This is a genomic window from Cytobacillus horneckiae, assembly GCF_002835735.1.
Lineage (GTDB): Bacteria > Bacillota > Bacilli > Bacillales > Cytobacillaceae > Cytobacillus > Cytobacillus horneckiae.
The window spans coordinates 1-51079 of the sequence record NZ_PISD01000039.1 but is presented as its reverse complement, the minus strand read 5'-3'; the positions used below and the strand labels follow the sequence as shown (position 1 = coordinate 51079).

The window sequence follows — 51079 nt, the reverse complement described above, 5'->3', positions numbered from 1 at the left end:
ATCTTGGAGGTGACAGGCACCTTTGCTTTGATTTTTCGAAAAATTGTGTGTTTGTGGGTTGACGAATGGGATGAGTAGGCGTACACTACTAATAACTTCAATATACTACCATGTTAGCGAACTAAAGTGAAAGCGGAGATATAATGGATTATTTGATTTCATAAGAGGTGAGTTTCATTGAGTCGGTTATTTATGTTTGAAAAGCCGTTAGGCATGAGGGATACGCTGCCTGACTTGTATGAGATGAAAAATAATGCCCGCACAGCGATGTCATCGGAAATGAAGCGCTGGGGCTATCAATTTATTGAAACACCAGCATTAGAATACTATGAAACTGTTGGAACAGCTTCGGCCATTCTTGATCAGCAGCTGTTTAAATTATTGGACCATGAAGGTCACACCCTTGTGCTGCGTCCGGATATGACAGCGCCGATTGCCCGAATTGCTGCATCTAAGCTTTTAAAAGACAATATGCCCATTCGTTTAGCCTACTCAGCCAATGTTTATCGCGCCCAGCAGAGAGAAGGAGGACGCCCGGCTGAATTTGAACAAATCGGGTTGGAATGCATTGGCGATGGCACGATTAGTGCAGATGGGGAAAGTATAGCATTGATCATATCCACACTTAAGGCGGCTGGCTTGGAAGACTTCCAATTATCGGTTGGTCATATCGGATTTGTCCGCACATTTTTCCGTCAAATTCTAGGAACAGAGGCAAGAGTAAATGCGCTAACGAGATTTTTATATGAAAAAAACTACGTCGGCTATCGCATGCATGTCGAGAGTCTTGCCCTTTCCTCTATAGATAAACAGCGCCTTCTTCAATTTCTAAAGCTAAGAGGAGGCCATGAGGTCATTGAGGAAGCGTTTAGCCTCATGGAAAATGACTATGGAAAAGTAGCTTTAAAAGAGCTGCAATCTCTATGGGGAATTATTACAGATTATGAGCAGGAATCTGCCGTTAAATTTGATTTAACACTTGTTAGTCATATGAGCTATTACACCGGTATTCTCTATGAAGTGTATGCCGGTAATGTCGGATTTCCAATCGGCAGCGGCGGGCGGTACGACTTATTGCTGGAAAAGTTCGGGAAGTCATCAAGCGCTACAGGATTTGCTATTAGAATCGATAGACTATTAGAGTCGTTGGGAATGAATTGGCCAAGAGAGCAGGCAAATTGCATCGTATTCAGTCCTGAACGCCGAAAGGAAGCCTATTCACTTGCCCAGGAACAGCGCAAGAAAGGTATAAAAGTTGTTCTTCAGGATATCAATGGGGTTCAAGATATTGATGCCTGCTCCAGCCATTATGATGACATTACCTTTTTAGTCGGAAAGGCAAAGGAGGCAGTTAAATGAAGGATATACTAACGATCGCTATGCCGAAGGGCAGAATTTTTACCGAAGCTGCCGAAATGCTGAGAGTGGCAGGATTTCAGCTTCCTCCTGAATTCGATGATTCACGCAAGCTTATTATCGATGTCCCGGAGGAGAAGTTTCGATTTATCCTTGCGAAGCCAATGGATGTGCCGACCTATGTTGAACATGGTGTGGCCGATTTGGGTATTGCCGGAAAAGACGTCATGCTCGAAGAAGAGCGGGATGTTTATGAGCTATTAGACTTAAAAATTAGTGCATGCTATTTAGCTGTAGCAGGCATTCCTAATACAAAAATGAATGATGTTGCCCCTAAAATAGCAACAAAATATCCAAATGTTGCAGCAGCCTATTTCCGTGAACAGGGGGAGCAGGTGGAAATCATTAAGTTAAATGGTTCCATCGAGCTTGCCCCGCTTATCGGGCTTGCTGACCGCATCGTAGACATTGTATCTACTGGAAGAACGTTAAAGGAAAACGGACTCGTAGAATACGAGGATATTGTCAACATTACTTCGAGGCTGATTGTTAACCCGGTAAGCTATCGGATGAAGGATGCGCGAATTAGCGAGGTAGTTGACCGGCTGACAGAAGTGATCAGCGGAAAAAAGGTAGGAGAACCAGGATGAAGATACTCCAGGCAAATGAACAAACTTCTATAAAAAGATCGGTGGATAACGGCACAGAGGAGCAGCGGAAGATTGTTCAAAAAATCATTGAAGACGTTAGAAAAGGTGGAGATGATGCTGTAAAAAGCTATACTGAGAAATTCGATGGCGTCCAGCTTCAAGAACTGAAAGTGAAAAACGAAGAAATTGCGGAAGCTTACGGACAGCTTGATGATTCTACGATTACCATTTTACAGGAAGCAGCCGAAAATATTCGTTCTTTTCATGAAAAGCAACTGAGGCCTTCATGGATGACAACGGAGGAAAACGGTTCGATGCTTGGACAGAAGGTGACGCCGCTTGATTCAGTAGGTCTCTATGTTCCTGGCGGGAAAGCTGCTTATCCTTCCTCTGTTCTGATGAATGTGATCCCTGCCAAAGTTGCCGGTGTCAAAAGGATTGTCATTACCTCCCCGCCTGATAAACATACATGTAAGATTCCGCCAGCGGTTTTAGTGGCAGCGGATATTGCTGGAGCGAAGGAAATCTATAAAGTAGGAGGGGCACAAGCAATCGCGGCACTTGCTTATGGGACACAATCCATTGCACCCGTTGATAAAATTACAGGACCTGGAAATGTTTATGTTGCTTTGGCGAAGCGCGAGGTCTTTGGCGATGTAGCCATTGATATGATTGCCGGACCAAGCGAGATTGCGATTCTGGCAGATGAATCAGCCATCGCTGAAGAGGTGGCGGCGGATCTATTATCACAAGCAGAGCATGATGAAATGGCCAGCAGTGTGCTCGTAACACCGTCTCGTACCGTAGCAGAAAAGGTGGCAGAAGAGGTGCAGCGGCAACTTAAAACGCTTCCTAAACACGAGATTGCCAGCCAATCTATAGAAAACTTCGGTGCCATCTATGTCACTGAAACAATCGAAGAAGCGGTTGAAACGGTAAATAATCTTGCACCGGAGCATCTTGAGATTTTAACGAAAAATCCGATGTCACTTCTTGGTCAGATTCGCCATGCAGGTGCAATCTTCATTGGGAGATACAGTCCGGAACCGGTTGGAGATTATTTTGCCGGTCCCAATCATGTGTTGCCTACAAACGGCACTGCCCGTTTTTCCAGTCCATTGAATGTCGATGACTTTCAAAAGAAATCAAGTATTCTTTACTACAGTGAAAACGCACTAAAAGATAATGGTGAGAAAATTGCCGCCTTTGCTAGACTTGAAGGTTTAGAAGCACATGCAAGGTCAATAGAGACAAGATTAAAGTGATGGGAGAGAGTTTGATGTCAAGAACGTCAGAATTAAGAAGAAAAACGAATGAAACGAATATCCAGCTTTCAATAAACATCGATGGGGAAGGATCGAGCGATTTAGAAACCGGTGTCCCGTTTATGACCCATATGCTTGACTTGTTTGCGAAGCATGGACAATTTGACCTGATGATTGATGCAAAAGGTGATGTTGAAATTGATGATCACCATACAACTGAGGATATCGGCATTTGCCTTGGCCAAGCCATTAATGAAGCTCTTGGCGACAAGCGCGGAATCAAGCGCTATGGCAACAGCTTTGTGCCAATGGATGAAGCACTTGCACAAGTTGTGGTTGATTTAAGCAATCGTCCACATCTAGAAATGCGGGCGGAATTTCCTAATCAAAAGGTGGGAACGTTTGATACGGAACTTGTACATGAATTTTTATGGAAACTTGCCCTTGAGGCGCGGATGAATTTGCATGTAATCGTTCATTACGGGCACAACACGCATCACATGATCGAGGCGGTTTTCAAAGCGCTTGCCCGTGCACTTGACGAAGCGACAACCATTGATCCGAGAATCAAAGGGATTCCCTCAACGAAAGGGATGTTATAGATGATTGGCATAATTGATTATGGTATGGGCAATCTTTTCAGCGTCAGCAAAGCACTTGAGCGGCTGGAAGTTGCCTATTTTATCTCTGATGACCCAGAACAGCTGATGAAGGCAGATGGCCTGATTCTTCCGGGTGTAGGAGCAATTAAAGACGCAATGGAGCTTCTTGACCGCACAGGACTTTCGACAACACTTAAAAAGTATGCTGATACAGGCAAACCGCTGCTTGGCATCTGTCTAGGCATGCAGCTGCTTTTCGAAGAGAGTGAAGAGGGCGGCGGAACAAATGGACTTGGTTTATTGCCTGGATGTGTGAAAAGATTTCCCGGAGTAACAAAGGAGGGTGAAATCTATAAAGTTCCGCATATGGGTTGGAATAAATTGCTGTTCAAAAAAGAATCGGCAATTTTGGAAGAAGTGGAGGAAGACTTTGTCTACTTTGTTCATTCTTATTATGCAGTGACAAATGCAGAAGAAGTTGTTCATGCATATAGCCGCTACGAGGTTGAAGTTCCTGCGGTTGTTGGCCACAACAATGTGTATGGTACACAATTCCATCCGGAAAAAAGCAGCAATGCTGGAATGGGTATATTGCAAAATTTTACGAAGATAGCGGCTGAAAGGGTGGGTGTATCATGAGTTTAACTCTTTACCCGGCGATTGATATGAGAGGCGGCAAATGCGTTCGCCTCTTGCAAGGAGACTACGATCAAGAAACAATCTATGGGGGCTCCCCATTTGCGATGGCAAAGAAGTTTGCTGATGAGGGAGCGGAATGGATTCATATGGTTGACCTTGACGGTGCAAAAGAGGGGAAGCGAGTGAATGATATATATGTCATTCAGACAGCTCAGCATCTCAAGGCGAAGGTGCAAATTGGCGGAGGTATCCGAAAAGAAGAGGATATTTTTCACTATTTAGAAGCAGGTGTGGAACGTGTCATTATCGGGAGCATCGCTATCTCCAATCCTCAGTTTGCGATTGAAATGATAGAAAAGTATGGAGAGAAGATTGCCGTCGGCCTAGATGCAAAAAATGGCTTTGTAGCTACACATGGCTGGTTAAATACATCGAAGGCAAAGGCGGTTGAAGTGGCGAAACGTTTTGCTGATGCAGGTGCTGAAACATTTATTTTCACCGATATTGCAACGGATGGTATGCTGTCTGGGCCAAATATTCATGCGGTTGTTGAACTGGCCGCTATCACACGTAAAAACGTAATTGCATCAGGTGGTGTAAGCTCATTAGAAGATTTAATGAGGCTTAAAGAACAAAATGTCTCAGGTGCGATAGTAGGCAAAGCCATCTATGAGGGCAGATTTACTGTTAGCGAAGCGCTGGAAGGGGTGAGCTAAAAAGATGCTGACAAAAAGAATCATTCCATGTCTCGATGTTAAAGACGGCCGTGTAGTTAAAGGCATTCAGTTTGTTCAGCTCCGCGATGCCGGCGATCCGGTTGAACTTGCTCGTTTTTATGATCAGCAAGGTGCAGATGAGCTTGTTTTTTTAGATATATCAGCCTCGCATGAAGGTCGAAAAACGATGGTCGAGGTGGTTAAAGCAGTAGCTTCAGAGCTGGCGATTCCGTTTACTGTTGGAGGCGGGATTAACACGTTAGAAGACATGAAAAGGATCCTGCGTGCAGGCGCTGACAAGGTTTCTTTAAATACAGCTGCTGTTAACCGGCCAGAATTAATCACAGAAGGATCAAATTTTTTCGGCGCGCAATGTATTGTCGTAGCGGTGGACGCTAAATTTGATAGCAGCTCCGGGTCTTGGGTGGTTTTTACACATGGCGGGAGAATTCGCACAGAAAGAGATGTCATTGATTGGGTGAAGGAAGCAGTTGAACGTGGTGCCGGGGAAATACTGCTTACAAGCATGGATTCTGACGGCGAAAAGAAAGGGTTTGATGTTGCTTTAACAAGAGCGGTTAGTGAAGCGGTATCTGTGCCAGTCATTGCATCAGGCGGTGCCGGAAATGCGGATCATTTCGCTGAGGCTTTTATTGAAGGCAAGGCTGATGCGGCCCTTGCCGCTTCTATTTTTCACTATAAAGAAACATCTGTTGCTGAGGTTAAAGCCTTCATAAAAGAAAAAGGGGTGTACGTCCGATGAATATAGACAGTGTGAATTTTGATGAAAACGGCTTAATACCAGCAATTGTTCAGCATGCTGAAACAAAAGAAGTGCTGACCCTTGCTTATATGAATCGTGAATCCTTGCTGAAATCATGTGAAACAGGAGAAACGTGGTTTTTCAGCCGTTCCCGCAATGAATTGTGGCATAAAGGGGAAACGAGTGGAAATACGCAAAAGATACTTGAAATGAAATGGGATTGTGATCACGATGCTATAGTTATCCTCACTCTTCCCACTGGACCGGCTTGCCACACTGGAGCGGAAAGCTGCTTCAATGAAACAATTTATCACAGCGAGGAAGCTGAAGTCGCAGCTGATTACAGCATTCTCTTACAGTTGGAGAAAATAATCGCAGATCGCGAGCGCGAACGACCTGAAGGTGCCTATACAACCTATTTGTTTGAAAAAGGTGTAGACAAAATTTTGAAAAAAATAGGCGAAGAATCCGCTGAGGTGATTATTGCCGCTAAAAATCGAGATGCTGAAGAACTTAAATGGGAATCAGCAGACTTAATTTATCATTTGCTTGTCCTATTGCGTGAACAGGGAGTGCCATTTAGCGAGGTATTGAAAGTATTGGAAAAACGTCATGAAAATAAAACCGCTACCTCTTGAGGTTGGCGGTATTTATTTGGTTTCATATGAGGCAGCGGTGGCATATTGATTCTGGATAAGCCCCTCCACGGCACCTATTTTCATTCCATTGTTTGAAGAAAATCGCAAAAGCACGAGGTTAATTCCTTATTATTACATTCAGCCTCTTCTCGACCAGCTTGCACATATGATATACTACTTGAGTTAATATATTTTATGGAGGATTTCATGGGTAAAGACTCTAAAGCAAGAAATCAGAAGGGTAAACTACTTACATTTATCCCAACTGGTGAGTATTATTTTTCAAAAGGATTGAAGGCATACCACCGAAGGGATTTTTATAAAGCAAAGAAATATTTACAGCGGGCGATGCAGCTTGAACCAGGCGAGCCGATGATTGTTTGTCAATTGGCGATTGTTCATGCTGAAATAGGTGAGAATCAGGAAGCCAATCGGCTGCTTCATCTTATTCTTGAGGAGCTAGATGAAGAAATGGTGGAATGCCATTACTTCCTCGCTAATAATTACGCTCATCTTGGTTTTTTTAAAGATGCATACCATCATGCAAAGCTTTATATGGAGCTGGATGAAGATGGTGAGTTTTTGGAGGATACAGAGGAGCTGTTAGAGCTTCTTACACTCGAAGCGGATGAGCTCGACGATGAATTATATGAGCAGGACGATTTAATCACCAAGCAGGAAGAGGCCCGCGAGCTTCTTGAGTCCGGCCATTTCCCGAAGGCTGTCGAATTATTAAACGCAGTTATTGATGAATATCCAGAGTATTGGTCAGCTTACAATAATTTGGCGCTTGCTTATTTTTATTTAGGTGAGGTAGATAAAGCGTCAGACGTTCTTTTAAAAGTATTTGAGGAGAATCCGGGCAATTTGCATGCGCTTTGCAATAAACTCGTCTTTGCTTACTATGAAGGCGATTATAAAGAGGTGCGACTATTAAAAGATGCACTGAAAAAGATAAAGCCGCTGTCGATTGAGCATCAATATAAGCTTGGCGCAACTTTTGCCTTAATTGGCGAATATGAGATGGCTTATGGGTGGCTTCGCCGCTTGCAAAAGTTCGGATTTGACGGGGATGGCCCGTTTTATTATTGGCTATCCTATTCAGCTTTTTATACAGGGAAGGAAGCAATTGCTAAATCCACGTGGAAGAAAGCAATTGAACTGAACCCTGATAAAGCAGGATTTGAGCCTTGGAATGAAGAGCGTGTTACGATCAACGGGTTTGAGGACCATATATCATCTATTCAAAAAAAGCTGGAAAGTGACTATATGGAAGAGCGCCTGTTTGCGTTATTTTTAACATCGGTTTCAAGTAAAAAGGAAGACTTGCTTGATTCTGCAGGTATTAAGAAAAATCGCAAGTTTTCACAGCTAGAAAAGGATTATTTATCGTTCGTGCAATCTGAAAATCAAACAAACTACACGTCTACAGCACATGATATTGCAGGATTATTGTATAAAAACTATCGCCCGGTCGGAACGGTGGAGGCAAGCCTTTATTTAATGTGGTTTTCTGTTTTTGTTGAAATGGTTAAAGCTGGCCAGCCGATCAAAAATCCGAATGGATACGCTGGTGCAGTAACGTATACTTGGCATAAATTGAGAAATGATAAAGTATCACAAACCGAAGTAGCAGAAAACTTTGGCATTTCAACGTCTACGCTAAGAAAATACATTCAGACATTAAACGATTACCTGCATTGAGCAGATTTTTGGACGTTTTTCGGCAAATTTTATAGGATAACAGTAGGACGGTAATAATAGAACAGAAGGTTTTGAACAAAAGGAGTGGGAACGAATGGCTGAAGAAAAAATTTATGATGTCATTATTGCGGGAGCTGGTCCTGCTGGGATGACAGCTGCTGTATATACGTCTCGTGCGAATCTATCAACATTGATGATTGAACGCGGTGTTCCGGGCGGTCAAATGGCAAATACAGAGGAAGTGGAGAACTACCCAGGGTTTGATCATATTTTAGGACCTGAGTTGTCCACTAAAATGTTTGACCATGCAAAGAAGTTCGGTGCTGAATATGCATATGGCGATATTAAAGCTGTCATTGATGGAAAAGAATATAAAACAGTTGTTGCTGGTTCTAAAGAATACAAAGCTCGCGCTGTCATTATTACGGCAGGTGCAGAGTATAAAAAACTTGGAATTCCAGGTGAAAAAGAACTAGGCGGACGCGGAGTATCCTATTGTGCAGTTTGTGACGGCGCATTCTTTAAAGAGAAGGAGCTTGTTGTCATTGGCGGAGGTGACTCTGCAGTTGAAGAAGGCGTTTATTTAACCCGCTTTGCTAGCAAAGTTACCATCATTCACCGCCGCGATACGCTTCGTGCACAAAAAATCTTGCAGCAGCGTGCGTTTGATAATGAAAAAATTGATTTCATTTGGAATCACACTGTCAAAGAAGTAAATGATAAAGATGGAAAAGTGGGAAGCGTAACGATCGTTTCTACTGAAACTGGTGAAGAAAAGGAATTCAAAGCGGACGGTGTGTTTGTATATATCGGAATGAATCCTCTTTCAAAGCCATTTGAAAATCTCGGTATTACAAATGGAAATGGCTACATTGAAACAAATGAGGAAATGGAAACGAAGGTCCCTGGCATTTTTGCGGCAGGAGATATTCGTGAAAAAACATTGCGTCAAATCGTGACAGCTACTGGTGATGGAAGCATTGCTGCTCAAGCTGCACAACATTATATTGAAGAACTTCAAGAGAGCTTAAAAACAACTGCTAACTAATATAATATGTAAATAAAACCAAACGAACTAAACATTTACAAAACGTCATTATGTTTTAACTCTCCTGTAACGTTCATGAAATAAATTTCGGGTATGATAAAGATAGAAATTGACCCCCTTTTAAAGATATATTCCTTTGTACAGCACAGGTAGCCCCTGTGCTCTTTTTTTGCTAATGAAGGAGCGTGGGTGGGCAAATAATACTAGATGAGGGCGAAGGATTACGAATGGAATACGCGCCATCGTTGTAGCACTATAGTAAAAATAGTATAATTAAATGAATAAATATAAATGAAGGCCTTATCTGCCTAAAATAAAAATAAATGACAGCAATCGAGGTGAGGGTCGTTGCAGAGGGTCACCAACTGCGTATTACTAAAAGATAATCAAGTATTATTGTTGCAAAAGCCGCGGCGAGGCTGGTGGGTTGCACCAGGAGGGAAAATGGAGCCAGGTGAATCAGTCCGTGACTCTTGCATCCGTGAATATAGAGAAGAGACAGGAATTTATTTGCGGAATCCAAATATAAAAGGAATCTTCACTTTTATAATGAAAGATGGAGATAAAGTTCTCTCGGAGTGGATGATGTTCACATTTTTTGCAACTGAAGCCGACGGTTTGAACCTTGACGAGTCGGAGGAAGGCAAATTAAATTGGCATCCAATAGAAGAGGTGAAAAACCTGCCGATGGCAGCAGGTGATCATCACATACTGGAATATATGATTAATGGACATAGGATGATTTATGGCACATTTACTTATACGCCAAATTTTGAATTAATCAGTTATCGACTAGATCCAAGCTGAAACTAAAAACAGGGGGAAACGAAAATGAGTACGGTTGCAGCAAATGAAACACAAATGGTTATTATTACGGGTATGTCAGGTGCCGGGAAAACAGTGGCCATTCAAAGCTTTGAAGATTTAGGCTTTTTCTGTGTTGATAATCTGCCACCCACCCTGTTGCCAAAATTTCTTGAACTGATGAAGGATTCCGGGAATAAGATGAATAAGGTCGCTTTAGTAATGGATTTACGCGGCCGAGAATTTTTTGAACATCTGTTTAAGGCACTGGATGATTTAGCGGAAACATCATGGGTAACCCCTAAGATTCTTTTTCTTGATGCAGACGATTCCACACTTGTGCGGAGATACAAAGAAACGAGAAGGTCTCATCCATTGGCGCCATCAGGCTTGCCTATGGAAGGAATTAAATTAGAGCGAGAGCTGCTTGAGGAGTTAAAGGGAAGAGCACAATTAATTTATAAAACATCTGATATGAAGCCTAGAGAATTGCGTGAGAAAATATTAGTAGAGTTCTCAGCTAACAAGCAAACTCTTTTTACAGTGAATGTCATGTCATTCGGCTTTAAGCATGGTCTGCCGATTGATGCCGATTTAGTTTTTGATGTCCGTTTTCTTCCAAACCCGCATTATATTGAACATATGAGACCGAAGACAGGGCTGGATGACGAAGTAGCCAAATACGTGTTGAAGTGGAACGAAACAAATAAGTTTTTAGAAAAAGTCACGGATTTATTAGCGTTTATGCTACCACATTATAAAAGAGAAGGAAAGGCGCAGCTTGTCATAGCCATCGGGTGCACCGGAGGACAGCATCGTTCTGTTGCCTTAACTGAATATCTCGCAAATCATTTTAAAAATGATTATAATACTAGAATTACTCACCGTGATATTGAGAGGAGAAAGCAAACAACATGAACAGAAAACCGAGGATAGTCATCATCGGTGGCGGCACAGGCTTGCCGGTATTATTGCGGGGCCTAAAAAAATACCCTGTGGATATTACTGCAATTGTGACGGTTGCTGATGATGGCGGCAGCTCGGGCAGGCTGAGGGAAGACTTAAACATCCCTCCTCCAGGTGATATTCGTAATGTTTTAGCTGCTCTATCAGATGTAGAACCTTTAGTCGAGGAAATGTTTCAGCATCGTTTTACAACTTCGAATGAATTGTCAGGCCACTCGCTCGGCAATTTAATACTAGCCGCAATGACCTCAATTACAGGCGACTTCGTCCATGCGATTCAAGAGATGAGTAAAGTGCTAAATGTCAGAGGTAGGGTATTGCCAGCTGCTGAACAAAGTGTCGTTTTAAATGCAGAGATGGAGGATGGTACCATTGTTTCTGGAGAATCAAAAATTCCCTATTCAGGGAAAAAGATTAAGCGGGTGTTTTTAACAGCGGAAAAAATAACACCGCTTCCAGAAACGATTCAAGCAATCAAGCAGGCTGATTTAATTGTGATTGGACCAGGAAGCCTATATACAAGTATCCTTCCCAACTTGCTTGTGCCATTCTTAGGCCAGGAAGTCTGTAATGCTAAAGCGAATAAGCTGTATATATGCAATCTAATGACGCAAGCTGGAGAAACGCTCAATTATCGAGCGAGTGATCATGTCCAAGCAATTTATGACCATATGGAAATTGGATGTATAGATACCATTCTCGTCAATCAGGAAGAAATTCCGCAGCATATTCAGGAAAGATATAAAGAAGAGATGGCAAAACCTGTTGTTTATGATATGGACCGATTATATGATCTTGGAATAGATGTGATTCAAGGTGAAATTGTCAGTTTAGACAATGGCGCGATTCGTCATGATACGAATGAAGTGGCAAAAATGATTTATCACCTTATTTTAGAAGAAATAGATAAGCAATAAAAATACTGGTATGTATCGCAGGTAGGGGGTGAAGGTATGTCTTTTGCTTCGGAAACAAAAAAAGAATTAACAAACCTTGAGACGAAAGACTGCTGCGGAAAAGCAGAATTGTCGGCGCTCATCCGGATGAACGGATCCCTCTCTTTTTCCAATAAAAAGTTGATTGTGGATATTCAAACCGAAAATGCGGCAATTGCAAGAAGAATATATACGCTTATAAAAAAGAACTACAATTCTCAAGTAGAGCTTCTTGTCAGAAAGAAAATGAGATTAAAGAAAAATAATGTGTATATTGTTCGCTTAGCAGATCATGCAAAGATGATTCTTGATGATTTAAAGATCATTAGCGAAGGATTTGTCTTTACACATGATATTTCCAATGAATTAATTAAAAAGAAATGCTGTAAACGCGCCTATTTAAGGGGAGCATTCCTTGCTGGAGGATCTGTTAACAATCCAGAAACATCATCGTATCATCTAGAAATCGCTTCGTTATATAAAGAGCATAATGATGCACTTAGCAAATTGATGAATACCTTTGATCTTAATAGTAAAACGTTAGAAAGAAAAAAGGGCTTTATTACTTATTTAAAAGAAGCCGAGAAAATCACAGAATTTCTGAATATTGTCGGTGCACATAGCGCACTTCTAAAGTTTGAAGACATCCGGATTGTCCGCGATATGAGAAATTCCGTAAACAGGCTCGTCAATTGCGAAACAGCGAACTTGAATAAAACCATTGGTGCGGCATTAAGACAGGTTGAAAATATTAGATATATTGAACAAACCGTCGGCCTCCAAGTACTTCCGGATAGACTAAGAGAAATTGCAGAACTTAGAGTTGCTTATCAAGATGTAACATTAAAAGAGCTAGGTGAAATGGTCTCAGGAGGAACGATAAGTAAATCGGGCATCAACCATCGATTAAGAAAAATTGATGAAATTGCTGAAAAGATTAAAACGGGAGAACTGAATTATTCCTAATGGTTTGGAGGGTTAAGACATGGTAGAAAGACAAGTGGAGGTTAAGATCAAATCCGGACTGCAAGCGCGCCCAGCAGCCTTATTTGTACAAGAGGCCAATCGCTTTTCATCCGACATCTTCCTTGAAAAAGGAGGAAAAAAGGTTAACGCCAAAAGCATCATGGGTCTCATGAGTCTGGCCGTCAGCGCAGGCTCAACCGTCACCATCATCGCCGAAGGCAAAGACGAAACCGAAGCCCTAAACAAACTCGCACACTACATCCAGGAAGAAAACCAATAATAAACGCTTTTTCTTTTTTCATGTTGTTATGGGTGCCTATCACCTACAGGATTCGACATTGCCTGTCGTATCTTGTAGGTGACAGGCACCCATTTTTTATTTAAATAAAAACAGCAGCCGGTTTTGCTGGCTGCTGAAGGTTAATATTATTTCTTTTCCTCGTTTGGGTTGTTTGTGATGATTTTATCGATCAAGCCGTATTCAAGTGCTCTTTCGGCTGTCATGAAGTTGTCACGGTCAGTGTCTTTAGAAATAACGTCTAGTGGCTGACCAGTGCGCTCCGCAAGAATGCTATTTAACTTTTCACGTAGGAAAAGGATGCGTTTAGCAGCAATTTCAATTTCAGTTGCTTGACCCTGTGCACCGCCAAGTGGTTGGTGGATCATTACTTCACTGTTTGGGAGGGCAAAACGCTTGCCTTTCTCACCAGCAGCAAGAAGGAATGCACCCATGGACGCTGCCATACCTGTGCAGATAGTAGAAACATTCGGCTTGATATATTGCATTGTGTCATAGATGGCCATACCAGCAGTAATACTTCCGCCAGGGCTGTTGATGTATAATGTAATATCCTTATCAGGGTTTTCTGCTTCAAGGAATAATAGCTGAGCGACAATGGAGTTTGCCACGTTGTCGTCAATTGCGCTTCCCAGCATGATAATACGGTCTTTTAAAAGGCGAGAGTAAATATCGTAAGCGCGTTCCCCTCTGTTTGTTTGTTCAATTACTGTAGGGATTAAGTTCATTTCCAATTCCTCCTTCAAAGGTAAAAAGTGTAGCAAGGTATTTTAAAAAGAACCTCACCATTGGTAAATGTATGTAGTTTTATAATACACGGATGGTCAATAAAGGTCAAACGAATCGGCTTTCAACTTATAAGGAATCGTTCGACATCATTCGTATCAAGGTTGTCCCGTTTCCATGATACCCAAAAATCCCTTCATTTAAACAAAGAAAGCTTGCAAACTAGCTAAATATACCATATAATTAATACTCGTAACGCTGAAAATTTTGTGAGCGTCACTATTTCATTTTATGCCCTCGTGGTGCAACGGATAGCACGTGAGATTCCGGTTCTTAAGATGTGGGTTCGATTCCTGCCGAGGGCGCTATAAAATTAGTTATAAAGGTTAATATAACAGTATTTCTACGGTATTTATTTCGTGGGGATACTGTTTTTTTATTGCCTTTTTTATCAGACTTCATGATTAATAAATACCACGAAAAATACCAAGTAATATAACACGCTCCTTGTTAGCAAAGGAGGTTACTACTATCGCTACTAGAAGAAAAGCCATTTCTAAAATAGAAGTAAAACAATCACTTCAATCTTTATCCACCAGAACTAAAACAATTTCTAATTTCAAACAAGCCTATGTTGAATTTTTAAAGAACTGTCGAATAAAAGGACTTTCACCTCATACTATTACTTTTTATGACAAAGAATTACTTCAAACTATGAGAAGTTTAGCAGAAATTGAAGCACCAATTAACGATATTAGAAAAATTAATACGACTCATATTGAAAAGTTTATTGAACATCAACAAAGTTTAGGACGTGCAATAAATACCATTAACACGCGACTTAGAGCAGGTCTAACATTCTTTGCCTTTTGTTTACGTAAAAAGTATGTCAGTAAAAATCCTTATGAAGGCATACAACAATTAAAAAAACGTCATGAAGTAGGCGCAACTTTCAATAAGCGTCAATTAGTATTTCTTTTTCTCTTGGAGTTAAATTTTTAAGCCTTTGTTTTCCCAACTTCTGAAACGATTGTCCATCTAATCTATCTTTTACAGAATAGGATATATACCAAATTAGATGTGAAATTAATAAAGAGGCTGTAACTAAGAAAACTAAACCAATCCAAACTCTGTATTTATCTACAAATGAAGTAATTGCAAGTTTATTCAAAAATATATCAGGTGAAAATAGAAGTATAGCAGAAGCAATAACTAAACCAATCAAATATTTTGGATTAAGTTTTATAAAGCCTAGTAAATCAATTTCCTTTTTCATTATTGATATCCCCCAATTTTATATTTTAAATTTCTTTAATTTAAATCAATAATAATTTAATTATATAGTTGAGAAATGAAAAAAGACGATAATAAAAAGGAAATTATCTCCTTTTGTCGAATTATAAGCTAAAAGGGGATTAAGGTAAATGAACGATATAATATTAAATACCCTAATTGGTCTGGGGACTGGTTTGGTTTCCGGTGTAGTTTCAGGTTTTTATGTATCTGGGAAGTTTAAGAAAAAAGAAGAGGTTTCAAACTGGAAAAAAGAGTTAGATGAAGATAAACAAATAATGGTTAGATATTTGGATATGATCCAGTTTGAACTAAACTTAATAAGAGAGAAAATAAAGTTAGGACAAAATTATGATACCGAAACTTTAAAGAGAGTTTTAGTGGATGAACCTAGAACCCTAGGTATCATTGAAGAAAAGATTACTAATGTTTCCATTAAACATATCAGCGGTACTAGGAAATTAATTAATGAAATAAGAGAAGATCTGAATCAACAAAAACAACTATTAGAAAGAGATATTATTCGTCTTGATTCCAGAATTATTAGATCAAAATTTGATGTACTTAGTATTAAAGCTAAGTAAGTTGTAGCATCCTTCTGGGTGCTTTTTCTATCGGTTATAGAAGGGAATTATCTCCTTTCTGTTGAATATTTTAAACTGAATAAAAATAAAGAAATGAGTAGATAACATGATAGGTAAAAGGTTAAATGAGATTAAAGGATACGAAAATATTGGAATGTACGTCAAGTTCTTGAAGAAAGAATACTTGGACGACCTCCTAAACGGAACAATTTATATGAAAAATTTTAATTATTTTATAGAGTTGGAAAAAAAGACAAAAGAAAAAGGTCAAGGAGACAAACTAGAAGTATCACATGTGGTTAGGAGTACAAGAGTTAAACTTATTGACCCTAAGACAGGAATGGTTATTGCCACTTCATCTTCAGGGGAAATGGTTGAAAGATATAGGGGAACGGAGAAGATGCCTCTCTTTTGTCTTACTCATTTTCAATCAAGTGATTTTGTAATTACTAAAGTGGAAAATGAAATAATAACTGCAAAAATTGATATATCATTGGAAGATCAAATATTATTTGAGGAAACTTTTGGTGATACAGCAGTAATTTTAACAAATGAATTTACAGACAGAATGATAGAATCATCAAACAAATTAGATTTAGGGATAGCTATTGGAGATGTGCGGTATCAGGATTATAAATATTATAGTGCCACAAGAAAACAGGAATTTGATGAACTATCCGTGAACATTTTATTTTGGAAAGATAACTTCTTTAAACAACAAAGGGAAGTAAGGTTCATTTTAACTAAAAAATCTGTTGATGAATATTACAAATTGAATATTGGGGATATAAGAGATAAATCAAAAGTGACAAGTACCAAAGAATTACTTTCTGAAGATGAGTTTGAATTTGCAATTATTTAGGAAATTCAAAATGAATGTTTATTTTTATAGTATCATTCGGGGTGATTTTTTGTCGGTAGCAGAAGGAAAATATATCCTTTTGTCGAATTGAGTAGGTAAGGAGGTTTTAGTTTAATGGATATAAATTCTGAATTAATGAAACTAGGTTTTAATTTTGCGGGCATTTTAACAAAAAATAGTGCAACAGCAATAATAGATAAAATAAAGACCGCAAAAACGACAGGGGATCAGGAACAAGTAATAAGAAATCTTGAAGAAATAATAAATGATTTAATCTCTGATAAAAATCAATTAATTCAAATCGTACAAGCCTATGAAGAAAAATTAATTATGCAAAAGATTTCAGATGAGGATATTGAATATATAACCGAAAATATTATTCCTTTGTTAGAAACACTCTTACAAGAAAACGAAGGTGAAGAAGCTGAAAAAGCCACAATGGCTTTACATATTATTAAGCCAATATTATCTAAGGAAACTTTAAATATTTTGCAACTTCTAGGCTTTAACTTTAAGCAAGCAATTGGAGAACCATTGACACAATTAGTGAGTGCAACTATCGCTTCAAAAAGTCCAATAATTTCTAACACAGAAGAATTGCAATTATTACATTTAAAAAAAGAAGTAGAGTATCTTAATGTCGTACAAGATAACGAAGCTTTTCAAAGACTTCTTAAAGTATACGGTAAAGAATAATTATATGCATCCCTCTGGATGCTTTTTTATATTTGAAGGGTTTTTTGGAATGTAAGGAAGATTCAATAAAAAAGCGAAAGGTTTTATAGAAGTCCTCTCCGATAATTCATAACATTTGGTTATAACAATTATTGGGGCTGATCGAATTGGAAATTTGGAAGGACATATCGGGTTATGAGGGCTTATATCAGGTGAGCAATAAAGGTCGAGTAAAAAGTCTGGAACGAACGATTGTTAGATCAGACGGCCAGAATAAAACAATAGCAGAAAAAATCCTTAAACAAGGAACCTCTTCAAAAGGTTATCAGCAGATTAATCTCTGCCAAAACGGAAAACAGAAAACGATGAAGATACATCGCCTTGTATCTGAAGCATTTATTCCAAATCCAGAAAATAAACCGCAAGTTAATCATTCAAATGGAAATAAACAAAACAACTATGTTTCGAACTTAGAATGGGCTACGAATGGGGAAAACATCAAGCACGCTTATGATACAGGATTAATGGGAGTTACTAAACGGAGGATCAGCGTTAGGAAACAAGTAATATAGCTTAATGGTTAGATTGAGGGAATTGGCAAGTATATCCACTTCAGGTACTATTGTCTTAACGTAAGGTTCGTTTTTGTGCTGTATAGTATGTAGTGGAAACACTGAAAAGCTTTATAAGCATTGATATATCATCGTTTATCGGCATTTAATAGAACTGGTACTGCAACGGATATTCAAAATAATGGGTGTATTTTTGTTAACGCCCTCGGCAGGAATCGAACCCACATCTTAAGAACCGGAATCTCACGATTTCTAAACTTAATAATTTCATCAGCACCGCTAATTTGAGGTGATGAGGTACTATTTTGGCGTTGGATAGATTCAACCATACTCTTTAATTCTTTAGCTTGCATTAATTCCTTTTTTAAAAATAAAATCGTGTTCTCGTCATTAACGGCACTCATTGTACCGCCTTTACTTTCTGAAGAACCGCTGTATGCAAATTGTATATACCCTGTTGTTAATCCTGGTTCTTTTAGTTGAATGGCTGTAATGCTTTTAATTGGAATAGATTTTTCTCCTTTGGAACCTTGGATCATAAAGTTTCTTAATCCTTTTCGACTCCAGCTTAAGTAACCGTCTTTTATACTTACATTATACTTTCCGTTTGAGACGAAATTAAAATCCATATTCACCAAATCTCACTCTCCCCATTATCTGATTAACTTTTTCTTCGACAGAAAGTGATAATTTTCCTGCATCAATAGGGGGAGTTTTGTATCTATTATTTAACAACTCATTCTGCACAATCCAAACTATTAGATATAATTTTCTCTGGCACCCCATATTCTTCAACTGCTTCTCTAATGCTTAATTGTCCATCATATTTTTCGTTTGAAAATAATAGACCTACTGCAAATAGATTAGCTTCCAGTTCCATCTTATCTGTTGAATAAAGAGTATACCTTTTTAGAAAAGGGGTATTTGCTTGAGGATGTAAAATAGCATGACCTAGTTCATGGGCACAGATAAATTCTTGCTTTTGCTCAGATTCATTTTGATTGATATGAATGATTTTTATTCTGAAATGTTGATTGTAGTAGCCTAATGTACTGCCAAGATCCTCAAATAAAATATGGATGCCTAAAGCTTCTGCAAGTTTGAATGGACAATTTGTATTAAAGCGTTTAGTTAATTTTTGTACTTCTTTAATAATATGAGATGACATATAAACACCTACTTAAGATACTTCTTTGGGGTGAATTTTTGTTTTGCCAGTCTTTTTGCTAACTTTAGCGACGTTTCCAAACTTGCAATAAGGAGCTCCCTATCTTCCTTGTCCATATCCTCCATTGTTTGCCCATCAAATGCAGCATATCCATTTTGGCCGGATAATCCATCAATCAGCTTTTGCAGTTCAATCTCGATATCTTTTTGATCTTTGGCATTTAATTGAGGCAATTCTTTATCCGTCGTAGATGAATTGTGCTGTTCATCTTTAGACATATTTTCCAATTGATCTGTTGTGATACCGAGTCCTTTACAAACCTTTATCACATTATCGACAGAGGCGTTCCCAATCCCTCTTTGCAGCATAGATCGCAAAGTTGTATAAGGAATTCCAATCTTTTGTGCGAAAGCTTTTTGATTAAGACCGGTTTCAAATATTAAATTCTTTATTATATCCGCCCTTTTATCCATCTTCATTCTCCCATCATCACTTATATACGATATATCGTACCCTTAATTCATTTTAACATGTAAAATTCATAATGGTAAATAACAATTATGCGATATTGAGTATTATTTGAAAAAATTGTATTGACTTAGTACGAAATTGAATTTACCATTAAAAATAGAAATACGAATTTGAGTATATTAATGAGGAGGTAAAGTAAATGTCGATAGAATTGAAACTGCCGGAAATTGATAAAAAACAGACAAGATTAAAAGTTGAAGAAGTTATTGAAACCTATAGGTTGTACTTGCTAACCATTCCTGAAGAAAGACTTCCAAAGATTACAGCTACCTATTCGCTTGTTCCCCCAGCAAATACAAATTCTTTTTACTCAGCGACTGAAGATCTCGCAATTAAAGCAGTAGATGAAGAGCGGAAAAGAGTAAGATTCGTTGAATGGTTTACAAAAGCTATAAACCGATTAGCTCCAAAAGAGAGAGAAGCCCTTTACTTAAGATATTTAGATGAAGAGGAATTATTTGATTATGAAGTGTATAATTCCCTTGGAATGAGTGAGTCATATTACCATCAAAAATTTAAGCCTAGACTACTATTAAAGTTAGCTATGGCACTGAATATAGCAATCTATAAGGATATGGAATGAGCATGGCATAAAGCTGTGTTCATTTTTTATTGAGAAAAAACAAAACGAATGAAAAACGAAAGCATACTGAATGTAAAATGAGCATTAGGCTGCAAGCGTGTTAATATGATATTAGTGAAAGATATCAAGAGGCGCCCTATTACAAATACGGGCGTCTTTATTTTTTATAATCTTTTGCTAAGCTACTATTTCAATAAGGAGGAGTTTAGGAAGGCGTTATCTATTAGAGAGAGGTGATTGTATTTTGTGACAACATTAGTTAATGCTCACCATTTGTTACTCTAAATAACTGTTGTGAGTTTTTGAATATAGGAGAATAGATCATGAATAGAGAATCATTCGATAAATGGAAGAAAAAGATTCAAAAAGAATTGGATGAGTTAAAGATTAAAGATACTCAGCGAGATGAAATAATTAATCAGCTCATTCGGAAAACGGACTTTCACGAAAGGGATATAAAAGAAATTAAATCAACATTATCGGAAATTAAAGAAGATACCAAGTGGCTGCGTAGGTCGATTACAAATGCAATTATCATAGCATTAATCGGCGGCTTCGTAGCTATTTTTTATGCAGCAATAGGAACAGGGGTGTAATTATGATTAATTGGAAAATCAGATTAAAAAATCCTGTTTTTTGCTTGCAGGTCTTGTTTTCATTTCTAATACCAATGATGGGCTATTACGGACTGACAATGCAGGAAATGACAACTTGGGAATCTCTAATTACTTTAATAGCAGAGGCAATTTCTAATCCGTATATATTGTTCATCTCTATTTTAAGTGTTGCCAATGCTATAAATGATCCGACCACAAGGGGACTAGAAGATAGCGATCAAGCAAAAAGATATCAATGGCCGAGATAATAAAAGTATTGTTGAGAGGATGAGGGACGATAGAAGTGGAATCAATAATGAATGCAAATATTTTTTATGAAGAAGTAACATTTACACGATTTAAAGATGAAGTAACAAACACAACATATTATATATCCAAAATACCAAAATACGACTCTGATGGTGAGCTAATAAAGCTAAAACGTGGATTCAGTTCGAATGATTACAACAAAAAAGAACTTGAGACTCCAAGGTCTTTTGCAGCTAGAAATGCAGCCACATTAGTAGCTAACTGTTCAACCTATAGTACAAATACAATGAGGGTGGTAGGTACCAGTATTTATAATGGAGCTATTCAGCAGGAATTAAGCAAACAAGCTTATAATTATATATTAGCTATCGGCGAGGATAATAGATTAAAGGCCTATCCACCTAATACAAGTGCACAAAGAATATTGGATGACGGCTTCAAAGATGCTTTAACAGCGTTTATTCCATTGATAGAGAACGGACAGTCAGTAAGTGACGTGATACTTGATTCGAGAGATGTTTTTTGGCAAAGGCACCCAAGACAAGCCATTGCCCAAGATGCGTATGGAAATACTTATTTCTTTACGTCTGAAGGAAGGCGATCAGCAGAAAAAGGAATGACTGCGAGAGATGTAGTTAGAGTATTGCTATCGATGAGTATGGATTTTGCATTTATGCTGGATGGGGGCGGGAGTGCGCAAACAGTCTTTCATTGTTCCACTATTAATAGAGTGCCTGATGATGATGGAAAAACAGAACGCAGCATGCTGGATTTTCTATATGTAGGGAAAGATAGACCTGAACATTCGGTTCGTGAGGCATTAAGTCCAATCGGCGATATTTTTAAATTAAAGTCAGATGAGGCAGCAGAATGGGAATATCACTCTAATAACCATGTGAGACTTGCTCCATATCTAATAAATGGGTGGGAAGATTATGGCACTTCAGGGTCATCAGTAACCAGGGCATGGCATATGCCAAATAACACGCTTTATTTAGTAGGCACAATAAAAGGAGGGGAGCCAAACAAACCTTTTATGAAATTGCCACCACATATGCAGCCTATGTTTTCGCTACACTTTTTGGTACCAGGTAATAGCAGTGGAGAAATATATAAAATAATTGTTAGTTCTAACGGCGAGCTGCAAATGTATTATTGGAGCAATGAAGCCAAGGGAGATGCCGGGTATGTAAAACTAGATGGCATATTTATTCCAGTTTGGCCACCTAAAGAATAATTAGATTTTTAAGCAACTCATTTTGGGTTGCTTTTTATATTGAAGAATTTTATAACAATCAATTAAAAGAAAATATATTAAAGGAGAGAATAATTATGGTAAAAATTTTCATCGATCCAGGTCATGGCGGTAATGATCCAGGTGCAATAGGTAACGGTTTGCAGGAGAAAGAGCTGACGCTGCAAATTTCAAATAGAATAAAGGACATGCTGAATGAGTACAGCAATGTGTCAATACTAATGAGCCGAACTGGCGATCAAACAGTTTCGCTGGCAGAAAGAACAACTGCAGCTAATAATTGGGGTGCGGATTTCTTCTTATCTGTTCATATTAACGCAGGAGGTGGGACCGGGTATGAAGATTATATTTATCCCGGCTTAGGAGCGCCAACGACCACCTATCAAAATCTTATTCATGAAGAGGTGATGAAGGTTGTTGATTTCCGTGATCGGGGCAAAAAGCAAGCAAATTTTCACGTCCTAAGAGAAACAAGAATGCCGGCAATTCTTACCGAGAATGGCTTCATTGATACTGTAGATGACGCAAACAAGTTAAAACAGGCTTCATTTATTCATGCAATTGCACAAGGTCATGTAAATGGTCTAGTGAGAGCCTTTAATTTAATTCCATTGGGTAGTGTAGTTTATCATACTGTCGTTTCTGGTGATACTGTATATTCTTTATCTGTCAGGTACGGCAGCACGATTGAGCAAATTCGCATTTGGAATGGCTTGGATGCAAACTACACGATTTTTCCTGGACAAATATTAAGGGTTAGCTAACCTTTAATGATTAATAAAATTATTTGGAGGAATTCTTTTGGAATCAATTAACTACAAAGGATTGCCAGTATTAAATGTATTGGAAAATGGAGCAAAAGGAGATGGAGTATCTGATGATACTTCATCTTTTCAAGAAATATTAAATATGGCACAAAATTCATTAGGAATTCAAGTATATGTTCCTGATGGAGTATATAGAATGACTAAAGAGCTAATAGTCTTTAAAAACACAACTATTATTGCAGAAAAAAATGCGAGAATCATTAGAGATCATGCTGGCTATTTAATGATTAACGGCTATAAAAAGAACCAGACAATTTACCCTCCATCCACCTTTACTAAATATAATGGGAATGGAAATATCACAATTAGTGGCGGAGTTTGGGATGGAAATGGGGTAAAGCAAACTAGTAAAGCGTCTATTTTTCACTTTGGACATGCATATAAGCTAACTATAGAAAAAGCAGTTTTTCTAGATGCTGCAAATTCCCATCATATTGAATTCAATTCTTCAAAAAATATTAAAGTAACTAATTGTGAGTTTAGAGGGTATGTTGGAACAGCTACTTTAAATGAGGCCATCCAATTGGATTTAAGTAAAAGGAATAATACAATCTTAGGTGCAGATGATGAAACCCCCTGTGAAGATGTGTGGATTACTGATTGTTACTTTGGCAATAGTGGTACATCGGGAGCTAATCGGATTGCAAGGGCGATTGGGTCACATACAGCAACAATTGGCGTTCTCCATAGGAACATTCATATTATGAACAATATAATTGAAAACACCCTGAGCTTTGCCATTAGAGCATATGCATGGGAAAACATTACTATTTCAAATAATAAATTGAATGATTGTAATGCAGGTATCAATTGGAGAACTAATATTCTTAATAATCCTCCAGATAGTCATACTGAGGACAAAAATGGTGTGCAAACAGGATTATCCCAAGTTGTAGAAAATGGCTATATCTCAGGTAACGTAATAAAAGGCGGGATGTCCAGCGGGCGTGTTATAGAGGTTTATGGAGAAAGTTCCGGAAAAGCTAAAGGAGTAATTGTATCAGGGAATGTGATTGTATTAAGCCAGTCTACCTCGATCAACGATGCCATACTTTTAAATCATTCTGAAGATTGTAGTGTAGAAGGCAATAGAATTTATGGCACAAAGAAAGTTGGCATAGCATGTAGAAATATTTGGAATGTAAATATGAATGGCAATGTTATTGATAGTGTTGGCGGTCATGGAATAGAAGTTTCTGGTCCTTCAGCATACGCGACCATTTCTAATAATAATATTAAAAGAATTGGAAAAAGCGGTATTTACATTTCCGGGGTAGATACGAGTACAATAATTGGGAATACAATAGGTGGAGTGAATGGAGATAACAGTTCATCACATGCTCACCTTTCTTTAACAGGTATTAAAAGAGTCAGTATTACAGGTAATACGTGTAGAAATTTAGGGACTGCTTATGTCACTCCTACAGCATTATCAATAACTAGTGGAACAGAAATAGTACGTGCAGGGAATAATTTTGCAGGATTTTCAACCTCAGGGGTATCAGGCTTGAAGTCTGGTGCAGATTTACAATAGTGAATCTAAAGCATCTCGTAAGTTAGACGCGAGCTGTTAGTGATAAGTTTTTTGTCCTTCTCATTTCTATTGCAAAGCCAGTTTTACAGTACATCCAAGGTGTTTTATATAGAATCCAAGTTTGATGAACAAATCTTTTATGGAAAAGCGGAGTATATCAATTTTCTAAATTGAATATTCTCCGCTTTTTTCAATTTGGGGCAATCCTTCCCTAATAATTATGTTTATATAAGCAAATAAGAATCTTTTTCTATGTAATGCCCTATTGTTTTAAAGGAAAATAGTTCAATTTGCCTCCTGGAAAATCAAAAGTGAACTTGATTCAGTTCCTTTCTCCTAAAAAAATTACCCCAATTTACAAACGTGCTTCCGTCGCTCTATCATTATTATTAGAAAATAGCTAATTTTCATTAAGATGTTGAGGGGGGAAAATATGAAATTAATAAAATCGAAATCGGTTATTGCTACTACACTAGCAGCGGGCTTGCTGCTTTCAATGGCTGTACCTTCTTATCCATTAGCTGCAAAGCAGGAACCGATCTCCTATGAGAATGTTGAATCAATGCTAAAGGGTTTGTCAGCAGAGGAAAGGAAAGCTCTAAATGAATTAACGGCAGCCCCTACATTTACGATTGCGCCTGATGTAGAGCAAAATAGTTCGGAAATGGTTTCGGTGATTGTCGAATTTAAGACATTGCCTGCCAAAGTAGCGGTCAAGCAGCAAGCTGCCATTGGAAAAAGAATGCTCGAAGCTGCAGCAGAGACTCAAGTTGAACAGTCTCACCAAGCTTTCAAAAAATTTGTATCTTCATTTAAAAAACAGAAGAGTATGAAGGATTATGATCCAGCAGCAATTGAAATTAATAGAGAATACAAACATGTGATAAATGGTGTATCTATGACGCTTCCAGGCATCGCTGTAAAGGAGTTATTAGCCTCCGATGAAGTAAAGAGAGTGTGGAGCAATAAAGAGCTTCAATTAGATGTACCTGAAGGAAAAGAGGGAATCTCTCCAAAAATGGCAGACAGTGTTCCGCAAATTGGAGTAGATAAGCTGCATGATGAAAATATAACTGGTAAAGGAATCAAAGTAGGGGTCATCGATACAGGGGTCGATTATAATCATCCTGATTTAACTGAAAGCTATAAAGGATATCGCGATACTGATGGCGAGGATCCAAAAGAGATAGATCCGGATGCAGTGAAAGGCTGGGATTTTGTCGATAATGATGCTGATCCGATGGAAACAACCTATGAAGATTGGCAGAACTCAGAGTATCCAGAGGATTATAATGGATCCAAATATTATACTTCGCATGGAACACATGTATCGGGAACGATCGCAGCAAATAAACAAAATGATGTTGATTATGCTGTTGGAGGCGTTTCTCCGGAAGTAGATTTATATAATTATCGCGTACTTGGTCCATATGGTTCCGGTACTAATGAAGATGTGATTGCCGGAATTGATAAAGCGGTTTCAGACGAAATGGATGTCATGAATCTTTCCTTGGGATCTTCTGTTAATGATCCGTTAGATCCAACATCGATCGCAATCAATCATGCGATGCTGTCAGGTGTGGTTGCTGTTGTAGCAGCTGGAAACGCAGGGCCAAGTGAGAAGACATTAGGTTCTCCGGGAACAGCAGCTTTAGGTATTACAGTCGGTGCAAGTGATTCAGCGATGAATATCCCAACGATGTCACTATCAGCTGGGAAAGATACATTATCACTTATGTTATTAGCGAAGAATTTCTCTGACCAATTAAAACTATTAGAAGCGAAAAATCTACCGCTAGTCTCTGCAGGAATAGGACAAGCCGGTGATTTTGAAGGTATCGATGTTAAAGGGAAAGTGGCATTAATTGAAAGAGGAACACTAACTTTTGATGAGAAAATTGCAAATGCAAAAGCAGCAGGAGCCATCGCTACCATTATTTATAATAATACTGATGGACAAATCTCTGCTTATCTAGGTGAAGGCAAAGGCTATATCCCGTCGTTCCGCCTGTCTAAAGAAGAAGGGGAAAAGCTGAAAAATAGCGGAGTTTCTACAGTTAGTTTCAAAGACTTATCCAGTACAAAAACCGAAGGCGATACCTTGGCAGACTTTAGTTCAAGAGGGCCGGTAAACGGTAACTATGATATTAAACCAGATGTCGTTGCACCTGGTGTGGCTGTATTCTCTACCATTCCGGAATATATTAACAGCCCTGAAGAAGGAGAAGATTACTCCATTTCCTATAGCAGTATGCAAGGGACTTCCATGGCTTCCCCGCATGTTGCCGGTGTAGCCGCACTCATCCTTCAGAGTAACGAAGAGTATGATCCATTTGATGTAAAACAAGCTTTAATGAATACATCCGTTGATTTAAAGCATCATTACTCAGTGAATGAAGTAGGTGCAGGCCGTATAGATGCATATGAAGCGGTACATGCCGAGACAACAATTAAAGTATTAGATCAGACAGAAACAATGACAGGTGATGAAAAAACTTTAATTGAAGAAGAAACAGGATCCATCGCTTTTGGTAGAGAGTATTTAAGAGAAAATAATGAAGCAATCAGCATTAGTAAAGACATAGAGATTGAAAATCGTGGCAAGAAAAAGAACTATGCTATTAGCGTCAAATTTAATGAAGGGATAGAAGGAGTGGAAAACGCCAAGGAAAATGGCGTAAAGCTCAATATTAAAAATTCGATTGCAGTAGGGAAGGAAAAAAGCAAGACACTTCCTGCAACAATAAAAGTGCCGAGCACGGCAAAACCTGGCGCTTATGAAGGGTATATTATTTTTACAAATAAAGATAATCAAGAAGAAAACTACCAAGTTCCTTTCTCTATTACTGTTACTGATAAAGGAATTGACTATATTGAAACAGATAGACCATCGCTAGCAAATGATATTACATTCTGGCAGCACTATTATCCAATTATTAATGGAATGTTTGCCTTGAAAAGCCCGATGGAAACGATTGATGTGATTTTATCGGATGGAAAAACAGGTGAACCTTTAGGATATATCGGATCACTCAATGCGAACAATATGGTGCCAGACAGAGAATATTTTCTTATTTATATGTTCACAGGATATATGCAGCCATTTACGAATGACCCTGAAAATCCAATAGCAGAGGAAAGAGTCAAGCTGCCTGAAGGTGATTATAAATTCGATTTTATAGCTACAGACGAGAGTGGGAAAACTTATACAATTGATTCACCCGTAATTGTAGATAATACTGCTCCAGAAGTTTCATGGGACAAAAAGCCTGGCGTTTATGAGCTGAACGATTCAATGTTTACTGAAGAAGATGGCATGGAAGCATTCTATGTTCATGGAAATGTTCAGGATCAGACAGTTGATCTTCTAAATGAAAAAGGGCTTGAGTATGACCAGTCCTCTAATACAATGTTCTTTGATACATCAAAGTTCGCATACTTTGCACGGACATTCCCGATTGCTGAAAATGGAGAAGTGAAATTTGGCATCGAGAAAAGCGATATTGCAGAAGATGCGCTATATTTACAATTAGCAACAATGGACATAGCGACAGCAGTCAATCACGAAAGATATATTTTCCTGCAAGAAGGCACTCCATATATTTCGGCTGACTATAATAAGAAGTCCATTAAAAAGAATGATACGATTACAATGTCACTTACTTTAAACAATGTAAAAGATTTAATGTCCAGTCAGCATAAAGTGAGCTTCTATGATGAGTATTATCAATTTAAAAATGCGAAGTTATCGCAGGAAATCAAACAATATGCAAAACAAAAAGGCATATCAGTGGAACTAAAGGACCCTGAAGTAGCCAAGGATGAACCTTGGACAAGCTCAGTTACGTTGGAAACTGTCCTCTCAGGAAAAGCATTTAACGGGTTAAGTGGAGATATGCCAATTATTGATGTGAACTTCAAATTGATTGATGATACCTTGTATAGCAAATATTCTGCATTTGAGGTTGTCACTGCGAGCTATGAGCAGAAAGATAATAAGACAGCAGAACTGCCGTTTTATAGCACTGAGAAGTTTGAGGTGATTTCCAAGCATACGACTGTTGAAGGAACTGTAAATTTAGAAGCTTTTAATAGTGAAGAAGGGTACTTTAACCGGACTGGCGATGCGGAAAATCTAGGTATCAACATTTATGCGCAAACAAGATCAGGCAAAAAATATAAAGGAACAATAGATTCGTACGGTCAATTCCAAGTAAAAGGAATTCCGGCAAGCAGCCAGGAATATACTTTGGTGATTGCTGCGCCTGGACATTTGAAAAGCTACAGTACGTTTATTCCAGGGAAGAAGGTTGCTGGCGAGCTGATTGGCCAGCTGCAGCGCGTACGTCCAGCTCTCGGACTCGCAGGTGATGTAAACGGGGATAAGCTGATTGATATTAAAGATATCAGGGACGCCGTTGATGCCTATGGTGATGAAGACAGCTCAATTAAAAAGGAAGATATCAATCAGGATGGCAAGGTTGATGAAGCAGATGTCAGACTAATAGAAAAGAATTTCTTAGCTAAAGGACCAGATGCGGGCAATAAAGATCCAAAAGAAACGATTGGGAAAAAGGACCTTGAGTATTTCTTGCGTCTAATCGAATTAGAACCAAATAAAAATTAAGAAAAAAGCACCAGGGTGTTTCAAACCTGGTGCTTTTTTCTTTTGTTATAATATTCTGAAGGAGTCTCTTCCTTAATTTTCAAGGAGGCTGGAGGTTTTCCGCTGATGGAAGGTCGAATCATCAAATATTATCGAGAAAAGGCGAAACTGACTCAAAAAGAAATCGTTCAAGGTATTTGCTCGATTACTCATCTTAGTAAAATTGAGAGAGAAATAACGGAGTATTCCAGCGAAATCATCACTTTGTTATGTAAAAGGCTTAAAATTAATATGGGGGAGGAAAAAACAAAGTATCACGCGTTTGAAAAGAAGATGGAGGAGCTGCAGCATCATATTATCCTTCAAAATGATCAAGAAATTGTTCGATTGAAAGAGGCGCTGGAAAGGAATCCTTTAAAGGATATGCCTGACTTTTATGCATCCTATTCATTAACCTTTGCCCGTTATTATTTATATATAGGAAATCTCGAAAAAGCAAATGAGTATATAAAAAAGATTGATCAGGGCAATTTATCATTATCGATTTTTGAAGAAAACTTTCTTAAGCATAATCTCGGGATATATTATTTTTTAACGGGAAGAAACAAGGATTGTATTCGCGTACTAACAAGTATAGACCACGAGGTTTATCATCAAAATGAATATTACTATCATCTGGCAGTGGCACATTATGTGATTAACCAAAATGTGCAGTCTTATTATTATGGTGAAATCGCAGCAAGTTATTTTCACAAAACAATGAACATTCAACGCATAATCGATGCTGAGACGTTGCTTTTAGTCCAGCTAAATGCAAAATCAATCGCCAATTATACTGAGATAAAAGAACGTTATGAGGCATTATTTAGATTATGTGATGCCTGTGGATCAATTGCGCGCAAAGCGAAGGCGTATCACAACTTTGCCTATGATTTACATAAGAGAGGGATGTATGAGAAATCTCATCATTATTATTTGCAGGCGTTAAGTCTTGTAGATGAATCGGATGTGATTTATTGCATGTTTTTAGAGAATCTCATAGGGAATGCCTATCATGGGCACACTTTAAATAACAAAGAATTAATGATTGAAGTTGAAAGAGGAATGGAACTATTACAGAAAAACACACATGCACTGCCAAAATTCCATTTTCAATTTTATTACCTTCTGCTTTCAGAACAAAAAATACAGGCCTTCCAACTTATTGAAGAAAAAATTCTCCCTTATTATAAAGAGTCAGGAGATACATTAATGATCGAGAAGTATGAAAGGCTTCTTTTTTATTTTTACGCAGAAAACGGAAAAACAAAAGAAGCATTAAGCCTGGCTAAAAACCTCATTCCCCCTTCTACATTGGTTTAAATCCTCTAATACAGCGGGTATTCATTGCTTTATTTGGATACCTTCTTTTTGATTATTTTGATTCTGTAAAAAATCTGGGAATGCTTTCATCTCTTATAGGACACCCTAACAATAATCTTTCATAGGGAGGGTTATGATGACGGATGTGGACGATCGTTTGACTGCTGCTGAATTGGCACAGCTATGGAATACTTTTATGAATAATAAAATGTATAAATGTGTGTTATTGTATTGTGAAAATAAAGCTGAAGATCAAGAGCTTACTGCTATTATTAAAAATGCCATTCAAATCTGTGATGGGATAATAAGTGAGATTATTGCCATTTATGAAAAGGAAAATCATCCGATTCCTATAGCAATGAATGAAGATGAGGATGTAAATATTTCTGCACCAAAACTGTATTCAGAGATACTGATGCTCAGCTATATTCATGATATGACCAGATACGGGATGATTGGATACAGCACCGCAGTTTCAATCGCTGTTCGGGAAGATGTGGAAGAATTATTTAACAAAGCCCTTCAAGAAGATATTCAGTTGTATAAAAGGACTTTATCATTGCTGCAATCTAAAGGTACATATTATCGGAGCCCATCAATCCCTATTCCTGAAAAAATTGAAATTGCTGATAAGGGAAGTTACCTTTCCGGATTTGTAGGGAAGCAGAGGGCATTAACTGTTGTAGAGGTAATGAACTTATACAATGATATGCAAAGAAATGCATTAGGAAAAGCTGTATTTCTTGGTTTAAGTCAAACAGTCGCTTCAAATGATATTGAAAAGTTTTTATTAAAATGTGTGAATCATTTTAATAAAAATGTTGAAAAATTTGCAAACACATTGATTAAGGATAACATCTCTACTTCACCTACATTAGATTCAGAAGTGCTACACTCTACTACTCCACCTTTTTCTGAAAGACTAATGCTCGGTCAAGTAGTGATGTTCATTGCCACATTAACCGGTTATTATGGAACAGCTTTAGGAACAGTATCTAGAAGAGATTTAGGAGAAATCTATGCAGCAGTTTTGGTTGATACCGTTGAGCTTGGCAATCAAGCGGCAAAGCTATTAATAAAATATGGTTGGCTGGAGCAAGCGCCGCAATCAGTTGATCATAAATTCCAAATGAAATAGGTTTTAACAGTGAATAATAAACCGATTGAAAAACTCTTCTGGTCAATAGCTTTTCCGGGGTTTGGGCAGTATTTAAATGGAAAATTTTTCAAAGGCACCATCTTTCTTGGGTTGGAAATCCTATTTAATGTGATGGCAAACTTTAATGAAATTATTATGCTTAGTTTTCAAGGGAAGATTGAACAAGCTGCTGAGCTTGCGAATTATGGTTGGTTGATGTTTTATCCTTGTTTATATTTTTTTGCAATATGGGATGCTTTTAAGGATGCAGGCGGAGGTAAGGGGCGTTATGCGTTTTTACCATTTGTTTTCTCTGCCTATTTTGTGACGGTAGGATTAATGTATTCTACAGAGGTGACCATCTTTGGTGTATTCTTTGGACCCGTATGGCTTCCTATGCTTTCCGTCATACCGGGTGTTCTAGTAGGATGGATTATAAAGAAAATACTGTTGAAATTTACATCTACTTCATAAAAACCAACCTAGTTTAAAGACGAGGTTGGTTTTTACATGAGGATTGGGAAATTAGCTGTTTAGACTATAGCTTTTGTTTAAGGAAGCTTTGCATAAAGGACATGTAATTTTCTCGTTTGGCTTAAATTGAATTTTTTTTAAATCTCTTTTAGTAAAAGTAGCAAATACATTGTATTTGAATCCGCATATACAAGAGTGTTGATCCTTCACTATATGAGTCACTTTAGTATCTTCGCTTTGTACTGTAGGTAATATCATATTACACACCTTTCCTTTAACAAAATAGGCAAAATTAGAAAGGGATCGTGAATGATAAAGATTTCCGATGAATGGAAGTCTATAAAAATAGGACGATTAAATTAATCAAAAGCGAAAAATATTAATCTATTTCATCCTAAAAGTGCAACCCGGCTACCATGACATCAAATGTTTTAGGCCCGTGGCTTTGCGTCTTTTACTTTCGTAAAATTTGCCCAATACAAGAAATTTTATCATATGTATACAGAATTATGTCGAATAATACGGTTTTGTAACTAAAGGGAAAAGGTTCTGAAAAATTAAAAAAATTAAAATTTCCAATTCGACGATTACTATTTTGGTGAATTTACGGCTTATCTGTTATTGATATTATATTTACATCATGGTTAGCCTTTTTACAGTCGCCTTTCGCTTTTCGAGGTCTAGCTTCATGGCCTAGCCCCTCGAGGTCATAAGCTTGTCGGGGCTGTACCAGGCCCTTCCGCTTTTCTCATTGTCTAGCTGCAGCTCCTAGAGTCTCGAGGTCATAAGCTTGTCGCCTCTGAACAGTCGCCTCCGCTTTTCTCATTGTCTAGCTGCGGCTCCTAGAGGCTCGAGGTCTTAAGCCACCTCTGAATTGAAGGCAAAGAACGCCTTCATTTCAGAGACGCCTTAAGCTTGTCGCCTCTGAACAGTCGCCTTCGCTTTTCTTACTACCAATTTATTTCTATACACTATTTTTGATGGTTGTTGTAGAATGAGGGAAGGGGGTATGTGTGATGAATATGAAAGCAGGGTTATGGCAACAGCAGACATTAAAGTTGACAATGACGCAGGAATTAACGCAGGCGATTGCGCTGTTACAATATAACACGCAGGAGCTTTCTGCCTTTTTAGAAAATAAAGCGCTGGAAAATCCCCTATTACAAATAGAATCAAGCAATGTACAATCGATGGACCCCCGTTATGACAGAGTGAAGCCATCGAAAGTAAAGTTTGAAAAAGATAAGCAAAATTGGATCGAACAATTAGGAGCAAAGCAGACAATGTCTTTGCAGGAATATTTACATTCACAGCTAGCTATCGCTGTAATGGATGATAAAGAAGTAAAGATGGTTTCCCACTTAATAGATAATCTAGATGAAAACGGTTACTTAAAGGTTGATACGAACGAAATTGCTCGATACTATCACGCCTCTAAGGAAGAGATGAATGAAGCAATTATCGAGCTCCAGTGCTTAGAACCGGCAGGGGTTGGCGCTAGAGATTTGCAGGAATGCTTATTACTTCAGCTTCAAAGAATGACTCCTCACAATGAGCTGGCAGAAAAAATTATAGAAGAGTATTTTTTGCTGTTTGCTGAAAAAAAGTGGAAGGATATATCAAAGCGTTTGGATGTTGACTTAAAAGACATTCAGGAGGTCTTTGATTTAGTGCAAACGCTTGATCCAAGGCCGGCTTCTAATTTTCAGGATGAACAGACAGCTTATATTACCCCTGAAGTAGTTATAGCATGGAATGGAGAGTCATTTACAGTCAGTATTTTAGATGATGTCCTTCCTAAAATAAGCTTTAATAATCAATATTTTCAAAAGTTCCAGACAGGCTCTGACCAGCAGGTAAACCGTTTTTTACAGGAGAAAAAACAGGATTATCAATGGATTTTCCGTAGTATTGAACAGCGGAAAGAAACTTTATTGAAGGTGTCATTAAAAATTGTTGAACGGCAACCGGACTTTTTTATGAAGGGGCCGAATTATCTTAAACCGATGACAATGAAGGAAATTGCTGATGAGCTAGAGATACATGAGTCTACTGTAAGCAGGGCTGTGCGTGAAAAATATGCGCAAACTCCTTTTGGGACATATGAACTGAGATCGTTCTTTTCTAGTACAATTAAAACGACATCTTTTGAAAATACTTCATCACAACAGGTGAAAAATGTGATAAGCCAAATGGTTAAGGACGAAAATAAGAAAAAGCCGCTATCTGACCAGGAGATTGTGAATAGGCTTAAGGATGAGGAAGGAATGGTGATTTCTAGACGAACGGTTGCAAAATACCGCGACCAGCTGGGGATTCCATCTTCATCCAAAAGGAAAAGATACGATTGATTGTGAGGGATACAACATGGAGATGCCGATACTTACTCTTTATACGCGCACTTGCTGTCCACTGTGTGAACAAGCAGAAAAAATAATTGCGCAGTTAAAAGAGGAAATGGACTTTTCTTATGTGGCGAATGAAATTGATCAAAGCGATGAGTGGACAGAAAAGTATGGTTTAATGATTCCTGTGATAGAAATTAATCAAATGCTCGTACAATATGGTCAAATTGATTATTTTACGATTAAGGAAGCCCTTGAAGCGAATTAATAGCTCACATTAGTTGAAAATATAAATCACTCCTGTTACTATGGAAATATAAAGCAGCAGTGATTTTATTTTTTTTGTTCAGTTGGGACACAAAACGTCTTGGGTGGACATATATTGACCATATGGGGTGAAGGGGTTTTCTCTTGAGTTCTTTTATTGAGGTTTCTAAAAAAGTATTGCCAGATTTATTGGAAGTGATGCAAAAAAGATATGATATTCTTCGTCAAGTTTCGCAGATGGAGCCTGTTGGCAGAAGGAGTTTAGCGGGCATTCTAGGTATGACTGAACGCGTGCTGCGCGGTGAGGTTGATTTTTTAAAGAATCAGAGTCTTATTAATGTAGATAATAATGGAATGAGCCTTACTGAAAGCGGACGGCAAGTTCTTTCTGAAATGACAGGGATGATGAAAGAAATAAAGGGTATAGACATAAAGGAAAGGCTTCTTGCTGAAAAACTCGGCATTCAAAAGGCCATTATTGTTCCTGGAAACACAGATGAACAAGAGTCGGTAAAAAATGATCTTGGTAAAGAAACTGCGAGTCTGATGCTTTCTCTATTTAATGGGAAAAACACAATCGCAGTTACTGGGGGTTCCACCATGGCGAAAGTAGCGGAAGCAATGATACCGCATCATTTACTTTCAGATTTGCTATTTGTACCTGCAAGGGGTGGAGTAGGAGCTGATTTGAATAATCAGGCCAATACGATTTGTGCGAAAATGGCAGAGCGTACGAACTCGGCGTATCGAACATTATACGTGCCAGATGTGGTAGGTAACGATATGTATCAATCGATGATAAAAGAACCGAGCATTAAAGAAGTTCTACAGCAAATAAAGAGTGCCAATATTGTTTTGCATGGGATTGGTGATGCAATAACAATGGCCAAACGCAGAGAAACAAATGAAAGTGATTTACAGAAGCTAAAAGGAGCTTGCGCAGTCGGCGAGGCGTTTGGCTACTATTTTAATGAAGCTGGAGAAGTCATCCACAGAGTGCAGACAATCGGCCTTCAGCTTGATGATTTGGAAGGTATACAGCATGTTGTAGCGGTTGCAGGCGGCATATCGAAAGCGAAAGCTATAGCCGCATATATGAAGCGAGCACCAAAGAATACAGTGCTAATTACCGATGAAGCGGCAGCGCTGAAATTGTTGAAATAATAAAAATTACTTGGAGGTTTTTCATTATGGCTATTAAAGTTGGAATAAATGGATTTGGTAGAATTGGACGAAATGTACTTAGAGCAGCATTTGGGCATGAAGAGATTGAAATTGTGGCAATTAATGATTTAACAGACGCTGACATGCTTGCGCATCTGTTAAAATATGATTCTGTACATGGAACATTTAAAGAAGAGGTACATGTAGATGGGGAAGATTTAGTCGTTGGCGGCAAGAAAATTAAAGTATTGGCTGAACGCAACCCTGCTGAATTAGGCTGGGGAGATTTAGGTGTGGATATCGTCATTGAATCGACTGGCCGTTTTACGAAACGCGCGGATGCAGCTATGCATTTAGAAGCAGGCGCGAAGAAAGTTATCATTTCAGCCCCTGCATCTGATGAGGATATTACGATTGTAATGGGGGTTAATCAGGATAAATATGACCCAGCTAGCCATCATATCGTTTCAAATGCTTCTTGTACGACGAACTGCCTTGCTCCATTTGCCAAGGTTTTGAATGATTCATTTGGTATTAAACGAGGGATGATGACAACCGTTCACTCCTATACAAATGATCAGCAAATCCTTGACTTGCCACATAAGGATTATCGCAGAGCAAGAGCTGCTGCAGAAAATATTATTCCTACAACTACAGGTGCTGCAAAGGCAGTTTCCCTTGTTCTCCCAGAACTTAAAGGCAAGTTGAATGGCGGAGCAATGCGCGTGCCAACACCGAATGTATCCTTGGTCGATTTGGTCGCAGAACTAGATAAAGAAGTAACAATTGATGAAGTTAACAAAGCGTTGAGAGATGCTTCTGAAGGAGAATTGAAAGGAATTCTTGCTTATAGCGAGGAACCTCTTGTATCTGGAGACTATAATGGAAATCCCGCTTCATCAACAATTGATGCTTTATCAACTATGGTGATGGACGGTAGTATGATTAAGGTGATTTCGTGGTACGATAACGAGAGTGGCTATTCACATAGGGTTGTAGATTTAGTTGAGTATATGGCGGAGAAAGGCATTTAAAAAATCATCACTTTTTAAGCTATTAGGAATTGTGGTTGATTTTTCAATAGGACATGGCAGCCGCAATGTTTTTTTAAATCTGATTGGAATTAGTATTCTGAAAAAAAACAGCATACAAACCAATATTTATGGATATTAGATGCATGAACGTCTATAATGATAAATGGTAAAGGGAGAATGGGACATATCCCTCTCCCTATTCTTTTGACTTTTTCTAAACGTTTTAGCTCCAATTGTGGCAATGGCAAGAGGGAAAACGGTGATTAATTATACATAGCTAGACGCAAGCTAGCTTCTGCACTAGGCCTTTGCGGTATAGTGCTTCGCCTTTCTTAGTAGTACGAGCAGCTAACTAGAAAATAGTCTATCATTATATTTAGGAGGGCCCTTTTCTATGAACAAAAAGAGCGTAAAAGATGTAGATTTAAAAGGCAAGCGCGTGTTTTGCCGCGTTGATTTTAATGTCCCTATGAAGGATGGGCATGTGACTGATGAAACTCGAATCAAAGCAGCTTTGCCAACAATTAATTACTTAATTGATCAAGGTGCTAAAGTCATTCTAGCAAGTCATCTTGGGCGTCCAAAAGGTCAAGTTGTTGAAGAGCTTCGCTTAACTCCAGTTGCAGAGCGACTTTCCACTCTTTTAGGAAGAAACGTAAGCAAAGCTGAAGAGGCTTATGGAGAAACGGTAAAAGCGGCAGTTGATCATATGGATGATGGCGATGTGCTGCTATTAGAAAATGTCCGTTTCTATGCAGGTGAGGAAAAGAATGATCCTGAACTGGCAAAAGCGTTTGCAGACTTGGCTGATCTTTATGTGAATGATGCGTTCGGTGCTGCTCACCGTGCACATGCTTCAACTGAAGGAATCGCCCATTATGTGCCTGCTGTATCTGGCTTATTAATGGAAAAGGAGCTAGATGTCCTCGGTAAAGCTCTTTCCAACCCTGAACGCCCATTTACTGCGATTATCGGCGGAGCGAAAGTAAAAGATAAAATAGAAGTAATAGATAATTTATTGGATAAAGTTGATAACCTTATCATCGGCGGCGGTTTAGCGTTTACTTTTGTGAAAGCGCAAGGTCATGATATTGGCAAGTCTTTATTAGAAGAGGATAAAATTGAATTAGCTCAAAGCTTTATAAAGAAAGCAGAAGAAAAAGGCGTGAAATTCCTTATGCCTGTCGATGCTGTAGTTGCAGACCGATTTGCAGAGGATGCGGAAGCAAAAACGGTTTCAATTGAGGAGATTCCATCAGAATGGATGGCGCTTGATATCGGACCAGAAACGGCCAATCTATACAGCGATGTTATTCAAAGCTCTAAGCTAGTGATTTGGAATGGACCAATGGGTGTGTTCGAAATGGATAAGTTTGCTGGCGGTACGAGAGCCGTTGCAGAAGCTTTAGCAGAAGCAAACGACACTTATTCAGTTATTGGCGGAGGAGACTCTGCAGCAGCAGTAGAGAAATTTCATTTTGCTGATCGCATGAGCCATATTTCAACTGGCGGCGGAGCTTCATTAGAATTCATGGAAGGCAAGGATCTTCCAGGTGTAGTAGCTTTAAATGATAAATAAAAAAATACGAGAAAGGACGTGGCAGTTTATGCGTAAACCAATCATCGCAGGAAACTGGAAAATGCACAAGACGATGCCGGAAGCAAAATCATTCATTGAAGAAATTAATGGACTTGTTCCCGACGAAATAGATATGGATACAGTCGTTTGTGCACCTGCTTTATTTTTAGAGCGTTTAGTGGACGGTGTTGAGGGATCACCAGTTGAAATCGGTGCTCAAAACATGCATTTTGAAGAAAGCGGTGCATTTACAGGAGAAATAAGCTCTGTGGCACTTCAAGAACTGGGCGTAAAATACGTTATTCTCGGACACTCTGAAAGACGTGAGTTGTTTAATGAAACAGACGAAGCAGTCAATAAGAAAGTATTAACTGCTTTTTCCCATGACTTAACTCCGATTGTATGTGTAGGTGAAACGCTTTCGCAGCGAGAAAATGGCGAAACAATGAAGTTTGTAGGCGCTCAAGTAGAGAAGGCTTTGCAAGGGCTAACTGATGATCAGCTGAAAAAAACTGTCATTGCTTATGAACCTATTTGGGCAATCGGAACTGGCAAATCATCCACTGCAGAAGATGCCAATGAAGTATGTGCACATATCCGTGACGTAGTTGCAAAGCAATTTTCACAAGCAGCAGCTGATGCGATACGCATTCAATATGGTGGCAGTGTAAAACCAGGTAATATTAAAGAGTATATGGCTCAACCTGATATTGATGGTGCGCTTGTTGGTGGTGCCAGTCTTGACTCAGCCTCTTTCCTGCAATTGCTGGAGGCGGGTAAGTATGAGTAAATCCCCAGTTGCACTGATTATATTAGATGGTTTTGCTATTAGAGGAGAAACAATGGGCAATGCGGTAGCCCAGGCAAACAAGCCTAATTTTGATCGGCTTTGGGAGCATTATCCACATGCTTATTTGACGGCGAGCGGGGAAGCGGTTGGCCTACCTGCGGGACAAATGGGTAATTCAGAGGTTGGCCATTTAAATATTGGTGCTGGCCGGGTTGTGTATCAAAGCTTAACAAGAGTAAATGTTGCAATTCGTGAAGGTCATTTTGAAAAAAATGATACCTTTTTATCTGCAATTGAGCATGTGAAGAAAAATGGCACTAGCTTGCATTTGATGGGGCTGTTATCAGATGGCGGCGTTCATAGTCACATTAATCACCTTTATGCATTGCTGCAGCTTGCTGCTGATGAAGGTGTAAAGCAGGTTTATGTCCATGGGTTTTTAGATGGCCGTGATGTCGGTCCGCAAACAGCCCAAGGCTATATTCAGGCTGCCGAAGCGAAAATGAAGGAAATTGGTGTTGGTGAATTTGCCTCGATTTCTGGCCGCTATTACTCAATGGATCGTGACCAACGCTGGGAGCGAGTGGGGAAATCTTACCGTTCGATGGTTTACGGAGAAGGTCCAACATATAAAAGCGCTTTAGAATTAGTAGAGGACAGCTATAATAATGGAATTTTTGATGAGTTCGTCATCCCGTCTGTTATTACTAGAGAAGATGGCTCACCGGTCGGAACGGTTAAGACAAATGATGCGATGATTTTTTATAACTTCCGTCCAGATCGTGCGATACAAATTTCCAATACATTTACTAATAAGGATTTCCGCTCATTTGATCGTGGGGCTGGTCATCCTGAGGACTTATTCTTTGTTTGTTTAACTCATTTTAGTGAAACTGTCGATGGATATGTTGCCTTTAAGGCGACAAACCTGGATAATACTCTTGGAGAGGTACTATCTCAGCACGGCTTAAACCAGCTGCGAATCGCTGAAACGGAGAAATATCCTCATGTCACTTTCTTTATGAGTGGAGGCCGTGAGGGGAAATTCCCTGGTGAAGAGCGAATTTTAATAAACTCGCCTAAAGTCGCTACCTATGATTTAAAGCCGGAGATGAGTGCATATGAAGTGACAGAAGCATTGCTTGAGGAAATTAGGAATGATAAGCATGATGCGATTATCCTTAATTTCGCCAATCCGGATATGGTTGGGCATTCCGGCATGCTTGCACCAACGGTAAAGGCAGTAGAAACCGTCGATGAATGCTTAGGTAAAATCATTGATTTAATCAAAGAAAAAGGTGGAAAAGCAATCATAACTGCTGATCATGGCAACGCTGACGAAGTCGTTACCCTAGAAGGCAATCCAATGACTGCACACACCACCAACCCTGTTCCAGTCATCGTCACAGAAGAAGGCATCGCCCTTCGCCAAAACGGCATCCTAGGAGACCTAGCGCCAACCATGCTAACCCTCCTAAACCTGCCCAAACCAGCAGAAATGACCGGAACCACACTCATTAAATAGGTGCCTGTCACCTCCAAATTTCCATCTATCGACTAATGGAGGAACAATGCACTTTATTCACGGTGGCATAGGTACCTGTCACCTACATAAATCTACAAAAAGATACAAGGTTCGACATTATTAACAAAAAAGTCGAGTTTATAAAAAGGAGAGATTGATTATGCCATTTATTCAACATGTTTATGCTCGTGAAGTGTTAGATTCTCGTGGGAATCCTACTGTTGAGGTTGAGGTTTTAACTGAGTCTGGCTTCTTTGGCCGCGCGATTGTTCCATCTGGAGCTTCTACTGGAGAATATGAAGCAGTTGAACTTCGTGACGGAGATAAAGATCGTTATCTTGGTAAAGGTGTACAAAAAGCAGTAGACAATGTGAACAATTTAATCTCTGAAGCTATTACTGGCTTTGATGTTACAGACCAAGTAGGAATCGACCGTACGATGATCGCATTAGATGGTACGGACAATAAAGGTAAACTAGGCGCAAATGCAATTCTCGGCGTATCTATGGCATGTGCACATGCAGCTGCAGAATCAGTGGGTCTTCCATTATATCGCTACCTTGGCGGATTCAATGCGAAACAATTGCCGACACCTATGATGAATATTATTAACGGTGGTTCTCACGCTGATAATAATGTGGATTTCCAAGAATTTATGATTATGCCTGTTGGCGCACCAACTTTCAAAGAAGCAATCCGCATGGGTGCGGAAGTGTTCCATTCATTGAAAAAGGTATTATCAGCTAAAGGCTTAAATACAGCTGTTGGGGATGAAGGCGGATTTGCTCCTAACCTTGGTTCTAACCGCGAAGCATTAGAAGTGATTATCGAAGCAATCAAAAATGCAGGCTATGAAGCGGGCAAAGACATCTATCTTGCAATGGATGTAGCATCTTCTGAGTTTTATAACAAAGAAACTGGCAAATATGACCTTGCAGGCGAAGGACGCAATGGTGTAACTTCTGAAGAAATGGTTAATTTCTATGAAGAGCTAGTATCAGAATTTCCCATCATTTCAATCGAAGACGGACTAGATGAAAACGACTGGGAAGGCCACAAGCTTCTAACTGAACGGATTGGCGATAAAGTTCAACTTGTTGGTGATGATTTATTCGTTACAAATACGAAAAAATTAGCACAAGGTATTGAACAAGGTGTAGGCAACGCAATCCTTATAAAAGTAAACCAAATCGGTACATTAACAGAAACTTTCGAAGCGATTGAAATGGCGAAACGCGCAGGCTACACAGCTGTCGTTTCTCACCGCTCTGGCGAATCAGAAGACGCAACAATCGCTGATATTGCTGTCGCAACAAATGCTGGGCAAATCAAGACAGGTTCAATGTCCCGTACAGACCGTATCGCAAAATACAACCAGCTTCTTCGCATCGAAGACGAGCTTGGTGATTTAGCGGTATATGATGGCTTAAAGTCGTTCTATAACCTAGACAAGTAATCAGCAAACCCCTTGTATAATTACAAGGGGTTTTTTCCTAACAAACTTAAAGATTACCCTAAGAGTCAATCGTATATTTCAATTAATAAAAACAGAAACCTTAATAATTATCATCAGCATTCCTAGCCAATTGCACATAAATAATGAATTACACTTTGTTCGTTATTGTTTATCCATCCAAAATATGATAAATTTAAAATAATGTTATATTGGACGTAATCTGGAGGTGGCTTCATGCATGCTTTATTGATCACATTACTAATCATTGTATCCATCGGTTTAATTGTTGTTGTACTTCTTCAATCTGGTAAAAGTGCAGGTCTTTCAGGTGCGATTTCAGGTGGAGCTGAGCAGCTTTTTGGAAAGCAAAAAGCCCGCGGTTTGGATTTGATTCTACACCGAATTACAGTGGTGCTTGCAGTACTATTCTTTATCTTAACGATTGCCGTTTCGTACTTTGCACTATAATGATTAGAATAAATGCCTGGCCTTCAAGGGTCAGGTTTTTATTTTGCCTGCTGGGGAATTCTTATTAATGGATTGCAAAGCCATTCTTTGATAAAAATAAATACATAACACGTTTGATTGATAAAGGAGTTTAAATGATGAAAGTAGTTGCACCAAAACCTTTTACTTTTGGAAAAGGAAAACGAGCTGTGCTGCTTCTGCACGGTTTTACTGGAAATACAGCAGATGTACGGATGATGGCAAGATTCTTAGAGGGAAAAGGCTATACATGCCACGCACCATTATATAAAGGCCATGGAGTGCCGCCTGAGGAATTAGTTCATACCGGTCCTGAAGATTGGTGGTCTGATGTGATGAACGGCTACAATTTACTAAAAGAAAAAGGACATGAAGAAATTGCTGTTGCGGGATTATCGCTAGGTGGCGTATTTTCACTAAAATTGGGTTACACTGTACCTGTAAAGGGTATTGTTACGATGTGTGCGCCGATGTATATAAAGAGTGAAGAAGTCATGTATGAAAATGTTGTTGATTATGCGAGACAATATAAGAAGCTTGAAGGAAAGTCAGTAGAACAAATCGAGGAAGAAGTTGGTGAATTCAAACAAACACCGATGAATACGCTAAAAGCGCTGCAAGAATTAATTGCAGATGTAAGAGGCAATGTAGATATGATTTATTCCCCTACTTTCGTTGTTCAATCAAGGGAAGACCATATGATCAATACGGATAGCGCTAATATTATCTATAACGAAGTTGAAAATGATCATAAGCAAATTAAATGGTATGAAGAATCTGGGCATGTCATCACATTAGATAAAGAACGAGATCAGCTGCATGAAGATGTTTATCAGTTTCTAGAGCAGCTGGATTGGCAAGAATAATAATAGAACCCTAGAGGAGGGATGTATAACGTGGAAAACAATTCAAAAGAGCTGATTGATCAGCTGTTAAATTATATGAAAGACGAAGCATATAAACCATTAACTGTACAGGAAATGGAAGAGGCATTCGGCATTGAGGACTCTTCACAATTCAAGGACTTCGTTAAAGCACTCGTTTTAATGGAGGAAAGAGGACTGGTAGTCAGAACAAGAAGCAATCGCTACGGACTCCCGGAAAAAATGAATCTGATTCGGGGAAAGCTTTCCGGCCATGCAAAAGGCTTTGCTTTTGTTATACCGGATGAGCCGGGAATGGATGATATTTTTATCCCGCCAAATGAAACGAATAATGCGATGCACGGAGATATTGTGCTTGCTCGTGTTTCTTCTGAGAGCTCAGGACAGAGACGGGAAGGAACCGTCGTTCGCATACTTGAACGTGGCGTACAGCAAATTGTTGGTACATACACCGAAAGCAAGCATTTCGGATTTGTTATACCGGACGATAAAAAGTTTGCCAGTGATATTTTTATCCCTAAAGCTGCTTCTAAAGGAGCGGTAGAAGGCCACAAAGTGGTTGTGAAGCTGACTACTTATCCTGAAGGAAGAAAGAGCGCAGAGGGAGAAGTAACGGAAATCCTTGGCCATAAAAACGACCCTGGCGTCGATATTTTATCCATTATCCATAAACATGGATTGCCTATGGAATTTCCAAGCGATGTTTTGGAGCAAGCGGAACAAACACCAGAGCAAATTTCTGAAAAAGAAATTGAAAATCGCAGAGACTTAAGAAATCAAACAATTGTAACCATTGATGGCGCAGATGCTAAGGACCTTGATGATGCAGTAACCGTAACGAAATTAGAAAACGGTAACTATAAACTTGGCGTCCATATTGCTGATGTTACTTACTACGTGCAGGAAAATTCTGCAATTGATGCAGAGGCAGCCGACCGTGCAACAAGTGTATATTTAGTCGACCGCGTCATACCGATGATCCCCCATCGTTTATCAAACGGAATCTGTTCATTAAATCCAAAGGTTGACCGCCTCACCCTTTCATGTGAAATGGAAATCACTTCAGAAGGAGAAGTCGTTAATCACGAAATTTTCCAAAGTGTAATTAAAACGACGGAAAGAATGACTTACTCTGATGTGAACAAAATATTAGAAGACAAGGACGAGGAACTAATCGAGCGCTATAAAGCGCTTGTGCCAATGTTTCAGCTAATGGAAGAGCTTGCGCAAGTTCTGCGCACGAAGAGAATGCATCGAGGCGCGATTGATTTTGACTTTAAGGAAGCAAAAGTACTGGTAGATCAGGATGGAGCGCCTCAGGATGTTGTCATAAGAGAACGTTCTGTTGCGGAAAAATTGATTGAAGAGTTTATGCTTGCGGCAAATGAGACTGTAGCTGAGCATTTCCATTGGATGGATGTACCGTTTATTTACCGTATCCACGAAGATCCTAAAGAAGATAAACTGAGAAGGTTTTTCGAGTTTATCACCAACTTCGGCTATATCGTGAAAGGAACGGCGAACGCTATTCATCCGCGTGCATTGCAGGAAATTATTGAAGAGGTACAAGGAAAGCCTGAGGAAATGGTCATTTCAACAGTCATGCTGCGTTCCATGCAGCAGGCAAAATATGATCCGGAAAGTTTAGGACACTTTGGCTTGTCAACTGAGTTCTATACTCATTTTACATCTCCTATACGCCGATACCCTGACTTAATTGTTCATCGCTTAATTCGTACTTATTTAATCGAAGGCAAGCTTGATTCAGCAACTCAGGAAAAATGGGATAGCATCCTTCCTGATATAGCCGATCATTCGTCAAATATGGAACGCAGAGCAGTAGATGCGGAACGTGAAACAGATGAATTAAAGAAAGCCGAATATATGATGGACAAAATCGGCGTCGAGTACGATGGTATCATCAGTTCAGTTACTAACTTCGGAATGTTTGTCGAATTGCCAAATACCATTGAAGGGCTGATTCATGTCAGCTATATGACAGATGACTACTATCGCTATGAAGAGCGCCAATTAGCCATGATTGGAGAGCGTACAGGCAATGTTTTCCGAATTGGTGATGAAATTACTGTACGTGTGATTAATGTAAACAAAGATGAACGTTCTATCGATTTTGAAATTGTAGGCATGAAGGGGACACCACGCAGGGAAAAATCAGCGCAGCCTAAGGTTTTTAAAACAGGCAGCAGCGATAAAAAGCCGCGACGTGGTAAAGAGGATCAAGGCGGTAAAAGCAGCAAGCCAGGGGAACGTAAAAAGAAAAAGAAGAATAAAAAGTTTTATGAAAATGCGCCAAAAGCAAAACGGAAGAAGAAAAAATAAAGAAAATAAAAAGAGAGCCTTCAATGCAACAGTCGGCTCTCTTCCTCTTCAGAAAGTAATTTGCTAAAATAAAATGAAGATGTTTTTGTAAAGGCAAGGGGGAAGCAACATGCCAAAAGGTGCTGGAAAAACAATCGCACAAAATAAGAAAGCTTACCACGATTACTCTGTTGAAGATACATATGAAGCGGGAATCGTGCTTCAAGGCACAGAGATTAAATCTATTCGTAACGGAAGAGTGAATTTAAAGGACTCATATGCTCGAATAATAAATGGGGAGATTTTTCTAATCGGGATGCATGTCAGCCCATATGAACAGGGAAATCGATATAATCATGACCCATTAAGAACAAGAAAACTCCTTCTTCATAATAAAGAAATTAGCAAGCTTATAGGCTTAACGAAAGAATCAGGCTATGCGCTTGTGACATTAAAGCTTTATTTGAAAAACGGCTATGCTAAGGTTTTAGTTGGCCTTGCAAAGGGTAAAAAGAAGTACGACAAGCGTGAGGACTTGAAAAAGAAAGAAGCGAAGCGTGAAGTCGAGCGGGCATTCCGTGAAAGACAGAAAATGTAAATATCCAAAAGCTTACAATTGTATTTTGATGATAATATGCTATAATAATAATTGTCACATCAAAGAAGTGACACAATCTAGTGCTCATCTATTTCGAGCATTCCGAAGAGCTTCATTTTTTATAATGGGGACGCTACGGATTCGACAGGGATAGTTCGAGCTTAGGTTGCGAGTCGAGGGGATCGGCCTCGTTAAAACGTCAACGCCTATAACTGGCAAACAACAAAACAACTTCGCTTTAGCTGCCTAATAGGCCTTTAGCGGTTCCTCCCTCCATCGCCCATGTGGTAGGGTAAGGGACTCAACTTAAGTGGGCTACGCCGGATTCCACCGTCTGAGGATGAAGGAAGAGAATAACCAGACTAGCTGCCCGGACGCCCGTCGATAGGCAAAAGAAGCAGCGAAACGCGAATATATCGACTACACTCGTAGAAGCTTAAGTGCCGATATTTCTGGACGAGGGTTCGACTCCCTCCGTCTCCACCAAATACATATTTGGTGGTTTTTTAATTTCTATGTGACGTAAAGCATAAATCTGCCAACTGGTAGGTTTATGCTTTATTTTGTTTTCGGAAAACTTATACTTTAATGATTTGGTTTGCTAAATAGTATAATTTACATTTTTGAATTTTAAAATTACTCTCGAGCTGTATAGAGGTAATAAAGATGTTTAACACTTATAAGAACTAATGTCCTTAAAACAACAATCCCTTCAAAATAATAGACTCAACAATAATATGCTCATTCTGTAAATTAGAGAGCCCGTGATAACGGGTTTTTTCGAGTATTTCTATTCTTGACAAGCTAATCTAGTATGCGTTACTATATACTAGTAATTAGTAACACTAAATACCTGTGAAACATAGTACTGAATAAAATTTAGTAAAATACAAATGCCTTACCTGAAGACTACTACAGCGCCTACAAAAATATTTCTGGAACATTGGCGTCGTGACGGATTGGCAAGAAATGAAATTCGTCTTTCATCACATCATCGACTTTCTTGAAGAAGCCGCAGCCGATGGCAAGCGCGTTAAAGCAGGTATTGGCAACGACGTAGCAGCCTTCTGTATGATCTCGTCATTGATGCAAAATCGTGGGTTGATAAGCAATGTTAAAAACTCAACGATGCGATTAAATAATAGAACTTTGCTGAACAGCTTAGTATCTTAAAGGAGACGACAATGAATTTTTTAGAAAAAATAACCGGTAGCGATATGACTAAAGAAATGAAAGGTTTTGAGGCACGAGCAAAAGTTTTGCCAGCTGAATATCAAACTGCTTGGAATGAAATTAAAAGTAATCTCTGGATTCACGGAGATTTCACCGGTCGTAATCTGATGCCGATACTTGACAGTGCTCTTGAACTGCTTGAAGTTACATCAGCAGACGGCCAGAGCATCGAAGAAGTACTAGGAGATGATATCAATGGCTTCTGCTCAGCGCTTGTTGGTGACGAAGGTGCAAAAACTTATAGAGATAAATGGCGTGATCAACTCAACAAGAACGTAGCAAGAAAATTAGGAGGGCTGAAATGAGTATCAAAAAAATTATCGAAGGCAAAAAAGAATGGAGAGCCCATGTTTCGCGTGTCAAAGCGCTTCCACAAGATTACCAAATTGTCTATAAAGAGATCGAAAAATATCTCTTCAAAGTCGGTCCTGTTGAGCTAAACGAAGGTATCGGACTGCTCTTGGAAATTCTCAGCTTCTTTGAAGAAGGCGCAGCTGCTGGGAAAGGCGTGCTTGAAGTCACAGGAACAGACGTTGCTGCTTTCTGCGATGGGCTGCTTGAAGAGTCAAAAACATACGCTGATCTCTATCAAGAAGCGGTCAATCAAAAAGTCGATAAGGCTATGAAAAATAAAGGAACGTAGTACTTGGCTGCAAAATTTTATCTAGCTTTTGGCTAATGATTTTTCTAACCTCCAAAACTCGAAAGTATCGGTCGTGTTCGAGAAATGTAGGAAATGAAAGAAGAATCAAAATGGAACTAATAAAAATTGAAGGCTTAAAAAATCTTTCAAAGAAAAATGAATTCCTCAGAGGCTGAAAAACAGGAAGGTGCAATTACTCTCCAAATCAATTATTTTGCTATTGACGAAATTAACATATCCGAAAAAACGTTAGTTAGATTTGAAAAATGAATTATTCTTGTTGAACTAAAGAGGGCTATACTCGGGTCAGTGGTATTGTCCTTTTCTTATGGAACAAAAGGGCAGGTTAGTATAATAATTGTAGACGAACTATGCAGTATCTGAATTGCCCCATAGCTATTTTCTCCGTCAAATTCTCATATGTGCTTTCATTTTAAATATTGGGAGGCGATTCACTACAACAAATTTCCACAATTAAGAAGGCACTGTATATTTCTTATTAGTTTTTTGATAATTATTTAAATAATCTATAAAAGTATTCAAATTTATAGACCGCCATTTATTTTTGTGTGTAGCTATGTAAATAGCTATTGGACTTTTAGTTTTATTTAGTTTTTCTCCACTGAATTCCCCATTCTCCATTTCTTTATTTATTGTAAAATGGGGGAGCATACATTTTCCTAGTCCACATAGGATACATTTTTTAATCGCTTCTATACTAGGTAGTTCTATTTTAAAAAAATCTCCTTTCCCCTCTTTATATAGATACTCTTCGAATATTGGTCTCCAACTACAGGAATATTTAGGAGAAAGATTAACCGCATGGAAATCTTTAGGTATAATTCTCGCATTTCACTGGGGTCTTTTTTATTCAAGGCGGAGCTTTTTAGATAAACCTTTCATTGGGAGAATTCGTTTTGTTTTTGGCGATGTTTGTCCAAGCACTTAGTTTTATTTTTGTAAAAAAAGCAACAGAAAAGCTTGATTCCAAACAGTTAACAACAATTATGTTTTTAGTTGGTTCCATTGGTTTATTCCTAATTAGTCTTATAACTGAACCAACAGGAATCAATCAAATGACTTCAGCCCCTTTATATGTATATTTGTTATTTATTATTTCGGGAGTATTGGCAACTGGCGTCGGTTATATAGTCTATAATGCTGCTATTCAACAGATTGGAGCAGGACAAACGGCTATATTTAATAATTTTGTTCCATTCTTTGGCCTTGTATTTTCTGCGCTTTTCCTAAATGAGAAAATTACTACTCCTCAATTAGTTGGATTTGTATTCATAGTAGGTGGTGTTTTATTTGGAACAGGTTATATTGAAAAATTATTTGCTAAGAAAAGAACTAAGATTAAATATAAAAAAGAGCGTAGGCGCACCTAAGCTCTTTTCTATTAGAATTGAAGTATCATAATCTTTTATTAAGGATGATGAGAGTTAAAAATTTATAATCCATTAAAGGCTGTAAAAATTATAGGCTAGCGTTCAATTATTGCGAGCCAGAATCAACAGACTAAGATCATCAACAAAGGTATTCTCGCTGAGTTAATAAAGTATTTATAATCAATGAACATTAGCTAAATAACTTTAAATTGTAACGATGAAGACAACAATATTCTAACAAGAATAGGGTGTGTTAGATAAAATGGTTACTAAAGTGGGCATAAATTTTTAACTCTTAATGGTGCATTTCTACTTGCTTTGAGTGGCATTAAAAATTTTCACTTTTATATTGCTTACAAATAACATAAGATCTGATGTCAGCGAAAATAATGCTGACTTTTTTATTTTTGTAGAACTGACGGAAATACTCAATATGCCGCAAAAATAATGATTTGCAGATATTCCTACGGTTTTAATCGAATTGAAAGATATATTCTTGTTCGTTATCGTGGGGTGAGTAAAGGAAAACCATAAAAGAAACCTTTTTCTTATGTGAATATAGGGGCAGGTTAGTTAAACAAGAGGTATACTTAAATATTGGGGTGATTGTATGAAATATACTTGTCCTTGTTGTGGTTATAAAACATTAGATGAAGAACCACCAGGAACTTATGATATTTGTAGTATCTGTTTTTGGGAAGATGATGGAGTTCAGTATAGTGATTCCGATTATGAGGGTGGTGCAAATATCCCTTCTTTAAGGCAAGCACAAAAAAACTATGATGTATTTGGGGCTTGTGAAGAAAGATGTATTGAGTTTGTAAGAAAGCCTAATGAGAAAGACGTAAAAGACCCTAATTGGAAACCATTAAAATTTTAAAGAAAGTTATTCAGCTAAGGGAGCTTTCCTTAAATAAAGGGAAGCCTCTTTGTTATGATGCTAAACCAGCTAATAGTTT

53 protein-coding genes, 1 tRNA gene, 1 other RNA gene and 1 riboswitch are annotated in these 51079 nt (G+C 38.6%); of the genes, 49 read left to right on the top strand and 6 right to left on the bottom strand.

Annotated features, from left to right (window positions below; genetic code table 11):
- Window positions 1–177: 177 nt before the first annotated feature.
- The 15 genes from CWS20_RS17765 (at window position 178) to CWS20_RS17695 (ending at window position 13332) form a co-directional block, all read left to right on the top strand.
- Window positions 178–1359: an ATP phosphoribosyltransferase regulatory subunit gene (locus CWS20_RS17765; RefSeq protein ID WP_066189945.1), complete on the top strand. Its 1182-nt coding sequence runs from the start codon at window positions 178–180 to the stop codon at window positions 1357–1359.
- A complete protein-coding gene (hisG, locus tag CWS20_RS17760) occupies window positions 1356–2006 on the top strand; it encodes an ATP phosphoribosyltransferase (protein WP_066189948.1) in 651 nt (216 codons plus the stop codon). The genes CWS20_RS17765 and hisG overlap by 4 nt, the downstream gene beginning before the upstream one ends.
- Window positions 2003–3271, top strand: a complete 1269-nt coding sequence (gene hisD / locus CWS20_RS17755; RefSeq protein ID WP_066189951.1) for a histidinol dehydrogenase — start codon at window positions 2003–2005, stop codon at window positions 3269–3271. The genes hisG and hisD overlap by 4 nt, the downstream gene beginning before the upstream one ends.
- Before the next feature lie 14 nt (window positions 3272–3285).
- Window positions 3286–3873 carry an imidazoleglycerol-phosphate dehydratase HisB gene (gene hisB / locus CWS20_RS17750; RefSeq protein ID WP_066189954.1) on the top strand — a complete coding sequence of 196 codons (588 nt, stop codon included), beginning with the start codon at window positions 3286–3288 and terminating at the stop codon, window positions 3871–3873.
- Window positions 3874–4512, top strand: a complete 639-nt coding sequence (gene hisH, locus CWS20_RS17745; RefSeq protein ID WP_066189957.1) for an imidazole glycerol phosphate synthase subunit HisH — start codon at window positions 3874–3876, stop codon at window positions 4510–4512.
- Entirely contained in the window at window positions 4509–5228 is a 720-nt protein-coding gene (gene hisA / locus CWS20_RS17740; protein ID WP_066189959.1) for a 1-(5-phosphoribosyl)-5-[(5-phosphoribosylamino)methylideneamino]imidazole-4-carboxamide isomerase, read from the top strand. Before hisH ends, hisA begins: the two co-directional genes overlap by 4 nt.
- A 4-nt stretch (window positions 5229–5232) precedes the next feature.
- Entirely contained in the window at window positions 5233–5991 is a 759-nt protein-coding gene (gene hisF / locus CWS20_RS17735; protein ID WP_066189961.1) for an imidazole glycerol phosphate synthase subunit HisF, read from the top strand.
- The gene (gene hisIE / locus CWS20_RS17730; protein ID WP_066189964.1) at window positions 5988–6629 is read left to right on the top strand and encodes a bifunctional phosphoribosyl-AMP cyclohydrolase/phosphoribosyl-ATP diphosphatase HisIE; all 642 of its coding nucleotides are present in this window, start codon (window positions 5988–5990) and stop codon (window positions 6627–6629) included. Before hisF ends, hisIE begins: the two co-directional genes overlap by 4 nt.
- Before the next feature lie 207 nt (window positions 6630–6836).
- Entirely contained in the window at window positions 6837–8333 is a 1497-nt protein-coding gene (locus CWS20_RS17725; RefSeq protein ID WP_066189966.1) for a tetratricopeptide repeat protein, read from the top strand.
- Window positions 8334–8427: 94 nt separating this feature from the next.
- A complete protein-coding gene (gene trxB / locus CWS20_RS17720; RefSeq protein WP_066189969.1) occupies window positions 8428–9381 on the top strand; it encodes a thioredoxin-disulfide reductase in 954 nt (317 codons plus the stop codon).
- A 348-nt stretch (window positions 9382–9729) separates the two neighbouring features.
- Window positions 9730–10188 carry an 8-oxo-dGTP diphosphatase gene (locus CWS20_RS17715; protein WP_066189975.1) on the top strand — a complete coding sequence of 153 codons (459 nt, stop codon included), beginning with the start codon at window positions 9730–9732 and terminating at the stop codon, window positions 10186–10188.
- Window positions 10189–10212: 24 nt separating this feature from the next.
- Complete coding sequence (rapZ, locus tag CWS20_RS17710; RefSeq protein WP_066189978.1) at window positions 10213–11103, top strand: RNase adapter RapZ; 891 nt, start codon at window positions 10213–10215, stop codon at window positions 11101–11103.
- On the top strand, window positions 11100–12068 hold the full coding sequence (locus CWS20_RS17705) for a gluconeogenesis factor YvcK family protein (RefSeq protein WP_066189980.1): 969 nt from the start codon (window positions 11100–11102) through the stop codon (window positions 12066–12068). The genes rapZ and CWS20_RS17705 overlap by 4 nt, the downstream gene beginning before the upstream one ends.
- 36 nt (window positions 12069–12104) lie before the next feature.
- The gene (whiA, locus tag CWS20_RS17700; RefSeq protein ID WP_066189983.1) at window positions 12105–13052 is read left to right on the top strand and encodes a DNA-binding protein WhiA; all 948 of its coding nucleotides are present in this window, start codon (window positions 12105–12107) and stop codon (window positions 13050–13052) included.
- 19 nt (window positions 13053–13071) lie between these two features.
- Window positions 13072–13332: an HPr family phosphocarrier protein gene (locus CWS20_RS17695; RefSeq protein WP_066189986.1), complete on the top strand. Its 261-nt coding sequence runs from the start codon at window positions 13072–13074 to the stop codon at window positions 13330–13332.
- Window positions 13333–13478: 146 nt separating this feature from the next.
- Here CWS20_RS17695 and clpP read toward each other — a convergent pair whose 3' ends face one another.
- Window positions 13479–14078: an ATP-dependent Clp endopeptidase proteolytic subunit ClpP gene (clpP, locus tag CWS20_RS17690; protein ID WP_066189989.1), complete on the bottom strand. Its 600-nt coding sequence runs from the start codon at window positions 14076–14078 to the stop codon at window positions 13479–13481.
- A 291-nt stretch (window positions 14079–14369) separates the two neighbouring features.
- Here clpP and CWS20_RS17685 point away from each other — a divergent pair.
- Together CWS20_RS17685 and CWS20_RS17680 are read left to right on the top strand one after the other, a co-directional pair.
- Window positions 14370–14441, top strand: a tRNA-Arg gene (locus tag CWS20_RS17685).
- A gap of 142 nt (window positions 14442–14583) precedes the next feature.
- A complete protein-coding gene (locus CWS20_RS17680; protein ID WP_066189991.1) occupies window positions 14584–15078 on the top strand; it encodes a site-specific integrase in 495 nt (164 codons plus the stop codon).
- On the opposite strand, the gene CWS20_RS17675 is transcribed toward CWS20_RS17680, so the two are convergent.
- On the bottom strand, window positions 15029–15352 hold the full coding sequence (locus CWS20_RS17675) for a super-infection exclusion protein B (protein ID WP_066189993.1): 324 nt from the start codon (window positions 15350–15352) through the stop codon (window positions 15029–15031). The two genes, CWS20_RS17680 and CWS20_RS17675, sit on opposite strands and share 50 nt — an antisense overlap.
- A gap of 148 nt (window positions 15353–15500) precedes the next feature.
- Between CWS20_RS17675 and CWS20_RS17670 the strand changes: the two genes are divergently transcribed.
- From CWS20_RS17670 to CWS20_RS17655, 4 genes are all read left to right on the top strand, one after another.
- On the top strand, window positions 15501–15953 hold the full coding sequence (locus tag CWS20_RS17670; RefSeq protein WP_066189996.1) for a hypothetical protein: 453 nt from the start codon (window positions 15501–15503) through the stop codon (window positions 15951–15953).
- A 106-nt stretch (window positions 15954–16059) separates the two neighbouring features.
- Window positions 16060–16815, top strand: a complete 756-nt coding sequence (locus tag CWS20_RS17665; protein WP_066189998.1) for a hypothetical protein — start codon at window positions 16060–16062, stop codon at window positions 16813–16815.
- Between the two features lie 114 nt (window positions 16816–16929).
- Window positions 16930–17511 (top strand): hypothetical protein, encoded by a 582-nt coding sequence (locus CWS20_RS17660; RefSeq protein WP_066190001.1) that lies wholly within the window; start codon window positions 16930–16932, stop codon window positions 17509–17511.
- 146 nt (window positions 17512–17657) lie between these two features.
- The gene (locus CWS20_RS17655; RefSeq protein ID WP_066190003.1) at window positions 17658–18062 is read left to right on the top strand and encodes an NUMOD4 domain-containing protein; all 405 of its coding nucleotides are present in this window, start codon (window positions 17658–17660) and stop codon (window positions 18060–18062) included.
- A 173-nt stretch (window positions 18063–18235) separates the two neighbouring features.
- Here CWS20_RS17655 and CWS20_RS17650 read toward each other — a convergent pair whose 3' ends face one another.
- The 3 genes from CWS20_RS17650 to CWS20_RS28765 form a co-directional block, all read right to left on the bottom strand.
- Window positions 18236–18691, bottom strand: coding sequence for a DUF4429 domain-containing protein (locus CWS20_RS17650; RefSeq protein WP_326134775.1), 456 nt, complete (start codon window positions 18689–18691; stop codon window positions 18236–18238).
- Between the two features lie 107 nt (window positions 18692–18798).
- Window positions 18799–19230 (bottom strand): ImmA/IrrE family metallo-endopeptidase, encoded by a 432-nt coding sequence (locus tag CWS20_RS17645; RefSeq protein WP_066190008.1) that lies wholly within the window; start codon window positions 19228–19230, stop codon window positions 18799–18801.
- 8 nt (window positions 19231–19238) lie between these two features.
- Complete coding sequence (locus CWS20_RS28765) at window positions 19239–19703, bottom strand: helix-turn-helix domain-containing protein (RefSeq protein WP_083957145.1); 465 nt, start codon at window positions 19701–19703, stop codon at window positions 19239–19241.
- 197 nt (window positions 19704–19900) lie between these two features.
- Between CWS20_RS28765 and CWS20_RS17630 the strand changes: the two genes are divergently transcribed.
- The 26 genes from CWS20_RS17630 (at window position 19901) to CWS20_RS17505 (ending at window position 48729) form a co-directional block, all read left to right on the top strand.
- On the top strand, window positions 19901–20344 hold the full coding sequence (locus CWS20_RS17630) for an ArpU family phage packaging/lysis transcriptional regulator (protein WP_066190014.1): 444 nt from the start codon (window positions 19901–19903) through the stop codon (window positions 20342–20344).
- 323 nt (window positions 20345–20667) lie between these two features.
- Window positions 20668–20940 carry a hypothetical protein gene (locus CWS20_RS17625; protein ID WP_066190017.1) on the top strand — a complete coding sequence of 91 codons (273 nt, stop codon included), beginning with the start codon at window positions 20668–20670 and terminating at the stop codon, window positions 20938–20940.
- A gap of 2 nt (window positions 20941–20942) precedes the next feature.
- Window positions 20943–21209, top strand: coding sequence for a phage holin (locus tag CWS20_RS17620; protein WP_066190019.1), 267 nt, complete (start codon window positions 20943–20945; stop codon window positions 21207–21209).
- Window positions 21210–21256: 47 nt separating this feature from the next.
- A complete protein-coding gene (locus CWS20_RS17615) occupies window positions 21257–22447 on the top strand; it encodes a phosphodiester glycosidase family protein (RefSeq protein ID WP_066190022.1) in 1191 nt (396 codons plus the stop codon).
- 95 nt (window positions 22448–22542) lie between these two features.
- Entirely contained in the window at window positions 22543–23229 is a 687-nt protein-coding gene (locus CWS20_RS17610; RefSeq protein ID WP_066190024.1) for an N-acetylmuramoyl-L-alanine amidase family protein, read from the top strand.
- A gap of 37 nt (window positions 23230–23266) precedes the next feature.
- Entirely contained in the window at window positions 23267–24826 is a 1560-nt protein-coding gene (locus CWS20_RS17605) for a right-handed parallel beta-helix repeat-containing protein (protein ID WP_066190026.1), read from the top strand.
- Between the two features lie 433 nt (window positions 24827–25259).
- Complete coding sequence (locus CWS20_RS17600; RefSeq protein WP_066190028.1) at window positions 25260–29453, top strand: S8 family serine peptidase; 4194 nt, start codon at window positions 25260–25262, stop codon at window positions 29451–29453.
- Between the two features lie 105 nt (window positions 29454–29558).
- Window positions 29559–30794 (top strand): helix-turn-helix domain-containing protein, encoded by a 1236-nt coding sequence (locus CWS20_RS17595; protein WP_083957147.1) that lies wholly within the window; start codon window positions 29559–29561, stop codon window positions 30792–30794.
- Window positions 30795–30927: 133 nt separating this feature from the next.
- Window positions 30928–31932 carry a DUF3231 family protein gene (locus tag CWS20_RS17590; protein WP_083957148.1) on the top strand — a complete coding sequence of 335 codons (1005 nt, stop codon included), beginning with the start codon at window positions 30928–30930 and terminating at the stop codon, window positions 31930–31932.
- 9 nt (window positions 31933–31941) lie between these two features.
- Window positions 31942–32406: a hypothetical protein gene (locus CWS20_RS17585; protein WP_066190040.1), complete on the top strand. Its 465-nt coding sequence runs from the start codon at window positions 31942–31944 to the stop codon at window positions 32404–32406.
- 398 nt (window positions 32407–32804) lie between these two features.
- Window positions 32805–32890, bottom strand: a riboswitch (cyclic di-GMP riboswitch).
- A 532-nt stretch (window positions 32891–33422) separates the two neighbouring features.
- Window positions 33423–34757: an RNA polymerase factor sigma-54 gene (gene rpoN / locus CWS20_RS17580; protein ID WP_066190042.1), complete on the top strand. Its 1335-nt coding sequence runs from the start codon at window positions 33423–33425 to the stop codon at window positions 34755–34757.
- A gap of 16 nt (window positions 34758–34773) precedes the next feature.
- Window positions 34774–35019: a glutaredoxin family protein gene (locus CWS20_RS17575; RefSeq protein ID WP_066190046.1), complete on the top strand. Its 246-nt coding sequence runs from the start codon at window positions 34774–34776 to the stop codon at window positions 35017–35019.
- A gap of 143 nt (window positions 35020–35162) precedes the next feature.
- Window positions 35163–36182, top strand: coding sequence for a sugar-binding transcriptional regulator (locus CWS20_RS17570; RefSeq protein WP_066190049.1), 1020 nt, complete (start codon window positions 35163–35165; stop codon window positions 36180–36182).
- Window positions 36183–36208: 26 nt separating this feature from the next.
- On the top strand, window positions 36209–37216 hold the full coding sequence (gene gap / locus CWS20_RS17565) for a type I glyceraldehyde-3-phosphate dehydrogenase (RefSeq protein ID WP_066190052.1): 1008 nt from the start codon (window positions 36209–36211) through the stop codon (window positions 37214–37216).
- A 394-nt stretch (window positions 37217–37610) separates the two neighbouring features.
- Window positions 37611–38795, top strand: coding sequence for a phosphoglycerate kinase (locus tag CWS20_RS17560; RefSeq protein ID WP_066190054.1), 1185 nt, complete (start codon window positions 37611–37613; stop codon window positions 38793–38795).
- Window positions 38796–38823: 28 nt separating this feature from the next.
- A complete protein-coding gene (gene tpiA / locus CWS20_RS17555) occupies window positions 38824–39585 on the top strand; it encodes a triose-phosphate isomerase (protein ID WP_066192014.1) in 762 nt (253 codons plus the stop codon).
- Window positions 39578–41110, top strand: a complete 1533-nt coding sequence (gene gpmI / locus CWS20_RS17550; RefSeq protein ID WP_066190059.1) for a 2,3-bisphosphoglycerate-independent phosphoglycerate mutase — start codon at window positions 39578–39580, stop codon at window positions 41108–41110. The genes tpiA and gpmI overlap by 8 nt, the downstream gene beginning before the upstream one ends.
- Window positions 41111–41270: 160 nt before the next feature.
- Complete coding sequence (gene eno / locus CWS20_RS17545; RefSeq protein WP_066190062.1) at window positions 41271–42566, top strand: phosphopyruvate hydratase; 1296 nt, start codon at window positions 41271–41273, stop codon at window positions 42564–42566.
- 234 nt (window positions 42567–42800) lie between these two features.
- A complete protein-coding gene (gene secG / locus CWS20_RS17540; protein ID WP_066190066.1) occupies window positions 42801–43034 on the top strand; it encodes a preprotein translocase subunit SecG in 234 nt (77 codons plus the stop codon).
- Between the two features lie 137 nt (window positions 43035–43171).
- On the top strand, window positions 43172–43918 hold the full coding sequence (locus CWS20_RS17535; protein WP_066190068.1) for an alpha/beta hydrolase: 747 nt from the start codon (window positions 43172–43174) through the stop codon (window positions 43916–43918).
- A gap of 21 nt (window positions 43919–43939) precedes the next feature.
- On the top strand, window positions 43940–46276 hold the full coding sequence (gene rnr / locus CWS20_RS17530; protein ID WP_241198591.1) for a ribonuclease R: 2337 nt from the start codon (window positions 43940–43942) through the stop codon (window positions 46274–46276).
- A gap of 109 nt (window positions 46277–46385) precedes the next feature.
- Window positions 46386–46853 carry an SsrA-binding protein SmpB gene (gene smpB / locus CWS20_RS17525; protein ID WP_066190076.1) on the top strand — a complete coding sequence of 156 codons (468 nt, stop codon included), beginning with the start codon at window positions 46386–46388 and terminating at the stop codon, window positions 46851–46853.
- Between the two features lie 126 nt (window positions 46854–46979).
- Window positions 46980–47339: a transfer-messenger RNA gene (gene ssrA, locus CWS20_RS17520) on the top strand.
- Between the two features lie 465 nt (window positions 47340–47804).
- Entirely contained in the window at window positions 47805–48026 is a 222-nt protein-coding gene (locus CWS20_RS17515; RefSeq protein WP_158237015.1) for a DUF1048 domain-containing protein, read from the top strand.
- 11 nt (window positions 48027–48037) lie between these two features.
- Window positions 48038–48391 carry a DUF1048 domain-containing protein gene (locus CWS20_RS17510; RefSeq protein WP_066190078.1) on the top strand — a complete coding sequence of 118 codons (354 nt, stop codon included), beginning with the start codon at window positions 48038–48040 and terminating at the stop codon, window positions 48389–48391.
- Window positions 48388–48729 (top strand): DUF1048 domain-containing protein, encoded by a 342-nt coding sequence (locus CWS20_RS17505; RefSeq protein ID WP_066190081.1) that lies wholly within the window; start codon window positions 48388–48390, stop codon window positions 48727–48729. The genes CWS20_RS17510 and CWS20_RS17505 overlap by 4 nt, the downstream gene beginning before the upstream one ends.
- 474 nt (window positions 48730–49203) lie before the next feature.
- Here CWS20_RS17505 and CWS20_RS29340 read toward each other — a convergent pair whose 3' ends face one another.
- Window positions 49204–49569 (bottom strand): LysR substrate-binding domain-containing protein, encoded by a 366-nt coding sequence (locus tag CWS20_RS29340; RefSeq protein ID WP_350339532.1) that lies wholly within the window; start codon window positions 49567–49569, stop codon window positions 49204–49206.
- Between the two features lie 77 nt (window positions 49570–49646).
- Here CWS20_RS29340 and CWS20_RS17495 point away from each other — a divergent pair, with 77 nt between their 5' ends.
- Together CWS20_RS17495 and CWS20_RS17490 are read left to right on the top strand one after the other, a co-directional pair.
- A complete protein-coding gene (locus tag CWS20_RS17495) occupies window positions 49647–50120 on the top strand; it encodes a DMT family transporter (protein WP_066190087.1) in 474 nt (157 codons plus the stop codon).
- A gap of 610 nt (window positions 50121–50730) precedes the next feature.
- A complete protein-coding gene (locus tag CWS20_RS17490) occupies window positions 50731–51000 on the top strand; it encodes a CPCC family cysteine-rich protein (RefSeq protein WP_101226355.1) in 270 nt (89 codons plus the stop codon).
- Window positions 51001–51079: the final 79 nt, after the last annotated feature.

Excerpts from the sequence above, each read along its gene's own strand:
- hisG (WP_066189948.1), top strand. The coding sequence starts at position 1,356 with ATGAAGGATATACTAACGATCGCTATGCCGAAGGGCAGAATTTTTACC.
- hisD (WP_066189951.1), top strand. The coding sequence starts at position 2,003 with ATGAAGATACTCCAGGCAAATGAACAAACTTCTATAAAAAGATCGGTG.
- hisB (WP_066189954.1), top strand. The coding sequence starts at position 3,286 with ATGTCAAGAACGTCAGAATTAAGAAGAAAAACGAATGAAACGAATATC.
- hisH (WP_066189957.1), top strand. The coding sequence starts at position 3,874 with ATGATTGGCATAATTGATTATGGTATGGGCAATCTTTTCAGCGTCAGC.
- hisA (WP_066189959.1), top strand. The coding sequence starts at position 4,509 with ATGAGTTTAACTCTTTACCCGGCGATTGATATGAGAGGCGGCAAATGC.
- hisF (WP_066189961.1), top strand. The coding sequence starts at position 5,233 with ATGCTGACAAAAAGAATCATTCCATGTCTCGATGTTAAAGACGGCCGT.
- hisIE (WP_066189964.1), top strand. The coding sequence starts at position 5,988 with ATGAATATAGACAGTGTGAATTTTGATGAAAACGGCTTAATACCAGCA.
- CWS20_RS17725 (WP_066189966.1), top strand. The coding sequence starts at position 6,837 with ATGGGTAAAGACTCTAAAGCAAGAAATCAGAAGGGTAAACTACTTACA.
- trxB (WP_066189969.1), top strand. The coding sequence starts at position 8,428 with ATGGCTGAAGAAAAAATTTATGATGTCATTATTGCGGGAGCTGGTCCT.
- rapZ (WP_066189978.1), top strand. The coding sequence starts at position 10,213 with ATGAGTACGGTTGCAGCAAATGAAACACAAATGGTTATTATTACGGGT.
- CWS20_RS17705 (WP_066189980.1), top strand. The coding sequence starts at position 11,100 with ATGAACAGAAAACCGAGGATAGTCATCATCGGTGGCGGCACAGGCTTG.
- whiA (WP_066189983.1), top strand. The coding sequence starts at position 12,105 with ATGTCTTTTGCTTCGGAAACAAAAAAAGAATTAACAAACCTTGAGACG.
- CWS20_RS17695 (WP_066189986.1), top strand. The coding sequence starts at position 13,072 with ATGGTAGAAAGACAAGTGGAGGTTAAGATCAAATCCGGACTGCAAGCG.
- clpP (WP_066189989.1), bottom strand. The coding sequence starts at position 14,078 with ATGAACTTAATCCCTACAGTAATTGAACAAACAAACAGAGGGGAACGC.
- CWS20_RS17675 (WP_066189993.1), bottom strand. The coding sequence starts at position 15,352 with ATGAAAAAGGAAATTGATTTACTAGGCTTTATAAAACTTAATCCAAAA.
- CWS20_RS17670 (WP_066189996.1), top strand. The coding sequence starts at position 15,501 with ATGAACGATATAATATTAAATACCCTAATTGGTCTGGGGACTGGTTTG.
- CWS20_RS17665 (WP_066189998.1), top strand. The coding sequence starts at position 16,060 with ATGATAGGTAAAAGGTTAAATGAGATTAAAGGATACGAAAATATTGGA.
- CWS20_RS17660 (WP_066190001.1), top strand. The coding sequence starts at position 16,930 with ATGGATATAAATTCTGAATTAATGAAACTAGGTTTTAATTTTGCGGGC.
- CWS20_RS17650 (WP_326134775.1), bottom strand. The coding sequence starts at position 18,691 with ATGGATTTTAATTTCGTCTCAAACGGAAAGTATAATGTAAGTATAAAA.
- CWS20_RS17645 (WP_066190008.1), bottom strand. The coding sequence starts at position 19,230 with ATGTCATCTCATATTATTAAAGAAGTACAAAAATTAACTAAACGCTTT.
- CWS20_RS28765 (WP_083957145.1), bottom strand. The coding sequence starts at position 19,703 with ATGGATAAAAGGGCGGATATAATAAAGAATTTAATATTTGAAACCGGT.
- CWS20_RS17630 (WP_066190014.1), top strand. The coding sequence starts at position 19,901 with ATGTCGATAGAATTGAAACTGCCGGAAATTGATAAAAAACAGACAAGA.
- CWS20_RS17625 (WP_066190017.1), top strand. The coding sequence starts at position 20,668 with ATGAATAGAGAATCATTCGATAAATGGAAGAAAAAGATTCAAAAAGAA.
- CWS20_RS17620 (WP_066190019.1), top strand. The coding sequence starts at position 20,943 with ATGATTAATTGGAAAATCAGATTAAAAAATCCTGTTTTTTGCTTGCAG.
- CWS20_RS17615 (WP_066190022.1), top strand. The coding sequence starts at position 21,257 with ATGAATGCAAATATTTTTTATGAAGAAGTAACATTTACACGATTTAAA.
- CWS20_RS17610 (WP_066190024.1), top strand. The coding sequence starts at position 22,543 with ATGGTAAAAATTTTCATCGATCCAGGTCATGGCGGTAATGATCCAGGT.
- CWS20_RS17600 (WP_066190028.1), top strand. The coding sequence starts at position 25,260 with ATGAAATTAATAAAATCGAAATCGGTTATTGCTACTACACTAGCAGCG.
- CWS20_RS17595 (WP_083957147.1), top strand. The coding sequence starts at position 29,559 with ATGGAAGGTCGAATCATCAAATATTATCGAGAAAAGGCGAAACTGACT.
- CWS20_RS17590 (WP_083957148.1), top strand. The coding sequence starts at position 30,928 with ATGATGACGGATGTGGACGATCGTTTGACTGCTGCTGAATTGGCACAG.
- rpoN (WP_066190042.1), top strand. The coding sequence starts at position 33,423 with ATGAATATGAAAGCAGGGTTATGGCAACAGCAGACATTAAAGTTGACA.
- CWS20_RS17575 (WP_066190046.1), top strand. The coding sequence starts at position 34,774 with ATGGAGATGCCGATACTTACTCTTTATACGCGCACTTGCTGTCCACTG.
- gap (WP_066190052.1), top strand. The coding sequence starts at position 36,209 with ATGGCTATTAAAGTTGGAATAAATGGATTTGGTAGAATTGGACGAAAT.
- CWS20_RS17560 (WP_066190054.1), top strand. The coding sequence starts at position 37,611 with ATGAACAAAAAGAGCGTAAAAGATGTAGATTTAAAAGGCAAGCGCGTG.
- tpiA (WP_066192014.1), top strand. The coding sequence starts at position 38,824 with ATGCGTAAACCAATCATCGCAGGAAACTGGAAAATGCACAAGACGATG.
- gpmI (WP_066190059.1), top strand. The coding sequence starts at position 39,578 with ATGAGTAAATCCCCAGTTGCACTGATTATATTAGATGGTTTTGCTATT.
- eno (WP_066190062.1), top strand. The coding sequence starts at position 41,271 with ATGCCATTTATTCAACATGTTTATGCTCGTGAAGTGTTAGATTCTCGT.
- secG (WP_066190066.1), top strand. The coding sequence starts at position 42,801 with ATGCATGCTTTATTGATCACATTACTAATCATTGTATCCATCGGTTTA.
- CWS20_RS17535 (WP_066190068.1), top strand. The coding sequence starts at position 43,172 with ATGAAAGTAGTTGCACCAAAACCTTTTACTTTTGGAAAAGGAAAACGA.
- rnr (WP_241198591.1), top strand. The coding sequence starts at position 43,940 with ATGTATAACGTGGAAAACAATTCAAAAGAGCTGATTGATCAGCTGTTA.
- smpB (WP_066190076.1), top strand. The coding sequence starts at position 46,386 with ATGCCAAAAGGTGCTGGAAAAACAATCGCACAAAATAAGAAAGCTTAC.
- CWS20_RS17510 (WP_066190078.1), top strand. The coding sequence starts at position 48,038 with ATGAATTTTTTAGAAAAAATAACCGGTAGCGATATGACTAAAGAAATG.
- CWS20_RS17505 (WP_066190081.1), top strand. The coding sequence starts at position 48,388 with ATGAGTATCAAAAAAATTATCGAAGGCAAAAAAGAATGGAGAGCCCAT.
- CWS20_RS17490 (WP_101226355.1), top strand. The coding sequence starts at position 50,731 with ATGAAATATACTTGTCCTTGTTGTGGTTATAAAACATTAGATGAAGAA.